The organism is Orenia metallireducens, assembly GCF_003001995.1.
In the GTDB taxonomy this organism is placed as follows: domain Bacteria; phylum Bacillota; class Halanaerobiia; order Halobacteroidales; family Halobacteroidaceae; genus Orenia; species Orenia metallireducens_B.
Map to the genome: position 1 here is coordinate 1 of NZ_PVNB01000022.1, position 57,671 is coordinate 57,671.

Consider the following 57,671-nt stretch of genomic DNA (forward strand, 5'->3'; position numbering starts at 1 on the left):
GTCCAATCAATCCACCAAGTGGATGTCCTTTTCATACAAGGTGCCCTTTTGCTACTGAGAAATGTAAGAGAGAGGTACCAAGCTTTGAAGAGAAGGTTGATGGACACTTTGCTGCCTGCCATTATTCCTGATTATTCCCATTGGTATTGTAAAAATATAGCTTTTATATAAACTGTTGACAAAGTATATCAATAATATTATAATTATAAAAAACAGTGAATAAATATTAAAAAAGTTGTAAGTTGGGCAAATTGGGAGGAGTAGAGTAGTTGAGTTGGAGTTTAGGTTTTAGACTAGTATAAGTAAATACTTTTATAAGTCAGTTCAAGACTTAATAGCAGAGTTGAGATTATAAGGAGGTCAATCGCATGAGTAGTGCAGTAGAAGAGTGTGTTTTGTATGACTTGACCAAGAAGGAGAAGGTAATTTATTTAGCCCAAAAGGACCCTTTTTTAAAAGTAGAAAGGATTTCCCAGTTGGCTGAAACAACCCCCCATTATGTCAGAACAGTCCTGTCAGAAGCTAATTTATCATTAACTAAGTTAAGAAAACAGTATGCTCAAAGATTAAAGAATAAAAAAAGAGCAAACAAATTTCTGTTAGATATTCTGTCTACTGATAAGTTTGATAAGTTAGATTTGACTAAAGAAGAGGGAGTAGTCTTAAATAAGACTGAATATTATTCTGATTTATTCAAAGGGTGTAGAGATTTTTTAGAGAGAACGGTACTATTTAGAGAAGAAGGGCTCCCAATAATGATAAATAGTACTTTTATTTCTGATGGTTTACAGAAATTTGATGAGCTAGACAATAGGAAAGATCTATTTATTTCAGAGAATAAGGTTAGAGTAGAGATGAGCAATGATATTGTGGCTAACTTATTAGAGATTAATATTGGTATTCCTGTTCTAATTTTAGAGAAGGAGATTTATATTTCTAAAAAATTAAAAGGCTTTGATCTACTTTATCTTATTCCAGAGAGAGTAGAGTTGTTGTTAAAAGAGAATAATCATCAGATATCAGTACTCAAATGTAAGCATTAGTGATCACAGCAGTTAGCCATAGTTGGTTAGCTGTTTTTTATTTCATCTAAAAATTATTGACAAGTCATGTTAATTTTATTATAATCAAAGATAAATGAGAATAATTTGGCTAGTTCATAATTATTTATTTTTATCCCAATCTAAAGCATCTACTTTAGATTACTTTGTTTTGGATATATTTTTAAATATAAAATGACTTACATAAGTATGTATAAATATTAATGTTTTAGAATTGATTATGTTAGTAGAAGAAGTGATGGAATATAGAGATATTAAGACAGTAACGAGTAACAAGTGATGAGAGAAGATTTTTACTAGTTACCTGTCACTCATCATTGATCAATAAACTGTCGCAATATACCCATAGTCTAATATTATTTTACTAATATAAGTGATTAATTAATGTAAATCTAGATAAAGATAATAAGTAATTACTGCTTAGTAATTAATAAAAAGAATTATAAAATCCACTTTAAAATGGAATATTTATAATTAAGAGGTCAATAAAGTAGTCAATTGCTTTAATGATAAATCAAATTATCAAGGAGGAAATAAGTAGAGATGATGAAAAAGAGATTAAGTATATTATTAGTAGTAGCCTTAATGGCAGTTTTAGTTACTGCTTGTGGAGGTAATCAAGAAGGAAAAGTAGAAAAAGATAGTAAAAATAAGCAAGAAGTCGCAAAAGAAGTTAGTGAACAGGATAAATATGGAGGTGTCTTCCAAGGTCGTGTGAAGGCTGACCCACCAACATTGGATCCAGCTATGGCAACAGATACTACGTCTAGTAGAGTGATTAGAAATATCTTTGATGGTTTGGTTCAGTTTGACAAAGATTTAAATGTGATTCCAGCGATAGCTAAAAGTTGGAATATAAGTGAGGATTCTTTAGTTTGGACCTTTAACTTAAGAAAAGGTGTTAAGTTCCATAATGGAAGAGAAGTGAAAGCAGATGACTTTGTTTATACATTTACAAGAATTTTAAATTCTAAGACCAAGTCTCCGCGCACATGGCTGTTTGAAGGGGTTAAGGGTGCTAAGGAATTTATGGAAGGTAAAGCGGATAAGGTAACTGGACTAAAGGTTCTTGATGATTATACATTCCAAGTAACTTTAGCTGAGCCGTTTACTCCGTTTTTATCGGTGTTAGCAATGGAGAATGCTTATGTAGTACCTCGAGAAGAGGTTGAAAAATATGGTGAAGAATTTGCTCAATATCCAGTTGGAGCAGGTCCATTTAAATTTGTTGAATGGAAGCATGATGATAAAGTTGTATTAGAGAAGAATGAAGATTATTATGTAGAAGGTCGTCCTTATTTAGATAAGGTTGTTTATAGAATTATTCCAGAAGGTTCTTCAGCCTTTGCTGAGTATGAGCAAGGGAATGTTTATCAAAATGTAGATGATGATTTACCAGCAGGACAGATAACAAGAATAATGGATCCTAATGGAGACTTTGCTGTTGATTTTAAAAGTATTCCTAGGTTAGGGACATTCTATATTGGGTTTAATACTCAAAAGGAACCTTTCAATAATAAAAAAGTACGTCAGGCAATAAACTATGCGGTAAATAGAAAGGTTCTTGCAGCGGTAGTTATGAATGGAGTTGTAAAACCTGCTAACGGGATCTTACCTCCCACAATGCCAGGATATAATCCAGATTTAGAAGGCTATGAATATAATTTAGAGAAAGCTAAGAAATTATTAGCAGAGGCAGGTTATAAAGATGGATTACCTGGTCAATTTGAATTAGCTTATAATACAGATAAGAAGAATCAAAGAATTGTTGAAGCTATACAGTCTAACTTAAAACAAATTGGGGTTAATGTAAGATTAATTAATATGGATTGGGGTACTTATATTAAGAAGGTGGATAATGGAGAAACTCAAATGTATAGATTAGCTTGGATTGCTGATTATCCAGATCCAGATAACTTCTTGTATGTATTATTTCATTCTAAAAATGCTGGACCAGGTGGAAATGGAGCATTTTATAAGAACTCAGAAGTCGATCAGATGTTGGATAAAGCCCGTAGTATGAAACCAGGTAAAGATAGAATTGCTCTATATCAAAAAATTGAAAAACAGATTGTAGAGGATGCACCATGGATTCCAGTGTATTATTATACAGCACCGATTTTGGTGAAACCATTTGTTAATAACTATGTATTTACAGCTCAATCAGCACTACCATTGACAAATGTTTGGATAGACCCAAATCATAGATAGTAATTATTTTAGAGCAGTCGGCGTTAAGCTGACTGCTCTTTTGCTATAATTGGATAAGCTATTGGTTGATACTCCTTAGATAGATATTAAAACAGTAATGAGTGATGAGTAGATAAGAAAAATTTTATTAACAATTTCTCCTCCCGGTTCTCAAATAATAGAGACTCTTCGTGGGATTGATATTTTTAAATCCCCTACTAGTTTCAAGAAACTCTCCGTGATTATAAAGTTTCTCAAAAACATGAAACTTTATTTCTCCTCAGGTCGGGTTAAAAGAACCCGAAGAACAAGTGATGAGAAGAGATTTTAACTCGTTAACCGTCACTTGTCACTGATTACTAAAGTATTGCAATATATCCATTAAATCTTATTACCTATATTGAAATTAAACTAGAAAAAACATGTATAACAACATCGTTATTAACAATTATTAACATGATATTAAACTTTCCGTAATATTAAGTCTATATAATCATAAGTGGATTTTTATAACTTTTATTAGCAAAATTAGATATAATGGAGGGAAAAGCATGTTAATAAGAAGAAAAGTGAATAAGTTATTGATTTTTTCTATGGTGATTTTAAGTTTAATGACATTGGTAGGTTGTAGTGATGACAATAGTAGTAATAAGGATATTGCTTCTGGTAAAGTGGTTGATTTTAATGGAATAGGTGTTGAAGGAGTAAAGTTAAATAAGGGAAGTATTACTGTTACAACAGATAAAGAAGGAAGATGGAATATATCAGGATTAAAAGAAGGAGATGTAGTTACTCCAAGTAAAGTTGGATATTCTTTTGAACCCAAAGATTACAGAGTGACAGATGGAAAAGATAGTGGAATTATTTTTACTGCTACTAAAAAATTAGAAAGAAAACAAGGTGAATTGTACATAGCCCATACCAATGATATTCATGGTAGGGTAGAAGAAGGAAAGTATGATGGAATGGGGTTAGCAAAGGTTAAGACAAAAATAGATGAACTAAAAGCAGAAAGAGATGTATTAGTACTAGATGCAGGAGACACAATTCATGGGCAGACTATAGTTCAACTATCAAAGGGAGAGAGTATGATTGAAATTATGAATGCTATAGGGTATGATGCTATGGCAGCTGGAAATCATGATTTCAACTATGGGCAAGAGAGATTGGTTGAATTGGATGGAATAGCAGATTTTCCGATTTTATCAGCAAATGTTTACAAAGATAATGGAGATAGATTATTATCACCTTACAAAATTAAAGAGATAGAAGGGAATAAGGTTGGTATATTTGGACTTTCCACTCCAGAGACAACTTATAAAACCCATCCTAATAATGTAAAAGGCTTAGAGTTTAAAAACCCTATAGAAGAAGCGAAAATTATGGTAAATCAACTCCAAGCTGAAGGATGTACTATTATTATAGCACTTAGTCACTTAGGATTAGATGAATCTAGTGAACATACTAGTGAGATGGTAGCAGAGCAAGTTAAAGGTATAGATGTAATTGTTGATGGTCATAGTCATACAAAATTAACAGAAGGTAAGCAAGTAAAGGAAACATTAATTGTTCAGTCTCAGGAGTATGATAAGAATCTTGGGATAGTTGATATCACAGTAGATCAAGCTGGTGAGATTTCTATTAAGGCAAGTTTATTTACCAAAGAAGAAGCAGCTAATTTAGAAGAAGATGCAGACATTAAGTCTATAGTAGAAGAGATTAATGCTGAAAATGATGAGGTATTATCAGAAATAGTAGGAAGTACAGAGGTATTATTAGATGGAGCAAGAGAGAATGTTAGGACAGGTGAGACCAATCTTGGAAATTTAATTACAGATGCTATGTTGAATGAGACAGGTGCCGATATAGCTATAACAAATGGTGGAGGAATCAGAGATTCAATAGATGAAGGTGATATTACACTAGGAGAGATTATTACAGTGTTACCTTTTGGTAATTATGTAGTTGTCAAAGAACTATCAGGTGCAGAGATTAAAGCAGCTATTGAACATGGTATTTCAGCTTATCCAGAAAGTCTAGGTGCATTTCCTCATATTGCTGGGATGAAGGTTAAGTTTAATCCAAGTAAGGAAGCTGGAAATAGAGTTGTTGAGATAACTGTGAATGGAAAAGTTTTTGATGAAAATGAGTCTTATCAGGTGGCAACCAATGACTTTATGGCAGCTGGTGGAGACGATTATACAATGTTTGCTGATGATAGTATAGTAGGAGAATATGATGGATTAGACCAAGTATTAAATAACTATATTCAAAGTCTAGCAGATCAAACTGTAACAGCAGATATTGCAAAAATTGAAGGAAGAATTGAAGTTGTAGAGTAATTTTTCTGTAAATAAGATGTTAGTTTTAGAGTGCTAAACTTGAGAAAAAATTATAACTTTGCCCTATGAGAGTTGAGTAATATTCTATGGTTTAATGACTAAAATTGGCTTCTTATAGGGTAATATATTATTTAATTGGAGGTTTTTTATGTTAAGAAGGTTGAAAGGACATAAGTTAATAATATTATCAGCCTTAATTATGAGTTTACTAATAATGGTAGGATGTAGTAGTAATAATGATGATGATTCTGTTGAGGATAAGAGTTATTCAGTTTCAGGAAAAGTTGTTGATATTAATGAGAATGGAGCTAAAGATGTAATTTTAAGCTTTACTAATGGAAATGGGACAGCAACAACTAAGAAGCAAGGAGAATGGAGTAAAGATCAATTAAAAGGAAAGGGAGTTGTTACTCCAGCTAAAACTGGATATAAATTTAGTCCAGAGAGTAGAGAAATAAGTAAGCAAGATGATAATGTTGACTTTATAGCTAAAAAAGTTCCTGCTACTTATATAGAAGCTTTCTGCCCAGATTATAATAGTTCTCAAGCTGATTCAAATGGAGCATGGATTGATATTAAGTTTAATGATGTATCAGCTTTACCAGCTGCGTGGTTATTAAAGGCTGGTAATTATAAGCATGTCAATGAGTTGATGAATAGTATTGATATTTCAGGGTGGAGCCTAAATAATGGAGATACAATCAGAGTTTATTCAAAAGGAGCAAAAGTTAACACAGATGAAACAGATTTGAAGTATAAAACAGCATCTAAGTATTTTGCTAATTATCAATATGGAATTATATGGTTAGAAGATGAACAAGGAACAATAATTGATATCGTTGCCTATACAACAAGTTCAAATTCAAAGGGATATTGGCTTTCAGAAAATGGTGATAATCCAGTAGCAATTTTGGATAAAGCTGTAGTTGCAGAAAAATGGAATGGTAGTAAGTTAGCAGATGCTTTTGAAGCAGGAGATATTTCTAATTCTTATATTAAGTTAAAAGATGTAGTAGTAGGTGATGGACAGAAGAATAGTGATTGGACAACAGTAGATGAAGGAGATGGTGAAAATTTACCTGATGGTGCAGTAAGTGCTGAGATTTATGAAATTCAGGGATCTAGCCATGAGAGTGCAATGAAAGATGAGCCAGTCAAAGGTGTTGATGGAATTGTAACTGCCAAAGATAAGACTGGATTTTATATGCAAGAATTAGATTCTGATAATGATGATGCTACTTCGGAAGCAATTTATGTCTTAAGTGATAAAGCAGTAGAAGTAGGAGATAAAGTAATTGTTGCTGGTATTGTACAAGAGTATGCAATCCCTCATACAGCTGATGAATGGTGGATTGATATACCACGACAATTAACTATAACTGCTATTGAGGCAAGTCAAGTTGAAGTTCAATCTCACGGAAATGATTTGCCAAATCCTATTATTTTAGGAACTGATAGGAGTATTCCAGAGAATAGTATTGATGATGATAGTTTCGATAGTTTTGATATAACAGAGGATGCTATTGACTTCTATGAATCTTTAGAAGGGATGAGAGTACAAGTGGATAATGCCTTAGTTATTGGACCTACTGAGTATGGACAGACAGCTGTACTTCCTAACAGTGGAGATTATAACAGTGGTGCTAGAACAGAATTTGGTGGAGTTTTAATTGCAGAAGGTGACTTTAATCCAGAGAGAATTATTGTTGAAGCTGAAACATTAACTAAATTTTTCGATTATAGATATGCTAAATCTTTTGATTTAGGTGCTAAATTTATAAAGCCTATCGTTGGAATTATAAGTTATGATGAAGGAAAGTATATGCTTTATAATACAGCAGATTATTCAAGTTATAGTGAAGATGACATTTATACAAAAGCTAATAATAGTAAGAAGGATGTTACGACAATTAACTATGCAAAAGATAAATTAACAATTGCTAGCTTTAATGTTGAGAATTTAAGTGCAGAGTCTAAGTCTAGTAAAATTGAAGGAATAGCTAATTCTATTGTTACTAATCTTAAAAATCCAGATATCATTGGGTTGGTAGAGATTCAAGATAATAACGGAGAAACCGATAATGGCGTAGTTGTAGCTGATAAAACTTATAATGCTTTGATTTCTACAATCTCTAATGTGGGCGGGGCAACTTATGACTATGTCAACATTGATCCAGAGGATGATCAAGATGGTGGAGCTCCAGGTGGAAATATTCGAGTAGGATTTATCTATAGAACTGATAGAGTAGATTTTATAGCAAAAGGTAGTGCAACTGCTACAGATGATGTTTTGGTAGAAGGAAGTGGGGAGAATATTACTTTATCTTTAAATCCAGGTAGAATTGACCCAACTAATAATGCCTTTGATGATAGTAGAAAGCCTTTAGCAGCAGAGTTTGAATTTAAGGGAGAGAAAGTATTTATGATTGCTAATCACTTTAATTCCAAAGGGGGAGATGCTCCTCTATTTGGAAATGAACAACCACCTGTATTGGTCAGTGAGAATCAGAGAAGGGAGCAGGCAGAGGTAGTTAATCAATTTGTACAAGAGATATTAGCTGCTAACTCAGATGCAAATGTAGTAGTACTAGGAGATTTGAATGACTTTCAATTCTCTGAAGCTGTAGATACCCTTGCTGGAAGTCAATTAACCAATATGATGGAACAATTAGATGATAGTGATAGATTTACTTATGTTTATGAAGGAAATTCACAAGTATTAGACCATATTCTAGTAAGTGATAGTTTAGTGGGGTCTACAGAGGTAGATGCAATCCATATCAACTCAGTTTATGCTGAGTATGGTCCTATTGGAATAGTTAGTGACCATGATCCAATAATGGTTCAAATTTCTAATTTGGGGAATTAAGAAGAGATTAAATTAGCTATTGTCAATTGAATATTGTATATAGTAACCCAGAGTTAATTCTCTGGGTTATTATGATTAATAAGGATAAAGGAAAACTATTTATTATTTGCTTTCATATTTATTACATTTAAAAAAAACAAATATTCTTATTGAATATACAATAGCATCTTCATCTCTATTTTGTTTTTATATTTGGTATCTTTATTTAATATATTTAACAAAAATGAGGTGAAGTTTTTCTGTTATAATTAATATTTAGTTATTTTTATAATTTTTTTAGTATCAAAGTTTTTTGAATTACTTAGTTTTGGGTTTTTTCTTTTTACTTTAAAAAATGATGTATAAAATAGCATAAGTTAGGAATAATACTCCTAAGATGAAAGATATAAAAGGAGTGAAAACTATGAAGATGGAAGAGTTAACTAAAAAGGAACAGATTATTAATTTTGCTCGTCATGATCCTTTTCTAAAGATTAGTGATATAGCTGAGAATGTTGAGACCACACCAAGGTATGTGAGAACAATTTTATCAGAGGCGAATATATCCTTGATGGAGTTAAGAGAGAAGTATGCTCGTAATATGGAACAGCGTTTGGCAGGAAAGGAGAGTAACTTACAAAAGGCAACAGTACGTTTATTAAAAGAAGATGGAGATATTAAAGTTAGTGAGATAACATTACAGAGGATCTCTAATTTTGATTGTAGAGAATTGATGAAGACTCATCCTGATGAGGAATTATATAAGATTACTCAAAAGAAGTTAATAGATGGTAAACCTTATAGTTTACAAGAGATTATCACTTATTTAAGTACTGATATTAATCAAGAGAGAATAGCTAATTTAGATTCTTTATATGAATTATTTGGCAATAAAGGTGTTGAAGGATTTAAATTTAGAAGTAATGTTGTACAAGTAGAGTCTTATAATCCATTAATATCAACTAACTTAGGTTTGAAAGAAGAAGATCCAATTATAAAAAGTCAGCGTCTGATTTTGATTGATAAGATGCCAATTGGTGTAGAAAATTTCTACTTTGATGCTAATAGTATTCAATTGGTCTTCCCAGGAGAATTGGTAGTATAGTAGTTACTAGCTGTTAGCCTCTAGCCACTAGCTAATAGCTAGAAGCCAATATACTATTGACTTTTGGATTTGATATGTTATAATTATAGAGGAATTGCCGAGATGGCGGAACTGGCAGACGCGTAGTGTTGAGGGCGCTATGGTCACTTGACCGTGTGGGTTCAAATCCCACTCTCGGCACCAATAAATTCAGTTAACAATTTACAATTAATAATGAATAGTTAAACTTAAAACATTTAACTATTACTACTTATTATTAGATAGTTGTATATTTTTCGGCGGTGGTTGGGCGACTAGTCGTCGGTTAAAATTTAATAGATAATTTAAAAGCATACTCATTTTTAATGAGTATGCTTTTTTTAATCATTATTGTTTTTGTTGTAATTTTCTTTTCTTTTTGAGTAGTTCTTCAAATTGCATTTCTAACTTTTCATATTGAGAATCGTCTTTAGTTGATTCGCTTAATCTTCCTAATACAGCAGCAATTTCATTTTCAATTAATTTTAGATCATTTCTCCTGTCTAAGGAATCATTCTGCTCTTGCTGTTTTTTATATTCTTCCAATCCAAGCTGTACCTTCTTTATTTTATTATTTTTAAATATTAATAGTTGCTTAGAAATCTTATTTAGAAAATATCTATCATGAGAAACAAATAAGATAGTACCCTGATAATCTGTTAAAGCACCTTCTAGCTCTTCACGACTATATAAATCTAAATGATTAGTAGGTTCATCTAAAATTAAGATGTCTATTTTTTGTAAAATTAAATCTGCCAATTTAATCTTAGTCCTTTGGCCCATGCTGAGTTCTTTAGTAGGCTTTTCTAATAATAATTCATCAATGTCTAGATTGGCTAATAAAGTTCTTGCCTTAGCTGTGTAAAAACCTTGGACGGAATCCATATTTTCTAAAGGGGATTTCTCTAAATCTAAACTACTTAATTCTTGGCTCAAATAACCTATTTTAGCAGAGGGACTAATCCAGACTTCTCCTTGGTCAGTTATTTCTTGGTTCAAAATAATTTTGAATAAAGTAGTCTTACCACAGCCATTAGGACCGATTAAAGCAATTCTCTCTCCATGTTGAATAATAAAAGAACTATTTTTAAATAAAATTTTATTATTATAACTTTTACTAATATTTCTTGTTTCTATTAATCTCTTTCCATGTTTATTGGGGTCAGTAAAATTAAAATTTATTTTTGGTTCTTCTTTAGGTTTTTTTACTCCTTCTTCTTTCATTTGTTCTAAGCGTTTTAATTTTGATTTAACCTGCTTATCCATTTTCTTAGCTTTAACTCGGTTAAACTCTTTACCTCCTTTTTTATTTCCAGATTCAAGAGCTGCTTGTCGTGATTCACGATGAGCTTTATTAGACCAATTGTTTAACTGTTTAATCTTTTCCTCTATCTTAGCTTCTTTTTTCTTTAATACACTATATTGATGCATTTTCTCTTCATACCTTTTTTTCTTCTTACATCTATAATCTGAATAATTACCTTGATATTCAAGGACTTTACCATCTTCTAATTCAATAATTCGTTCTACAGTCTGATCTAAAAAATAGCGATCATGTGAGATAACTAAAATAGCTCCCTTATAGTTTTTTAGTTCTTGAATCAACCAATCTCGCCCTTTAGCATCAAGGTGGTTAGTAGGTTCATCTAAAAGTAATATATCTGGCTTTGTAGCATAAACTTTGGCTAAAGCTAATTTTGTTTTTTCACCACCACTTAAATTATTAACTCGATTTTGATTCCAGCTTTGTAGGTCATCTAATCCTAGATAACTACTTGTCTTTAAAAAGTTATTTACTTCATTTACTCCTTGATTATATATATCATTAAAAATATTGGTAGTATAAGCAGTAGATTGTGCTAAATGTCCTATTTTAATATTATCTCTATATTGAGTTATATTACCTTCATCTGGAGTTAACTTGCCTAATATAATATTAGCTAAAGTAGTTTTTCCAGCTCCATTCTTTCCTACTAAGCCTATCCGATCTCCAACTTTAATACTTAAATCTACCTTCTTAAGTACTTCTTGATTAGCAAAACTTTTCTTTATTTTATAGCAATTTAATAATTCCATAGTATCCCTCTTTTCTTTAAAAATAGTCAAAAAATAAAAAGACCACGGGTCAATAAACCCGTGGTTAGTGTTGAAAGCATATATAGCATATAAAAAACCATGGGTCTAAACCCATAGCCTAGAAATTAGCTATAAATATTTTATCTACATGAGTTTATTAATCTAATAACTCTATTTTCCTTAAAATAGATATACTAATTCCTTGGTTACAAAGGAATTAATTCTCTAATGTTGAGAAAATAGAATATTAAGTTTGATAAGTTAGATTAATAAAAACTTCATTGTATTAATATTTAAGCCTCCTGATTAGATATTTACTAATATTATACTTTTAATATATTTGATTGTCAAGTATTTTAAAATTATCAAAATTAAATGTATTGTGATTTTTAAAAAGATATTGTATAAAAAATATAATAAAGTAATGATTTCAAAACAGGAGAATAAGTTGATTAGAATTTAATAGAGAGAATAGTAAGCATACTCGAGATGATGAGGTATGCTTACTATTTTTAACAAAGATTATTAGTTTACTTGATTTTATTTATTTTATATTCTATCATCAAATATCAGCAGCTAAAATATTACTATAGATTATATCAGTAATTATTTTAGATTTACCCTCTGCTTTCAATTTCTTTGATTATTCAAGTTAAACTGCAAAAAGACTTGAATTTATCCCTGTAAATGTCATTATCTATATTATAAAATTTATACAAACAGGAAGAAAAGGAGTTGTAATTATGAATATTAAACAGATTCGAAATGCTACAATAGTGGTTCAATATGAAGGGAAGAAGTTTTTGATTGATCCAGTTTTGGCAGACAAGGATGCATATCCACCTTTTCCGACAAGATCAATTTAATCCTTTAGTTAGCTTGCCAACATCAATTGATAATATTATTAATGTAGATGCTGTAATTCTAACTCATTTACATTTAGATCACTTTGATGAGGTTGCTAAAGACTTATTGCCAAAAGATATAAAAGTATTTGTACAAGATAAAAAAGATGCTAAAGAATTAAGAGATGCCGCTTTTAAAAATATAGAAATTTTGCATAAAGATACAGTTTATGAAGATATCAAATTAGCTAAAACTCCAGGTCAGCATGGAAGAGGGGAAATATTAAAGATTGCTGGCAATGTATGTGGTGTTGTTTTCAAACACCCAAATGAAAAAACTTTATATGTAGCTGGAGATACTATCTGCTATGAAGGTGTTCGAGAAGTGATTGCTACTCATAAGCCAGAAATTATCGTTGTAAATGCTGGTGACAATCAATTCTTAGACAGCGATTCTCTAATCATGGGAAAAGATGATATCTATGAAGTATACAAGACTGCACTTAATGCAAAAATCATTGCTAGTCATATGGAAGCTATCAATCACTGGACATTATCAAGAGAAGAATTAAAAAGCTTTATTAATGAAAAAGGAATCTCTTCTGATGTTTTAGTACCAGATGATGGAGAAGAATATACATTTTAAAAATAATAAAAATTTTATAGATAAATAGAAAAGCAGGTAATATCCATAGCATAGTATGGTATTATCTGCTTTTAGTCGTTTCATTAATAATAACAGTTAATTTATAATTTACATAGTTATTTAAGTTTATCAAGAACTTATCTAACAGCTCATTAGAGGGAAATTTACATTCAAGAAGATAACAACCGTCCCCACTAATCTTATAGTAATGTTTATTTACGAGATATCTCTGGGCAACAATGAATTTGAATACTCTTACTTAGTATTCAATAATTGTATATTATTAGCGACAATTGGATGGCAGGATCTCAGTTAAAATTTTATAGAGACATATACCTTATAATGGGTATGTTTTTCTGATTATGTTTAATCATCTTGGCAAAAGCATAACAAATTATAATTTAACTAAGGTAGATTTGATTTTAAAGGTATCTATAAGGATTGTCTTGAATTTTATATTAATCTTTTATATAATCACTTAAAAGTTTATCTATAGAAGATGGAAAAATTCCTATGAAAGGTGTGAAGAATATGAACTGGATTAACTCAATTAAAGAGTATAGACCATATAATAATCAGGAAAGAAAAGATAAGGGAGTAATTTTAAAGTGTTTAGATATGTTTGATGATGTTCTAACAAGGGATAATGAAGTTGCACATATTACAAGTTCTGGCTTTGTAGTGAATAAGGCTAGAGATAAAGTTTTAATGATATATCATAATATTTTTGATTCATGGTCATGGACAGGAGGACATGCAGATGGAGAGAGTGATTTATTACAGGTAGCAATTAAGGAAGCTAATGAAGAAACTGGTATTAAGAAGATTAATCCTATTAGTCAAGATATTATCTCGCTTGATATTTTTCCTGTGTTAGCTCATATAAAGAATGGAAACTATGTTTCTTCACATTTGCATTTATCAGTTGCTTATTTAATTGAGGCAGATGAGAATGAAGAGCTTATTATTAAAGCAGATGAGAATAGTGATGTTAAATGGATAGCAATAGATGAAGTAGAGAGATATTCTAATGAACCCCATATGATTGGAGTATATAAAAAAATTATATCTAAAATTGAAAAACAGTCATTGTAGTGTAATAAAGATTTGCTTTATATATTAAGCATAGTTTTGTCTTACTCAATTTTGAATAATTGTATATTTTTATGATTTATAGGGTGAGAGTTATCGGTGAAAGAAAGGGGATACGGCAAAATTTTATAAGTCAATTTAGAAATATACTCCAAATTTTGGGGTATATTTTTTTATTTGGTTATTTTTTTGATTTTATCAGAGGAATTTATTACTTAATGTATAATATATGATTATAACAACGAAAAAATGACAAATGTCGATAATTATAGCTAAGAGATTTATTTTCATATTTATCATTAGATATCAAGGGAGAGGTTAATTCTTCCTTGATTATTATTTAAGTATATTAATAGCTTTAAGGTTCTTTTAGAATTATTAGATAAAGAGTAAAGAAAGGAGTTGAGATTTTATTAAATGAGGATATTAGTATCGATACAAATGGATATAAAATTTTAAAGAAATTCTGCCTGAGGAGGCTTTAAAATGGTGAAAAGAATTAAAGATTTGAGTATAGGCACTAAAATTTCTAGTAGCTTTACAGTTTTAATCATTCTAAGTATTATAATGGTTTTTGTAGGTTATTCTAGCTTAAAATTAATCTCTCATAAAGTTAAAATCAGTGAAGAAGCAAATAATATAGCAGAATTAATCTTAGATATGAGGATAAAAGAAGTCAAATTTATGAGAACTGGTGACAAAAATAGAGATAAAGAGGTAAATGATTTATTGGATAAAGCTATAAATAGAATAGAAAGTCTAGAGAAAAAAGTAGACAAACAAATTGAAAGAGAAGAGATTAATCAGATTAAAGAGTTAATTACAAACTTTAAAATTTCCTTTAATAATTATGCAAAAAGTACATATCAACAACAAGATTACAGAAGAACCTTTGTTAAAGAGGAAGAAGAGTTAATTGAACCATTATATAGCCTATCTAGGCTTCAGAATCAAGCGTTAGGAGAATTTATAAAAGAGGGTAAATTATTATCAGATATAGAAATAAAAAGAGAAAATATAATGATAATTGAAAATATAATCAGGTTTATTAATGAAATAGGTAAGCAGGAAAGAAATTTGGTGATTAATTTTGCTAATGATCAGAAGGAGAAGGAATATATTAATCAGACTTTAAGCTACTTTGATAAAGCCAAAGAGGAGTTAGTAAATGGGATATTTAAAGAAGAGATGAATAGTGATCAAGTAGAAGAACTATTAGCTGCTCTAAAAGATGGAAGAGATGCCTTTAATGATGTTGTAATTACTGAATTGACAAAGAATCAGCAAAAGAAAGCTATGGTTGAATTAGGAGATAAGGTAGTTACTAAGGCTAAAGAATTATCTGAGAATAAAGAAATCGAAATTAAAGAATCAGTAAAGTCTGGTATTGAACATTTAATAATAATATCAATTGTTGGAATAATAATTGGAATTATTTTTTCCATAGTAATTACTAAAGCAGTCAGCAAGCCTGTATTAAGTGTTATGAAATTTTTAAAAGAGATGGCTCAAAATGGTGGTGATCTAACTAAAAGAATTGCTGTCGATTCTCAAGACGAGGTTGGACGTTTAAGCTATTGGTTCAATGCCTTTGTAGATCAGTTACATGATATTATCTTAAAATTAAGGGATGATTCTGAAGAGTTATCAGCATATAGTGAGGAGTTATCATCTTCCTCTGAGGAAGGAAGTGCTGGTATTGAGGATACTCGTCGATTAATAGAAGGAATGGTGGCTCATATTCAACAGATATCGGCAAGTGCTCAAGAGGTAACAGGCTATGCCCAACAGACCAGTGCTCAAACTGAGTTTGGTAATAGAAATATTGAAGAGACTATAGGTAGTATTCAAGGGATTAATCAGGCTGTAGAAAGAGCTGTCAAGTCTATAGCTAATCTGGAAGTAAATTCTGAAGAGATAGGTAAAATTATAGAGTTAATTACTAGTATTGCGGAGCAGACCAATTTATTGGCTTTAAATGCAGCAATAGAAGCAGCTAGAGCTGGTGAACATGGGATGGGGTTTTCTGTAGTAGCAGATGAGATTAGAAGCCTTGCTGAAGAGACTGCTAAAGCCACTCAGGATATTTCTGCTTTAATTAACAATATTCAAAAACAAACAAAGGATAGTATTGAAATGATTAGAAAGGTAGAGAGGAAGGCGAATGAAGGGGAGCGTATTGCTCAAAAGACAAGTAGCGTCTTTGAAGAGATTAAAGTGGCAAGTGAACAGACTTCAGCCCATATTGAAGATACAGCTCAATCGACTCAGCAGTTAGTAGCAGATACAGACCAGATTATGATTTCAGCTGAAGATATTGAAAGAATGTCTACAGAGTTAAGTACTTCTTCTCAAGAATTATCAGGTATGGCAGAAAGCTTGCAGAGTTTAATTAGCAAGTTTAAGATTTAAGAGGTTTTACTGAGCTAGAAAGTGGGAGAGTATGGCTTTCAATTTTATAATTATAAGGAGGATATAAAAGTGTATCTAGCTAGTGTAGATGGCTTAAAAGAAGGGGATGTATTGGCTAAGAAGATATATAATGCAGATGGACAGTTGTTATTAGAGACGGGTAAAAGATTGAATAGACATTATATTAATAAGTTAAAAGCTCTTGGTCTTACTCACATCTATCTTAAGGATAATAGATTAAAGGAGATAAAAAAAGAGGATATTGAGATAATACCTGATAAGATAAAAGAAGAAGCAATAATTATAGCTAGAGAATCTTTTAAGAGAATAAGTAGTGGTAACATAAAGTTAAGTAAGAAAGAAGAAGATCAATTAAATAAATTAATTACTGATATAATTAATAGTACAATTAGTAATAAGAATATACTTAATTGCCTTAAAGATGTAAGGGTATTAGAGGATGAGTTATTCTTCCATCTGACCAATGTTGCTGTACTCTCTTTAGTAGTGGGTAAGAAGTTAGGGTATAGCAAGGAAGCTCTTTTTGAATTAGGGATAGGTGCATTTTTACATGATATAGGTAAGATCAGAATTTCTCCAGAAATTTTAAATAAACCTGGTAAACTTAGTGAGGAAGAGTTTGAAGAGATTAAAAAGCATACAATTTATGGATATGAGATTTTAAGTAATATGGAAGGAATTTCAGAATCTTCGGCTCGTATTGCTTATTTACATCATGAGCGGTGTGATGGTTCTGGTTATCCTAAAGGAATAACTAAAAGGTATATCGATGAATATGCAAAGATTGTAGCTATTGCAGATGTATTTGATGCTATGATGAATGATAGAGCCTATCGTGCTTCAATTAAGGTAAAAGAGGTAATTGAGTATATGTATACTGCCTTTACAGAAAACAAGATGGATAGAGATTTATTAGCGATATTTTTAAAAATGATAACTCCTTATCCCATAGGAACGACAGTTAGATTAAGTATTGGTTGTGAGGCAGTAGTAACTCAAGTAAATGAAGCTATGATGCTTAGACCGATAGTTAAGGTCTTAAATTTTAATGGATTAGACAAAGAGTTAGAGATTGATTTATCTGAGGATTTAGATATTGATATTATAGATGATTAACTGTATTTGTAGAGAATCTGAGAAAGATTTTAATTAGAATTATCGGATTATCCTAATCTAGGCTCTATAAGAGAACCCCCACTAAAATTCAGTGGGGGTATCTATAATTTCTAATTATAGATATGCTAATTTTTATTTATCTTCTCCTTCTATCACGGTCCCAATCTCTGTCACGGTCCCAATCTCTATCACGGTCCCAATCTCTGTCACGGTCCCAATCTCTGTCACGGTCCCAATCTCTATCATGGTCCCAATCTCTGTCACGGTCCCAATCTCTATCATGGTCCCAATCTCTGTCACGATCCCAATCTTTGTCACGATCCCAATCTCTGTCACGGTCCCAATCTCTGTCACGGTCCCAATCTCTGTCACGATCCCAATCTTTGTCACGGTCCCAGTCTCTGTCACGGTCCCATCTATCTCTGTCTCGTCTACCTCTATCTCTGCGATATCTTCCCATTAACGTTCCCTCCTTTCATCTCTTTTGTTATTATAATATGGAAAACGATTAAAAAATGTTAACATATAAACCAATATTTACATTAAAATCAATTTTATAAATTGATAAAGTAGTGTGTGCCTGAGCAATATAGAGGCAATTTTTACAGAATATTAGTTAGAGATGAAGAATAAGTCTTTATTTTTAGCTATGCATTTTTATAGATAATAATTATCTTAGATATGTAAATAATAGTGGTATGATCTAAATACTAACTAGTATATTTACATCTTGTGATAATAGAAAAACTGATACAGTATAGAAATATTACGACACTTTGCAACTAAGTATAAGGCTAAGATTAAGTTTGAGTAAATCATAAAAACACTGCTTAAACTATCCTTAGACTTATACTTAATCTTATACTTAAACTCAAAAAGTGTCGCAATATACTCATAAAAAGACACTATTTATATTGAAAATTAACCAAGATAACAGGCTATATTTAATTGATAATATATTAAATGGAGGATTTTTCAATAATGATATTAGATAAATTAAAAAATATATTTGGAATTAAAAATAAAGAGCAGAAGATAGATGATATAGTATCTGCTAAAGTAATCGCTATATCTAAATCTCTACATAAGAATAAGAACTCCTTAGAGAAGATATTTTCAAAAAGTGATGATTTAATCTATAGAAAGATTTATTTAGAAAATAGCAATACTTCTTTATTATTGGTATGCATCGATGGAATGGTGGAAAGAGATTTAATTGCTGATCATATATTAACTCCTCTACAACTAGAAGATAATAAGGGAGATATTACAATTAATTTAGAAAAAATCAAGGAAAAGCTAATAACCACTTTAGAAGTAGAAATAAGTAAGGGTTTTCAACAATTGACACGTTCTTTATTATCAGGCAATACCTTGTTATTTATTGAAGGGTATAAGCAGGCTCTGATGATTGGGACAACAGGATGGGAGGCAAGGAGTATAGAATCTCCTGCGTCTGAAGAGACTATTGGAGGTTCCCGGGAAGGTTTTATAGAATCAATCAAAACCAATATATCTTTGATTAGAAAAAGAATCAAAACCCCTAAATTAGCAGTAGAATTATTAGAAGTAGGTCGTAAAACAAGGACAAATATAGCTCTTGTCTATCTTAAAGGTGTGATTAATCATGAATTAGTTGGTGAGGTCAGAAATAGGATTGAAGAGATCGATACTGATGGTATAGTAGGTAGTTCTCAAATAGAACAATTAATTGAGAATCATAAATGGAGCATATTTCCTCAGATTATGTCAACAGAAAGAGTTGATAAGACTGTAGGTAGTATATTAGAAGGAAGGATTACTATTATTGTAGATGGGACTCCCTTTGTCTTAATTGCACCAGTAACCTTTGCTACCTTTCTAAATAGTCCTGATGATTACTATGAAAGAAGTATTACTAGTTCTGCTATGCGGGTTGTCAGATATATCAGTTATGTTTTAACAACGACTCTTCCTGCTCTTTATCTAGCTTTAACAGCGTATCATCCTGGAATGATACCAACTCCTTTAGTTCTAACAATTACAGAAAGTAGAATGGGATTGCCTTTTCCTACTATTGTAGAGGTTTTAATCATGGAGTTTACCTTAGAGATCTTAACAGAAGCGAGTATCAGATTACCTAGACCTATTGGACAAGCAGTGAGTATTGTAGGAGGTTTGGTAATTGGTCAAGCGGCTGTACAGGCAGGAATCGTTAGTCCTTTAATTATTATTGTAGTCTCATTAACTGCTTTAACCTCTTTTGTAATTCCTGTGTATAGCTTTACCCTAAGTAATAGGTTAATCAGATTTCCTTTAATAATTATGGGAGGTTTAGCAGGGTTATATGGTATCTTTATGGGTTGGATCTTTATATTAATTCATCTTGCTTCCATAGAGAGTTTTGGGGTAAGATATCTTGGTGATTTTTCTCCTTATAAGCTAGAGCATTTAAAAGATACTATTATTAAAGTACCACAGGGTTGGATGACCCAACGACCTGAGATATTAAATGTGGAAGATACTAAAAAACAAGATATCGAAAAGGCTAGGATGATAGTTGATGAGTAGAGAGTTAGAGAGTATCAATATCTGTTCCTTTATTATCCATGGAATGATCAGTATTAGGCTTTTAAGTATACCAAGGGCTATTGTAGAGTATGCAGAGAATGATAGTTGGATATCAGTATTAATTATGGGGGGATATGCTTTATTAATAGGTTATTTATTTTATTGGTTAGGACTTAGATATAAAAGTCTTACTTTTTCTCAGATTTGTGAAAAAGTATATGGAAAGTTTTTTGGTAAAATTATCATCCTTGGAATTGCTATTTATACTATAATCTCTTTTAGTTTGGGAATCAGACTTTTTACCGATGGTATCCGAATCTTTCTATTGGATACAACACCAATAATATTTATAATAACTATTATGATATTAGCCTGTCTATATTGCTTATTAAAAGGAGTTAGAACAATTAGTATTATTTTAGATATGCTATTGCCACTGATATTAGCTTTTATCTTACTTTTGGTTTTCTTGTCTTTAAAGAATGTTAAATTTATTCATTTAAGACCTTTCTTTTATGGGGGAGTTAAACCAATCTTACAGGGTGCTCGTGAGATGGCAGATCCTTTTTTAACAGTAGGAATTATTGGCTATGTGCTACCTTATTTTAAAAATTTTAAAAAGATGAAAAAATGGATAGCAATTAGTGTTAGCATCAGTGTAGCTGTATATACTATAATTTTATTGCTGTGTATTATGGCCTTTGGTAGTACTGAAATCAAGTATTTAATCTTTCCCACTATCACTTTATCTAAATCAATAATGCTAGAAAGCAATATTCTAGAGAGGGCTGAAAGTTTATATATGGCAGCCTGGATTCCTATTACCTTTAGTACTTTATTATTATTTTACCTAGCTTCTACCCTTAATTTAAAGGCATTTTTTAATACAAAAAAGGATAGAGTTATTATTTTCAGTCAAGTTCCGTTATTTTTAGTGCTAGCTTTATATCCTGATAATATTTCAGAAGTATTTTATCTTATCGGTTGGAATGAAGATTTGGGACAGTTATTAATATTTTTAATAGTTCCTTTAACAGCAATGATTGAATTTTTTAAGGAAAGGAGGAAAAATTTAAAATGAAATTTTTATTAAGTAGATACTCTAAGCTATTTCTATCTTTATTATTTATAATTATCATGATAGGATGCTGGGATTATAAAGAGATTGAAAATAGAGGATATGTTTTAGGAATAGCTATAGATAAGCCTAAGCCACTTCCTAAGGGCTATGAAAATGACCAATCCTATCAAGAGGAGAAAAAATTAGAAAGGATGGAATTACAACAAGGAGAGCCTAGATATGCCTATACTATTCAAATTCCGATTCTGCCCAAGGCGCAAGTTAAGCCTATCGGTGGAGGAGGAGGAGGGGGAGGGGCAGAAAGCTCTAGATCATGGGATTTAACTTTATTAGGTAATTCTTTTTTTGAAGCAAATCGAGAATTTTCTACTAGATTAAATTATGCTCCCTTCTATGAACATCTAAAAGTTATTATTATTAATGAAAAAGTTGCTAGAGAGGGAATTATACCTCCTTTAGATATGATTCTACGGGATCCTGAAATGAGAAGAAGGACTAAAGTTTTTGTTACATCTGAAGAGGCACATAAGATCTTAGATGTTACACCAAGAATAGATGACTATGCTGCTATGTACTTAGCAGATCTTCCTCGAAATGCTACTAAAACCTCTAGAATGCCTCATATTACAGATTTGGGAGAGGTTGCAGAGAGTCTACATGGACAGGTGGATTTTGGCTTGCCAATAGTTATTTCTACCAGTGATGAGATTAAGATAATAGGAGCAGCAGCTTTTAAAGGAGACAAGATGGTAGGAAGATTAAGTGGAATTCAGACTATTTATGCTAAATGGATTAGAGATGCAATTAAGGGTGGAGTTATTGTAATCAAAGCACGTCATAATCCTAATATTTTACTAACCTTAGAGCTAAAAAAAGTAAAGACAAAGCTAAGACCAATTGTAGATGGTGATAATGTTAAAATATTAATTAAATCTAAGGCTGTAATTAACTTAGCTGAAGAATCAGAAACTCGTTATAAAGATGCTTTAAAGCAAGATTTTATAAAAAATATAGAGCAAGGAGCAAAGGATGAAATTGAAAGTAATATTAAAGAAACAATTAAATATGTTCAACAGGAGTTAGGAGCTGATATATTTCATTTTAAGGTTATCTTACAAAAATTTGCACCAAAGACTTGGGAGCAGGTAGAAGATGATTGGTATGAAGTCTTTAGAAATTTGGATATTGTAGTTGATGTAGATGTTGAGTTAGAGTATATTGGAACTGTAAAGTAATTATAGGTTTTAGATATTAAATAATATGTTTTTTATAATTATGAACTTTAGAATATTTTGAATAGTAAAGGATGAACAAAAGCAAATTAAATTATAATCAATTCCATTTCTTAAAATAATTGCAGGTACGGATAATATACTATATAATATTAATAGTAGTAATTCCTATTATTTAAAGGAGGGTTATTAATGAAGATAGCAGTTATAGGGTGTACCCATGCAGGTACTGCTGCGATAGTCAATGCAGCTAAGTTATACCCACAAGCAGAGATAACCGTTTATGAAAGAAATGATAATATCTCATTTCTATCTTGTGGAATAGCATTATATGTTGGTGGTATAGTAAAAGATGTAGAAGGACTATTTTATTCCTCTCCAGAGGAGTTAGCTAATTTGGGAGTTAAGACAAAGATGGGTCATGATGTACTGAATGTGGATATAGATAATAAGCAACTTAAGGTTAAGGATTTGGATAGTGGAGAAGAGTTTGAGGATGGTTTTGATAAACTGATTATCACAACAGGGTCTTGGCCAATTATTCCTAAATTAGAAGGTATAGATCTGGACAATATAGTCTTATCTAAGAACTTCTATCATGCAAATGATATTATTGAAAAGGCCAAAAATACTAAGAATATAGTGGTAGTAGGTGCTGGATATATAGGTGTTGAATTAGTAGAATCCTTTGAACGAAATGGTAAGAATGTGACCTTAATAGATATGGAGGATCGAATTTTAAATAAGTATTTAGACCAAGAGTATACTGATGTTGCTGAACAGTCCTTTAGAGAGCACGGAGTTACCTTAGCCTTGGGTGAAACTGTTAATAAATTTGAAGGTAGTGAAGGTAAGGTTTCAAAGGTAGTTACAGATAAAGGAGAATATGAAGCTGATTTAGTAATTATGTGTATTGGTTTTAAACCAAATACAGAGTTATTTAAAGGGCAGATTGATATGTTAGATGATGGTGCAATTATAGTTGATAACTACATGCGTACTAGCAAAGAAGATGTATTTGCAGCAGGGGACTGTTGTGCTGTTAGATATAACCCTACAGAGGAGTATCGCTATATTCCATTAGCTACAAATGCAGTCCGGATGGGAACATTAGTTGCTAGAAACTTGGTAGAAGAGAGAACAAAGTATATGGGAACTCAAGGTACTTCAGGTATTAAGATATATAATCACAATATTGCCGCTACAGGGCTAACAGAGCTTTCAGCTAAAGAGGCAGGGCTTGAAGTAGAAACAGTAACGGTTACAGATAATTATCGCCCTGAATTTATGCCTACATATGATGAGGCCATCTTAAAGGTTGTCTATGAGAAAGATTCTAAAAGAATTGTAGGAGCTCAGCTGATGTCAGAGACAGATTTAACTCAATCTATCAATACAATGTCAGTGGTAATTCAAAATAAGATGACTATAGATGAGTTAGCCTTTGTTGACTTCTTCTTCCAGCCTCACTTCAATAAGCCATGGAACCTACTTAACTTAGCAGGATTGAATGCTGAGTAATTTGCTGACTTAGAGGTTGATGTAGCTTTTAATAAAATTAAATTATTAAACTTTGAGCATTCCTTTAAAGGGGTGCTCTTTTTTTAATTTAATAGTTTTTACTGGTGAGCTGATGTAATATAGAGATATTAAGACACTTTCGTATCTTAGTTGACAGTGCACAGTTGACGGTTGATAGTTAAAGGGCTTTAAAGATTTTTATACTGAAGAAAATTATTATTTGAACGAAGCAAAAATTGAATTAAAATTTAAATTTAATCAAAATCTTAACTAGAGAGAGTTTAATTTTCTTCTAGACCGGGCTGTTTTGCCACGGAAGGTTCTGTGAACCTGTAGGTTTGGTGACTTTTAGGTCAATGCTAAAAGTCACTCGGGAAAAAGCTGATAATCTTTCCCGAAAAATATTTTAATAATTTTGTTCACTTTTAAAAAGTGAACAGTGTTGCAATATACCTATTAACCGTCATTTCCATTATTAGAAAATATTAAACTGAAAAAATTTTCATAGACGAAAGAAAGGATAATCAAATCATAGAGTAGAATATTAAGACTAGCAAAGGATTGCTATATTATTTCAGAAAACGTTTTCACAATATCTTCTTAGATAGATACTGATATAAATTTAATAAGAGTAAGATAGTAGTTACTTTTGTTGGATTTTATATATTAATGAGTAAGTTTTATAAGCTATTAAAATAGACTAACTTGTATAAGAACCTATAAGGCTATCTATTATGAAATTTACTTAAAATGGCTCAAGGAGGTTATATTAATGAAGAAAAGAATTTTATGTTATTTATTACTAGTAGTTGCTCTACTCTTTTCAGCATGTAATCAAGAAGAATCACTTCAAAATCCAGCTAAAATAGTTATCAAGGTAGTTGATGAAGCTGGAGAAGAAGTAGCTAATGCTGATGTCAGTCTAGAAGGGATAGCTACTGCTAAGACTGGTGATCAAGGTCTAGTAGTTTTTGATGGGATTAGACAGTCAAAGTTAAAAGCTATAATATCTAAAGCAGGGTATGATAGTGAGAAGGAGAAGTTAAAGTTAACAGATTTAAGCACAAAATTAACTGTTAAGTTAACTAGAACAGAGTTAGACAAAGATGAGATGGTCATAGTTGATGCTAAATACTATATTGATATTGATGACAATGTACTCAAACTCTTATTTAAGACCAATCCAGCTAATAGGGTTAATCTTTATCTAGGAGAGAGTAGTGATAGCTTAGTTAAGGTTAAAAGTAATATAAATTATGATAATCAAGGTCTTAAGCTGGAAGGGCTTACACCTAACCAGACTTATTATTATAAGATAGAGGCTATAAATGGTGAGAATACTATTTCAACTGAAGTTTCATCTTTTAAGAAGATGAGCGCTACAAATAACTGGTCTCCTGCTAAGTGGCCTAGAGAGTCTATCTTCTATGAAGTCTTTGTCAGGAGTTTTTATGATGGTAATGGAGACCAGATTGGAGATTTTGTAGGATTAAAAGAAAAGCTACCTTATCTTAAAGAACTAGGAGTAGATGCATTATGGTTGATGCCAATCAATGATAGCCCAAGCTATCATGGCTATGATGTAGTTGATTATTATGATACCAATCCTGATTATGGAACTTTAGAAGAGTTTCAAGAGTTTTTGCAGACTGCTCATGAGAATGGTATTAAGGTAATTATGGACTTGGTAGTAAATCATACTTCTAGTAGGAATCCATGGTTTGAAAGTTCAGCCTATGAAGATGGGAGTCAGTATAGGGATTATTATGTCTGGCAAGATGAATTTGATGATGTAAATGAGCGAGGACCTTGGGGGCAGAGGGTCTGGTATCAGAGTTCTACTAAAAAAGCCTATTATGCTGATTTTTGGGATCAGATGCCTGATTTGAATTTCTCCAATCCAGAGGTTAGAGCAGAGATGAAACAGATAGCTAGATTCTGGCTAGACCCAAATAATGATGGGGACTTCTCCGATGGAGTAGATGGATTTAGGTTAGATGCAGCTAAGCATATTGATGATAAAGATAGTGATGTAACCCACAATTGGTGGCAGGAGTTCAATACAGCTGTAAAAGAGGTCAATCCTAATGCCTTCTTAGTAGGGGAAAACTGGGCTGAAACCGATAAGATGGCACGTTTCTTTGAAGATTTAGATGCTTCTTTTAACTTCAGTTTAGCAGATAGAATGATAGAGGTTGCAAATGGAGAAAATGTTGATATTATTAAAGAGTTAAAAGAGATTCATGCCAAATATAGTAGCTACTCTGATAGGTTCATCGATGCTACCTTCTTAAGGAATCATGATCAAAATAGAGTAGCAGCAGAGTTATCTGCTAGTGAGGATAAGATGAAATTGGCAGCTTCTTTATTGTTGACCTTACCAGGAACACCATTTATCTATTATGGTGAAGAGATAGGACAAATAGGGGCTAAGCCTGATGATAACATTAGAGAGCCCTTTGATTGGTATAGTGATGCCAAAGGTAAGGGTATGACTACAATGGATAAAGGGGGTTTTTACCATCCAATGGCTTATACTAAAGCCAATGATGGAATCTCCTTAGAGGAGCAGGAAGGTGTAGCAGGAAGTCTATTTGAACATTATAAGAGATTAATTAGAGTTAGAAAAGCTAATCCAGCCTTCTTCTCTAGTGCAAACTATACTAAGCTAGATATTAGTGGTCCAAATTATATCTATAAGGTAGAATCACCTCAAAATGATTATGACTTTTTTGTTCTTCATAATTTAAGTAATTCACTACAAAAGATTGAGATAAATGCCGCTGCCTATGAGCTACTGACAGCTACTACTTATAATGCTTCAGATATCTTAGAAGTGCCTGCTTATGGAACGGTAATTTTAAAGAGTAAAGCTACAGGAAGCGAGCTATTTAATGTTAAAAAAGTTGTATTTAGCTATCAAGCAGAATCTAATGTAGATAAAGTGCTATTGCTAGGAGATATAGCTAGCTGGAAGATTAAAGATGGAATTGAGATGGAGAATAAAGACAATGATGGAAGCTATGAGGTTGAATTGAACTTGATCCCAGGTAACTATAAGTATCAATTCGTTACAGAGACTGAAACTGTAGAACCGAATATACCACTTAGCTCTGATGGTCAGAAGAACCAGATTCAAATCAATAAGAGTGATGGTAAAGAGACTATCGATCATACCTTTAGCTTTGATTTGCCAGAGGATGTTGATGAAGATGCTAGAGTGAGTTTGGCAGGAGAATTTAATGGCTGGAATCCCCATGCTACTGAAATGACTGACAGAGATGGTGATGGAATTTGTGAGGTAACTATAAAATTATCACCTGGAGAATACCAATACAAATTTGTCATTAATGGTGGGGAGCGTTGGATTTCTGACCCCAAAGCTAATAAATACAGTAATGACGGTAATCGAAATAGTATCGTTACAATTGGAGGACATACTTTTAGCTATAATCCAGACCAAGCTATTGATGGTGTGATGCTAATAGGGGATATGAATGATTGGAGATTTTATGAGACTATTTTAAGAGAGGATGCTAATACAGGTAGATATGAGGCTAGCCTCTGGTTAGAGCCTGGGCAATATCAGTATCAGTTGATTGAACTAAAGACTGAACTTGATCCTAATGCAGAGCAAGTTGATGGTACCAATATTATTACAGTAGAATAAACTATGAATTTTTGGCCCTTGGAAGATTCCAGGGGTCTTTTTATTGGTTTTATGCAGGAAAATTTTTTCTTTTATCGTAATGATGATAACAAGAATCAGTACAGTTATTTCTATAATATAGTTACTTCTACCCTTAATAGTTTAGAGGTATAAATAATAAGGATATATTAAACTATATATAAGAAGGTTATTTTGTTCAACCACAGTTTAGAGGGGGATGATAATATGCAAATAGGGATTATTGGTTTAGGAAAGATGGGGAAGAATCTGGCATTAAACTTATTAGACCATGGCCATCAAGTGATAGGCTATGATATGAGCTCTGAAGGTTTAGAGATAGCTAGGAAGGAAGGAATTGAATGTGCTAATAGTTTAGAAGAATTAATAGAAAGTCTTTCAAGAAGAAGGGCTATCTGGATGATGATACCTGCTGGTGATCCAGTAGATGATACAATTAAGAAATTAGTACCATTATTAGCCGAAGATGATATTATTATAGATGGTGGGAACTCAAATTTTAATAATACTTTAAGAAGAAATGAATACCTTAATCAAAAAGGAATCCATTTAGTCGATGCTGGAACCAGTGGAGGTGTTGAAGGTGCTAGACATGGAGCCTGTATGATGATAGGGGCAGAGAATGATGTCTTTGCTTATTTAGAAGAGGTATTTAAAGGTGTAAATGTAGAAAAAGGCTACTTACATACAGGTCCAACAGGCAGTGGACATTTTACTAAGATGGTTCATAATGGCATTGAGTATGGTATCTTACAAGCTATTGGAGAGGGCTTTGAGATTCTTGAGGCCAGTGATTTTGATTTAGATTATAAAGAGATTGCAAGGGTTTGGAATCATGGCTCTGTAATTAGAAGTTGGTTGATGGAGTTGACTGAGAGTGCCTTTAGTAAAGATCCAAACTTAGAAGAGATAAAAGGTGTGGTTAACTCTTCTGGGGAAGGGTTATGGACAGTGGAAGAAGCTCTTAAGCTTAAGGTGCCAGTTCCTGTAATTGCTAACTCCCTTTTTGTCAGATATCGTTCTCAACAAGAGGATACCTTTTCAGGGAAGGTGATAGCAGCATTAAGAAATGAATTTGGAGGTCATAAGGTTGAAAAGAGATAAATTAGAATCCTGCCAGTTTATAATTTTTGGTGGCACAGGAGATCTGACTCACCGTAAGTTGATTCCAGCTTTTTATAATCTGCTAGACCAAGGGTTACTACCTGAAGAATTTTCTATAGTGGCTACTGGTAGGTCTATTGATAATCGAGAAGAGTATTTAGCAAGTTTATATCAGTCATTACACAAATTTGTTAAAAAAGAGATAAAAGAAGATATATGGAATGCTTTACAGAAAAAGATCTATTATAAGTCCTTTGATATCTTAAATGAAGGTGGATATCAGAATTTAAAGAAGATTTTAGATGAGAAATCTCAAAGTAAAGCTAGAAGAATCTTTTATTTAGCAATGCCTCCACGCTTTTTTGGAACTATTGTAAGTTCTCTAGAGAAGTATAAGTTGCTTGATTTCTCTAAGCCATCTTGGCCTAAGGTAGTTATTGAAAAGCCCTTTGGCTATGATCTTAAATCGGCAACTGAATTGAATCAACAAATAACCGGTGTATTTCCAGAAGAGAATATCTATCGGATTGATCATTACTTAGGTAAAGAGATGTTACAGAGCATGATGATGATTCGCTTTGCCAATTTAGTTTTTGAAGCTGTCTGGGATAACAAGTATATAGATAATATACAGATTATCTCTAATGAGAAGGTTGGAGTAGGCCAGCGAGGTGGATACTATGAGAAGTCTGGAGCACTGCGAGATATGGTACAAAATCACATGTTACAGATTTTAGCCCTAACTGCAATGGAAGCTCCAGCAGATATGAGTACAGAGTCAATTAGGGCTGAAAAGATAAAGGTTTTAAAATCATTAGCTGATTTAGATATTGAGCAGATTGACAGTTATGTGATAAGAGGTCAATATGATGTAGGGAAGATAGATGGTGAGGAGGTAACTGCATATTGGAATGAAAGAAATGTTGCTGATGATTCTAGCACAGAGACCTTTGTAGCTCTGAAATTATTTGTAGATAATCTTCGCTGGTCTGGTGTGCCTTTTTATATCAAAACAGGAAAGAGGTTGCCTAATAAAGTAACCAAGGTGATTATTGAATTTAAATCTTCTTTTCACCCTTCTTATCATAAAGAATTCAATGATTTAAGTCCTAATCTTCTAGTAATCAAGATTCAACCTGAGGAAGGGATTAGCTTTGAATTCAATGCTAAAAAGCCAGGTACTAAAGCAAAGATTGTTCCAGTCAAGATGGACTTCTGCCAAAACTGTCAGGTTGGTTTTAATTCTCCCGAAGCCTATGAAAGATTAATACATAGTGTAATCATTGGAGACCAGACTCTATTTACCCATTGGGATGAAGTAGAGTACTCTTGGAGATTTGTTGACCAGATAGCTCAAGCTTGGTCAGAAAGTAAATCACAATTACCAAGCTATCCTGCAGGTAGTAATGGACCAAAGGAGGTTGAGGAACTTCTGAAGAGAGATAATCGCAAATGGTGGGAATAGTTATATAGATATAGCGTCTAGATTGAACATGATAATTGCATATAATTGTTATAAATATTATTCAAATTCCATTAAGTTCTATTTAATTCCACAGATATAATTGATATAATTATAGTAGCCTTTCTTTTATAAACAATCTTATACATTAATTAATATTAGCTTTAATAGATTATTTTTACCAATATATACAGCAAAAAAATTAGCAGTGGAAGGATGATTTGATGAAGAAGCAGATATTATTAGTGGTCATTGGATTGATCTTCTTTTCAAATTCTATAGTAATGGCAGAAGAAAGGATAGAGTTCAATGGAGGAGTTACATACAATAACTTTGTTTACTCTGACATTGACAGTGGCAAGTTAAATGATGATTATTGGGTAAGAGAATCCTTAAATAATGGTACTGGTTTTTATTTAGAAGGGCTAGTTTGGCTAGGTAATAAATGGGGAATAGGAGGTGGGATAGATAGAGCAAGTTCTTCTTGGTCTTCCTTTGAAACCTATGCAGATAGCAGTAGAAGCGATTATCTATCTAAATATGATTTAGACGGATACTATGGTAAACTATCCTATAAATTAAGTGATGAGATTAGATTAAATCTTGGTATCAGCAAGCATAACTTTGTGGAAAAATATAGTGAGGATAATTCTTGGGAGAATGGAGCTTTTAATGAAGCTGTTGTAGATGGAGATGGATTGGGATACTTATTAGAAGCCCAAGTTGATTATCCAGTTAATGACCATCTTGCTTTAATTGGAAGTTTCGGTTATAGAAAAGCAGACATTGATGTAAAGAGAGTATATGATTGGAATCAAAATAAACTGGTTGAAAGTCAAGAAGATAATACTATTGGAGTAGATGGATTACGAGCGGGGATTAATCTGGCACTTAAATTTTAATAATATTGAAAAGAGCAGGCTGAGCCTGCTCTTTTTTTATGGGTAAGGTAAATAGCTTATGCTAATAAAGCAATTGATATAATACAGAGAAAAAGTGGTATTTAGGAGGTAGGTAGGCAGGCAGGGGTTAGGAAAATCCAACTACCTAACCACCTAACCCCTAACTACCAAAGTAAAAATGTCGCAATATACCCATTAAGCCTCATTTCATATAAAAATATAAGTTAATCTTACTTTCCATAATTCACCACCTAACCTTTAGCTGAATAGACTATCTAAAGGAGGTGGATTATGGGATTTTTTTCTTGGGCTAAAAAGATAAAAAGCAAGATAGCTAGTTTATTTAAGCGAGAGTGCCATTGTAGGAATAAGGATGTAACCAAGCTAAATTTAGATGGGTTAGAGATATTTTTAGAGAGATGCTTTGCTTATGATAAACCCCATGAAGTTACAATTATTGTTCCAAGGGCTGAGTTGAGAAAGAAGATAAAAAAAGGTGAGGACATGGAGGAAATTGAGATATTATTAAATAGTATTACAGTTGTTTCTTCTCCACAAAGACCTCCTCATGAGGGTGAAGATGATCAAGATCAATTACCAAAACCACCTGAAATACCACGAAGAAGTATCAATTCAAATGAATAACTTTTTTGAATATTTGATAGACTAAAAGCAAAATATAATAGAGAAAAGAAACTAATAAAGGAGGTAAAAATGAAGAAGTTAGCAGTATTTTTAGTCGTTATGTTATTAATTGGTACAGGTGTATTCTTTTATTATGCTCAACCTGAAGCTAATATTGAAGAAAGTGAGGCGGCATCAAGCTTTCAAAGTCTATCTCCTGAAATGCAGTTATTTGCTAGAACTCTTGATGCAGAAGCCCGAGGAGAGCCATATATTGGTCAAGTTGCAGTAGGCGCGGTGATTATGAATCGCATTCGTGATTCTAGATTCCCTAACACTCTATCAGGGGTAATTTATCAGCCTTGGGCATTTACAGCAGTAGCTAGAGGCCATATTTGGGAAGAGACTCCAAGCGATCAGATTGTAAAAGCTACCTTAGCGGCCTATCGTGGTTGGGATCCAACTTATGGTTGTGTTTATTATTACAATGCAGCAAAAGTAGAAACTAATTGGATTTTCTCTCGTAAGACTGTAAGAACAATAGGTAAGCATATCTTTGCTAAATAGGAGTGATAAATTTGGATTTTAAAACAATAGGTATAGTGATGTTGGTATTTGCTTTAGCCGCAGTAGGATATTGGGGATATAATCAATATGGTGCAATGCAGAATGTTCAAAAGGATTTAGAGAGTGAATTAAATAATAGGTATGAGAATGCTTTTCAAGGTCTAAATCATCATATAGATGCTTTGGAATCAGAGCTAGGTACAGTCATGGTAGCTCAAGCTGCTGACAACCTATCTGTAAATCTATCTAATATCTGGCGCTCAGCCTATTCGGCACAAGAAGATATTGGACAACTTCCTCTTAGTGATAGCTCTTTGGACAATACCAAATCCATGCTACATAGGATCTTGCAATATACAAATCACTTGGACAAAAAGGTTGTTGATGGTGGATTAAGTGATAAAGATAAGAAGATGTTAAACTCTTTTTATAAAAATGTTATGGTGGCAAATAAGAATTTAGAGGGTATCCATGATAAGATGCTACAGAAGAACTTTAAATGGTATGACAAAAAGAGAGTTAAGATGGACTCAGATGCTGACCAACAATATTCTGCCAGTCCTTTAGCTGGTTTAGTAGAGTTGGATAAGAGTTTGAAGTTAGATGAAATTCAAAAAGAATTAGAAGCGATCTTCCCAGATGGGGGAATTGAATTAAATGATAGAGATATTACCTTAGCTTTAACAGAGGTTCAAGGTAAGACAGTAAATCAAAAACAAGCAATTCAAACAGCTAAGAGATTCATTAATAATCCGGAACAGTACAAGTATAATATTATAGATAAAGAACAGCTTAAGGTTAATGGTAGAACTATTGAAACCCATTTGCCAGCCCATTCAATTCAAGCAACAAATAAGAATAATAAGAATGAAAAAGTTTATATTGATGTCAGTAAAAAGGGTGGACAGGTAATCTCTTTGTTAAATAGTCGTGCAACTAAGGGCAAGAAGATAACTGAAGAGCAAGCTGAAGCCAAAGCTGCAGAGTTTTTAAAGAAGAATGGATATGAGCATATGGAGGTTGTCTCAAGTAAACCTTTCAATGATATTGCTATGATTGTACTTGCTCCTGTGCAGAAGGCTGGACAATATGGTGTAATTATTACTCCAGATTCAGTAAGTACAGAGGTAGCAATGGATAATGGTGAAGTAATAGGTTTTAATGGTATCGAGTATCTATTACACCATAAAGATAGACCAGAGAGTATGCTAATACCTAAATTCAGTATGGAAGAAGCTAAAAAGAAGATAAGTTCTAACCTGAATATAACCCATGAAAGATTAGTTATAGATACTCATGGTGGTGGAAAAGAGGTATTATGCTATGAGTTCATTGGTGAAATAGGGGATGGACAAGGAGATGCCAATTATAGAGTTCATATCAATGCTATAACAGGTAAAGAAGAGGTAGTACATGGTGTTGATGATGATTTTTATAAGAATGTAAAGTAAATTAATCTTTAATTTAAGCCTAAGATTAGCTGATGTTTACAACATTAATTTTAGGCTTAAATTTCCATTTCTTTTTCTAAAAAACTTCTTGACGTAACTATTGAGATTGTATATAATAATATTTGTGTTAAGGGCGAATAGCTCAGTTGGGAGAGCACCTGCCTTACAAGCAGGGGGTCACAGGTTCAAGTCCTGTTTCGCCCACCATTTATTTAGCCATTAGCTACTGGCTATTAGCTTCTAGTCAGATTTTAAAGATTTAGCCAGAGGCCAACAGCTAGAAGCAAAAAGCTAACAATACGGGGATGTGGTGGAGTTGGTTACCACGCCGGCCTGTCACGCCGGAGGTCGCGAGTTCGAGTCTCGTCATCCTCGCCATTTTAATGTAAAGAATAACTAATAAAGAACAAATAATAATTTAGAAGATAAAATTATAAAAAGAATTTATGTTTGATTATTCATTGTTCATTATTATTTATTATTTGAACTTATGGCGAAATAGCTCAGTCGGTAGAGCAGAGGATTGAAAATCCTCGTGTCCCCGGTTCAAGTCCGGGTTTTGCCACCATTTCAATACTATGCGAAAGTAGCTCAGTTGGTAGAGCATCTCGTTGCCAACGAGAAGGTCGCGAGTTCGAGTCTCGTCTTTCGCTCCATCGAAAACCTTGGTTTAAATACGCAAGGTAGTTTTCGATGCTAGGTCATCGAGACCGTCGCATCTTTAACTGTTTTTTCAAAAAAGTATGGCGGCATAGCCAAGTGGTAAGGCAGAGGACTGCAAATCCTTTACTCCCCAGTTCAAATCTGGGTGCCGCCTCCATTAAAATGATTTAATTAAACATTTTGCCTAAGTATTATGCCGAGGTGGCGGAATAGGCAGACGCACCGGACTTAAAATCCGGTGGGATTTAACTCCCGTGTCGGTTCGAGTCCGACCCTCGGTACCACTTTTTAATTTAATATTGTGGGGATATAGCTCAGTTGGGAGAGCGTTACGTTGACATCGTAGAGGTCAGTGGTTCGAGACCGCTTATCCCCACCATTTATTACAACACTCAAAGAGGAGTGTTTTTTTTATTTTTTTGTAACAATATAATAATAAGGAACAAAAACAAAAAGATAATAAAAGGAGAATTAATTATTTTAATGAAATATATTTAATAAATCATACTAACAATAAACATGACGTCCTATTAATAAATTAGAGAAGCTTAATATAAGCTAGTTCTAGAATAAGGAGGTTAATTATAATTATGGAATTAAATACAAATAAATTGGTAGCTAAAGCCTTAGAAGTAGCAGCTAGAGCTCATTATGGTGATATGAGAAAAGGCAAAGAAGAGGATGTCCCTTATATTGTTCATCCTGTGGAAGTAGCTATGATTCTTCAAGAAAATGGAATTGAAGAAGATGTAATAGCTGCTGCTTTATTACATGATACCCTTGAAGATACAGAGTTAACAGAGAAAGACTTAAAAACTATCTTTAATGATAGAATAGCTGAGCTGGTTATAGGTGCTTCAGAAAAGTTAGAAGATAGAGATAATACTCCGTGGGAAGAAAGAAAAGAACATACAATTAATTATTTAAAAACTATCAATGATATTGATATAAAGTATATTGCTTGTGCTGATAAATTAGCCAATATTAGAAGTATGATTAGAGATTATGATGAGATTGGTGATGAGCTTTGGAGTATATTTAATAGAGGCTATGAGAAGCAGAAGTGGTATTATGAGAGCTTAGTTGAAAGTTTAGTCCAACTTAAGGGGATTAAGATGTATGAGCAGTTTAAGTTAGCTGTTAAATATCTCTTTTCTCAAGAATAAGGGATAACTATTAATTTTTAATAGTTAAAGGTGAGCATGCTCTAGCAAAAGAGTGTGCTTTTACTTTCTAATATATTGACAAAAGCAAATATTATCTGTATAATTATACCGTGTTGATAGAGTAAAATTTTCATTATTTACCTAATTAAAGCTAGGTGGTTATGAAGAGATTAAATTTTTTTAATTAAATTGTAACAAAAAAAGTTACAGTTATAATTTATTTGATTTAAATAGAATAAGATTTAAGAATTTTTGTTAATCTAGTAGTATGTGTTACTAGTTTTACACACTAATCTTACTTAGTTTATTATAAGTTTATATAGTAAAAGATAATATAAAGGGGATGAAAATTATGGAATTTTTACAATTGGCTAAAAAGAGATATTCAGCAAGAAAGTATAGTTCTAAAAAGGTTGAAGAGGAGAAGTTACTTAAAATATTGGAAGCAGGTAGGGTTGCTCCTACAGCAACAAATGGTCAGCCTCAACGTCTTGTTGTAGTACAGCAAGAAGATGGGCTAAATAAACTAAAAAAAGGAGCAAAAATATTTGGTGCACCCTTAGCTATTATAGTCTGTGCAGATCATGATAAGACTTGGAAGAGACCCTTTGACAATATGGATACTGCAGATATTGATGCCAGTATAGTTACTGACCATATGATGCTGCAAGCTACAGAGCTTGGACTTGGAAGTGTATGGGTCTGTTACTTTGACCCAGAAGTTATAAGAGCAGAGTTTAATATTCCAGAAAATATTGAACCTATCAATATTCTAGTTATAGGCTATGCAGAAGGAGAAGAGGCATCTTCAGATAGACATGATCAAGCTAGAAATCCTTTAGAAGAGACAGTCTACTATGAAAGCTTTTAAAGGTTTGCTATGATAAATTCAGAGGTTTAAGATAAAATATAACTTGGTATATTCAGATTTTTAATGTGGATTAAGACATTGATCAGTTTAGTTATAACTATGGCTTAATTAAGTTATAGATAAAAACTATATAAATGGAGGTAGAATTTATGAAAGTAGTAGCTTTTAATGGAAGTCCTAATCAAGAAGGAAACACTTATCATGGACTAAAAATAGTTGCTGATGAGCTTAATCAAGAGGGAATAGAAACAGAGATTATTCAGGTAGGTAATAAGACAATTAGAGGTTGTATCCACTGTAATCAATGTGCTAAAAATAAAGATGAAAGATGTGTACTACCAAATGATGAGGTTAATCAGTGGATTCAGAAGATGAAAGAGGCAGATGGGGTGCTGTTAGGCTCACCAGTACATTATTCAGCAATTGCAGGTACTATGAAATCATTTTTGGATAGAGCTTTTTATGTAATAGGTGTCAATGATAGTATGTTAAGGCATAAAGTCGGTGCAGCAATTGTAGCGGTAAGGCGATCAGGGGGGCTACCGACCTTTAATCAATTAAACAACTATATTAATTACTCAGAAATGTTAATGCCAACCTCAAATTATTGGAATGTTACCCATGGTACACGACCTGGGCAAGCTTTAGAGGATAAAGAGGGTGTACAGATTATGAGAGTACTTGGAAAGAATATGGCTTGGCTTATGAAGTTAGTTGAGAATGGAAAAGATAAAATTCCAGCACCAGAAAGGGAATCAAAAACCTTTATGAACTTTATTAGATAAGTATGATTGATATTATCATCAAAGCCACTTCCTTTAGCAGTATATAAGTACTAAAAATAACATATAATATTATAGATTTGATTTTCTAAGGGAGTGGTACAATGCCTATAATTGAAATAGGTACTAGTCGTTATGCTGAGTGTTTAAGACAGAGATTAGATTTTGAATTAGAGTTTTTAAAAGAGGATGGTATCATAATTGAGATAGATGAGTTTGGTCATGGAGATCTCTGTATATTTACCTGTAAATGTTCTTTTGCTAAGGGTGAGCTAGATAATCTCTTTACTATATTTAAGGAATATATTGCAAATGCCTTATCAGATGTGATAATTAATGATTTAGAAGAAGAAATATTGATAAAAATATTAAAGAGTAACTATAAAGATTTCTCCAAGCAGGAACGAAAAGAGATTTTAAAAATGGCAATAGACCGATTGAACTTTTTAGTCTCTAAGGAGGAAGAAGATATAATCTCTAAAATACAACGTAAAAATCGTATCTTACTAGAGATTTTAGATTATTTAGAAGAGACCAATGAGATTACTTTAGAAGGGTTTATTCGCTTTAGACTAAGAGATTATTTAACTGAACTAGAAGTTGCTATTGATAGGGCGGTAGAAGATTTTGTGGTAGAGAAGGAATATGAAGAGTTTATACATTTATTAAAATATTTTATAGATAGTCAAGAGGCAAAGAATAAATTAATTCATGTAGTAAAGATCAATAATGGCCATTTTAAGCTATTAGACCAAGATGAAAGGCTTGTGGAGAATACATATTTAGATGAACATATCTTAAATATGGTCGATTGTGAGTTGGATTATGAAGACTTATTGATTAGTGCTTTAATTACTGCTGCTCCTGAAGAGATTATTCTCCATTTTAAAGAGCCAATCTCTTTGTTAAAGACCTTACAGAATGTATTTACTGATAAGATATCTATCTGTTTAGGCTGTAAGTACTGCAAAATAGATAAATTTAATGAATCTGAATAAAGACCTTGTCAAATTAAAGATCAAATTGTATAATTATAATTGATTTTATCAGAAGGCGAGGGATATATATGGCTTGGAAACTTACATTTTTACCGATTATTGGAGCTTTAATCGGCTGGATTACCAATTATTTAGCTATCAAGCTACTCTTTAAACCATATGAACCTGTTAAAATACCTTTATTAAATTTTCAATTACAGGGAATACTACCAAAAAGGCGTGAAGAGTTGGCTAAAAAGGTTGGAGAGATTGTAGAAAAAGATTTACTTCCTAAAGAGGAGTTAGAGAGGGAATTAGCAGGTCTAGAGGTAAAAGATGATATTAAAGAGGCTATTGTAAGAATAATTGATGAAAAAGCTGAGAAGAAGATACCTCCATTTATTCCTGATAATTTTAAGGTGATGATTATAAACTTCTTAAAAGAGATGGTCAATAAGGATTTAGATCCATATCTTGATCAACTTATGGATAAATTTAAAGACAAGGTTGTAAATGAGGTTGATATAGCTAAATTAGTAGAAGCAGAGATTGGTAATTTTGAAATGAAAGAATTAGAAGAGTTAGCACTAGAAGTTGCTAGTAAAGAATTAAAACACATTGAGGTTTTAGGAGCCATTTTAGGCTTTATAGTTGGAATTGGACAAGCATTAATTGTAGCTAATTTCTAAATTTAACTTGACAGCAAAATTAATTATACGTATAATTTTAATAAGATAATAGAATTAAAAAAACTATGAAGAGGACGAGTAAGTTAAAGATTTTCTTAACAGAGAATGGAGATTATCAGCTGGAAGTCTCCTAAGAATATTTAACCCAAAACCACCTCTGAGTTGACACCTGAACCTTAAAGATAAGTATTAGGGTGCTCCGGTAAAAGCCGTTATCTTAAAATGAGCGAAATTTATCTATTCTCTATGTTCTTTAGGGGTAGTATGAATTTAATTAGAGTGGAACCACGAATCCTACGTCTCTAAATTTAGAGATGGGGATTTTTTGTTTTTTGTAGTTGTTTATTTATGGTAAAAAACAAATATATTTGTTTTTTATAATTAGGGTGGTATACTTGATACTTTCATTTTGAAAAGTTAGTAAACTTTCTTAGGTTGCGCCTAAGGGCGCCTTACTTTTGGCATTGCCCCAAAAGTAAGCAAAAAGTCTAGAAAAGAATTAAAACTCACTACGCAATCAACATTTATTGAAGTTAATAATTTTTAGTGTTCTAATTCAAAAATTATATTGTTATTATTATTTATTTAGAATACTTGCTTCGTTCAAACAATAATTCTTTTCGCCTCTAAAGACTTTAAATATTAAACCAACAATGTCTTATTAGCTATTTTAAGTATCATTTTAATACAACTAATATATAAGGAGGAATAAAAATGAGTCAAGTAAAAGTTACTTTACCAGATGGTTCAAGTCGGGGGTATGAACAAGGAACTACAGTCAAGGATGTTGCCTTTGATATTGGTTCTCGACTAGGAAGGGCTTCGATAGCAGGAAAGATCAATGGAGAGGCTGTTGATATATCTTATAAAATAGAAGAGGATGTAGATTTAGAGCTGATTACTCTTGGGTCTGATGAAGGATTAGAGGTTTATCGTCATACTGCTGCTCATGTTTTGGCTCAAGCGGTAAAGAGCTTATATAAAGATGTTAAGTTGGCAATAGGACCTACAATTGCTGATGGTTTCTATTATGACTTTGATATGGAAGAGAGATTATCGGAAGATGATTTTGATAAGATTGAAAAAGAGATGAAGAAGATTATCAATGAAAAGAATGAGATTGAACGAAAAGTAGTCTCTAAAGAAGAAGCAATTAAGGTGATGAAGGAGCTAGGCGAAGATTACAAGGTAGAGTTGATTGAAGACCTAGATGATGAGACTGTAACTTTATATACTCAAGGTGAATTTACAGACTTATGCCGTGGACCTCATCTACCATCAACAGGTAAGCTTAAGAATAATGCTTTTAAATTACTAAATGTAGCAGGAGCATATTGGCGAGGCGATGAGAATAATAAGATGCTACAGAGAGTCTATGCAACTGCTTTTTATAAGAAGGATGAGTTAGAAGAGCATTTAGAGAGACTAGAAGAAGCCAAGCAACGTGATCATAGAAAGTTAGGAAGAGAGTTAGACTTATTTAGTCTACAAGAAGAGGGGCCTGGATTCCCGTTCTTCCATCCAAAAGGTATGGTTTTGAGAAATCAATTAGTTAATTTTTGGAAAGAAGAGCATCGTAAGGCTGGATATGCAGAGATTAAAACTCCAATCATCTTAAATCAGAGTTTATGGCAGCAATCTGGACACTGGGATCACTATCGAGATGATATGTACTTTACTAAGATTGATGATGGAGATTATGCTGTTAAGCCAATGAACTGTCCTGGTGGTATTTTGGTCTATAAGCATAAAAAACATAGTTATCGAGAATTACCAATCAGAATGGCAGAGTTAGGGTTAGTTCACCGCCATGAATTATCAGGAGCTTTACATGGATTGATGAGAGTTAGAAACTTTACTCAAGATGATGCTCATATCTTCTGCTTACCTGATCAAATTAAAGATGAATTAACAGGAGTTATTAAGTTAGTTGATAGGATTTATAGTGCTTTTGGTTTTAAGTATAAGGTAGAGTTAAGTACTAAACCAGAAAAAGCAATGGGGTCTGATGAATTATGGGAAAGAGCAGAATCGGCTCTAGAAGAAGTAATTAAGGATAATGATTTAGATTATAAACTAAATCCTGGAGATGGAGCTTTCTATGGTCCAAAGATTGATTTCCATTTAGAAGATTGTTTAGGACGTACTTGGCAATGTGGGACTATTCAGCTTGATTTTCAAATGCCAGAGAGATTTGATTTAAGTTATGTTGGTAGTGATGGTGAAGAACATAGACCTGTTATGATTCACCGTGCTATTTTAGGAAGTTTAGAACGTTTTATGGGAATTCTAATTGAGCACTATGCAGGGGCTTTTCCAACTTGGTTAGCACCAGTACAGGTTCAAATTATTCCTATTACAGATAATCATATTGATTATGCATATCGGGTTAAAGATCAATTGGCTAAAGAGGGAGTTAGAGTTGAAGTTGATGACCGTCAAGAGAAGGTTGGATACAAGATTAGAGAAGCACAGGTTCAACAGGTTCCTTATATGTTAATTGTTGGTGATAATGAAGTTGAAGATAAGACAGTATCTGTTAGACACCGTCGTGAGGGTGATATAGGTGCTGTTAAAATTGATAAGTTTAAAGAAGATGTTGTAGAGGAGATTAAGAATAAAGAATAAGTTTAAATCAATAGTTAGATTTTAGAATCAGAGAACATTTTTGTTCTCTGATTCATATATTAATAAGGTCAATTATATACTAGTGGTAGGAGCTAAACTTAATAAATTTCACTTGACACAATTTTTAATATATAGTATACTGTTAAAGGAAAACAAAGCAGAAGTCATCCGCTTCTCACCTAGAGAATAGAGTCTTTGGGTTAATAGAGTTAGACATATTAGTGCTTTAATTTATGATATTAAGGTATTTTCATGTTTAAATCTGTCAGCGGGATGACCATATGGGGTCATCTTTTTTCTTTTTTAAATTTTAGGAGGTGCATATAAAATTAGTACGGATTTAAGAACTAATGAGCGAATTCGTGCTCGCGAAATCAGAGTTGTTGGTAATGATGGTGAGCAGATAGGAATTATGCCTTTAAAGCAGGCTTTAAGTATTGCTGAAGAGAAGACTTTAGATTTAGTAGAGGTAGCTCCTCAAGCTAAGCCACCAGTTTGTAAGATTATGGATTATGGTAAGTATAAGTATGAGCAAGCTAAAAAAGCTAAAGAGGCTAAAAAGAATCAAAATATCATGAAGGTTAAAGAAGTCCAAATGAGTGTTAAGATTGAAGATCATGACTTCAATGTTAAAGTCAATATGGCAAAGAGATTCTTAGAAAATAAAGATAAAGTTAAGGTTAGAATTCGCTTCCGAGGAAGAGAAATCGCACATAAAGACATTGCTTATGATTTAATGAAGAGGTTTGCAGAAGAGGTTAAAGATTTAGGTCAAGTATCTAGTGGACCAAGTATGGAAGGTAGACATATGTTAATGTTTATTACTCCAACAACTGATAAGTAATCTCTTAGTGATTGTTGCAAATAACCGAGAGGAGGAAATAATAGATATGGGTAAAATGAAGACAAGAAAAGCAGTAAAGAAGAGATTCAAGAAGACTGGAACAGGTAAATTTAAGAAAACTAAAGCTTTTGCTCAGCACATCATGACTAAAAAAAGTTCTAAGAGAAAAAGAAACTTCAGAAAAGGTGAAGTAGCAGCTAAAGCAGATGAAAAGAGAATTGCAAGAGCATTACCATACGAATAGAGAGAAAGATTAAGGAGGAAATATAATGCCACGAGTTACACGAGGTAATAGAAGAAGAAAAAGAAGAAAGAAGATATTAAAGTTAGCTAAAGGCTACTTTGGTTCTAAAAGTAAATTATACGTACCAGCTACTGAGCAGGTATTAAAATCTTTAAACTATGCTTATAGAGATAGAAAGCAGAAGAAGAGAAACTTCAGAAGATTATGGATTACAAGAATCAATGCTGGTGTAAGACCACACGGACTTTCTTACAGCAAATTTATCTATGGTTTAAAGCAAGCTAATGTTGATATTAACAGAAAGATGTTATCTGAATTAGCTATCCATGATAATGATTCCTTCGTAGAATTAGTTAACTTAGCTAAAGAGAATATATAATTGTTAAAATCCCTAGAGCTTATTGGCCTAGGGATTTTTATTTATTAGTTAGCTATAGTAGTTGTATTTTAATATGATTGGTATTTTTTATAGATATATTGTGATAGCTTAAGGCTAAGTCTAAATAAGGAATTAAAACAACAGTGATTCATGACTTCCTCAAGCTTAAACTTAGTTAAAAAGTGTCGTAATTTCCTGCTATTATCTCATTTTTGCTATTATTTAAAGGTATGATATTGATAGATTTACCTTGACATTTATTCAGATTAGTGGTTATAATAACATTAACAAAATTGAATAGCTACTTTAATCGCTGAATTCTATATCAAATATAGGAGCGGGGGACCCACTTTCTTTTGGGGCGAATCCATTATTGAGTTCAGGCTTAAGTCTGAGGTTAAGTAATTTGCTTAATCTTAAACTAAAGCTAAGACTCAAATGGTAAGGTTACCTTTAATCTGAGTCCGACAGCTAACCTCGTAAGTGTTGAAAAGGGGTAGGTCGTAGTATATCTGAAAATGAGATATTTATATTTCTGTGCTTTGTTTTGATGTAGATAGCATAGGTTATTTATATTATAGTCATTATCAGATATATACCTTATAGACGTTAAAAGGCTATAGCTACCTGCTATAGCCTTTTTTAATTATAAAATAAATTAATTTCATTTAGTCAATAATAGCCTTGTGAGGTGGTGCAATGATTAGAAATTTGAGCCTAAAGACAAAAATTCTATTAGGGTATATAGTTATTATCTTGATTACAATTGGTGTTGCTCTGTGGTCTATTAGTAATTTTATGACCTTAAATGAAGCCATACATGATATTATGGTGGAAAATTATCGAAGTGTTATCGCTGCTGAAAAGATGGTAGAATCTCTAGAAAGGCAGGATAGTGCAGAGTTAATCTTTATCTTTGGACAAAAAGATAAAGCCTTAGATATATTTCAGGAGAATCAGATGCAGTTTATGAAGTATTTATCAAGAGCAGAGGATAATATCACAATTCCTGATGAAGAGAAGATTATCAAAGATATTAATGAAGGTTATCAAGCCTATCTAGATAAGTTTTGGAATTTACGTCAGTTAGCTAATGAAAATCAAATTCAGAAGATACAAGATTATTATCTTGAGGAATCAATGCCTCAATTTGAGAAGGTAAAGAATGAGACTAGAAAGTTGTTAATGGTTAATCAAGAACATATGAAAGAATCACAACAAAAAGCTAATAATAATGCTAGCCAAGCAATTTATTCTACAATAGTATTTTCTGTACTTGCAGTAATTTTAGCTATTGTGCTTGGGATTTATATCTCAAATCTGATTATTAGACCGACTAAGAGATTAACTGAGATAGTCAAAGAGGTGGCTGATGGAGATTTAGAACAAGTAATTGAAATTGATACTAAAGATGAGATTGGAGAATTGGCAGCAGAGTTTAATAGTATGACCCAAAGATTAAGAGAGTATGAAGAGATGAATGTATCTAAATTAATTGCTGAGAAGAACAAATCAGAAGGTATAGTTAAGAGTATCTCTAGTCCTTTATTGGTGACTGATGATGAGAATAAGATTTTATTGATTAATCCTCGAGCTGAAAAGTTATTTAAGCTCGAGGAAGAGGATGTATTAGGTAATCACTTCTTAGAGACGATTAAAGAGGAGAGGATATTTTCTTTGATTAGTGAGACTTTAAGTTCAGGTTCAGAGCAGTCTGGTAAGGATAGTAGGGTGATTAAGTTTGAACAGAAGAATAAAGAGCTTTATTTTAGAGTTACTACAACTCCTGTAAAGAATAAAAGTGGAGATACTAAGCTAGTAGTAACCTTACTTGATGATATTACTCATCTTAAAGAGGTTGATGAGATGAAGTCAGAATTTGTCTCTATGGTCTCCCATGAATTTAGAACTCCTCTGACATCTATGAATATGGGTATCAGCATGCTCTTAGAAGGAAGCATTGGTGAAGTAAATGATAATCAGAAGGAACTATTAGAAGTAGCCAAAGAGGATTGTGAGCGTTTAAATAACTTAGTAGATGACTTATTAGACTTATCAAAGATAGAGTCAGGAGAGATCAACCTAGAATTTGATAATATACAAGTAGAAAAGATATTTGAGGCATCAATCAAGCCCTTTGTTGACCAAGCAGAAAATAAAGGGGTAGAGCTAGTAGCAGAAGGAACAGATAATTTAGCAGTTCATGCTGATTTGAATAAGATTACTTGGGTTATTACTAATCTAATAGGTAATGCTCTTCGTTATACTAATTCAGGTGACCAGATTAAGCTTTCAGCTGAGAAGAAGGGGCATAAAGTCCATATCTCTGTTACTGATACAGGAGAGGGAATTCCTAAAGAGTATCAGCATAAAATCTTTGATAAATTTGTCAGAGTAGGAGGAGATAAGGATAAGGATACTGGTTCTGGTTTAGGTTTAGCTATCTCTAAAGAGATGATTGAAGCCCATGGTGGTAGAATCTGGGTTGAAAGTGAAGTGGGAGAGGGTACTAGATTTACCTTTACTCTTAAATTACCAAAGTAGGTGGTTAGGTTGAATAAAATATTAGTAGTTGAAGATAGTAAGAATATTGTAACTGTGTTAAAAATATGTTTAACAAATGCAGGATATGAGGTTAAAGTTGTATCTGATGGGGTAGATGCTGTGGATACAGCCTTTGAATGGGAGCCGGATTTAATCTTATTAGATATTAAGATTCCTAAGATGAATGGATTCTTAGTCTGTGAGACTTTGAAGAAGGATGAGTCGACAGCTCAGATACCTATATTAATGATGAGTGCTAAGGCAGAGGAAGAGGATATTAAGAAGGCTTATGATTTGGGAGCTGATGATTATATTATCAAGCCAGTTGAGCCTAATAAGCTGTTAGAGAAGATTGCATCTTATCTATAACTAAAAAAGGGGAGATATACAATGGATAAAAAGAAGATTCTGATTATTGATGATGAGAAGAATATTAGAATTACTTTAAAGCAGTGCCTGAACCAAGAATATGAAGTAGTTACAGGTGTCAATGGTGAAGATGGATTAGAAAAGTTCAAAGATAATAATTTTGACCTTGTATTACTTGATATGAAGTTACCAGGAATTGATGGAATTGAAGTCCTAAAGAGACTAAAAGAGTTGGATAATAATGTCAGTATCGTTATGATTACTGGTTTTGGAACAATAGAGACAGCAGTAGAGACTATGAAGCTGGGAGCAGTAGATTATTTAAGAAAACCTTTTGCGCCTAATGAAATTAGAGAGATAGTTAAAGAGGTATTAGATAGACAGAACCTAGCAGTATCTGATGAAGAATTGAATAGTTATGAAGATTATTTAAGCTATGCTAAATCTGCGATTAGTAAGCGTGATTTCACTAAAGGTTATGATTATTTACAGAAAGCAGTTGGTCTAGATGCTACTAAACCAGAAGCCTTTAATTTGATGGGAGTAATTATGGAGCTACAAGATAATCTGTCAGAGGCTCAAAAGAATTATAGAGCTGCATTGTCTCTAGACCCAGCTTATCGTCCAGCCCAAGAGAATTTAGAGAGAAGTACTCAGTTTGATTATCAGAAAGATGGTATCAATCTAGGTGAGGAAATCGATAAGGAAGGTGAATAGTTATGTATATTGTAGTTATAGGTTGTGGTAGGAGTGGTTCTTATCTAGCTAATCAACTATCTAAAGCAGGAGAAGATGTTGTGGTAATAGATAAGAAGTTTGGGTCTTTTGATAGATTATCAGCAGAATTTACAGGCTTTACAATAAATGGAGATGCTACTGAAATAGAGACATTAAAGTCGGCTAAATTTGATAAAGCCGATGTAGTGGTAATTACTACTGACAATGATAATGTTAACGCAATGATTGCTCAAATAGCCAGTGAATTATATCAGATTCCAAAGGTGATGGTTAGGCTCTTAGATCCAGAAAAAGAAGTTATTTATCACAATTTAAATGTGATTACAATGAGTCCTACAAATTTATTGGTAGATAAATTTACAAGAGAGATTATTGGATAATAGGGAGAGATTATGATGAGAATTATAATGGTTGGTGGAGGAAAGGTGATTTATTACTTAGCTAAGAACTTCTTGGCTAAAGGGTATCAAGTCTCTATAGTAAATAAAGATAATGAGTACTGTAAGGTCTTAGCTCGCGAGCTTAATTGTTTAGTGATTAATGGTGATGGTTCTAAACCTGATGCCTTAAGGCAAGCAGAGGCTGATAAGGCAGATGCAATCTTGTCATTGACTGGCAATGACCCTGATAATTTATTTATCTGCCAATTAGCTCAAAAAGAATTTGGTGTGCCTAAAACCTTCTCGGTGGTCAATAATCCAGATAATGAGAAGATATTCAAAGAATTAGGGGTAGAGACTATTTTTAATACAACAAAATTGATTTCAATATTGATTGAGCAGAGAGTCGAAGTAGCTGATGTCAATAATTTATTATCGATTGAAGAGGGTAGAATCAATATCTCTCAAGTTATTTTACAAAAAAGCTCACCAGTTTTAGGTAAAACTTTAAAGGAGATTAATCTTCCTAGAGATATAGTTTTTGGCTGTATTATTAGAGGAGAGGAAGTCGTTATTCCTAAAGGTGATACTCAGCTATCAGAGGGAGATAAGGTATTAATTATTACTCTGCCAGAGAATCAAGGAGAGGCCTTTGCTGCATTATCTGGTGAGTAAGAAGCGGAGGAATTTAAGATGAGATATAAGAATATTATTAGAGAACGATACAAGTTAATAATAAAGTATATCGGAATGTTAACGATGGCAATTGGTGGATTTTTATTACTACCACTGCTGGTCTTACCTTTTTACCCAGAAGAGGTAATTTATATAGAGGCTTTTTTAACTCCAGCTGCTATCTTTTTTGGGATAGGGTTTTTACTGTGGAAGTTAACCTCTGTTAAGGATGACGTTACCCTTTCCTTAAAGGAAGGAGGAATTATAGTTCTAATCTCTTGGATTGTAGCTATTATAGCCTCTGCTATACCTTTTATGATTACAGGGGAGCTGAACTTCACTCAAGCTATCTTTGAGGCTACTAGTGGTTGGACAACGACAGGGTTATCGGTAGTTGATGTAACTAAGGCTTCTCATGTCTTCTTGATGTGGAGAAGTATTATGCAGTTCTTTGGAGGGGTAGGATTAATAGTAGTAATGTTATCTTCTGTTTTGCATCCTTATGGCTTTGGATTATATAATGCGGAGGGTAGAAGTGACCAACTATTACCTCATGTTAAGAAATCGACTAAGGCTATTATGTATATTTACTTAGGGTATATTATTGGAGGGACTATTCTTTATGTGATAGCGGGAATGGGAGTCTTTGATGCAATTAATCATGCTATTCCTGCTTTATCTACAGGTGGGTTCTCAACTAAGGCTGATAGTATCGGTCATTGGAATAGCTTGCCAATAGAGATGGTAACTTGGCTATTAATGATATTTGGAACGATTAATTTTGCTACCCACTTTGCATTGTTAAAAGGGAAGTTTAAGGTCTTTTTTAAGAATGGTGAGATTAGACTGCTATTATTCATTATCGCTATCTTTACTCCAATTGTCAGTTATTTTTCTTTAAGTGGCTTATATACAAGTCTGCCTGCTACAGTTAGACGAGGGTTCTTTGAAGTAGTATCTGCTATTTCAACTACAGGATTCTCTTTAGATACTTTCAGTAATTGGAATCAATTTGGTGTTTTAGCGATGGTCTTATTGATGTGGATTGGTGGTGGAACTGGTTCTACAGCAGGTGGTATTAAGTTATATAGAATTTATCTGATGATAAAGTCGGTCTGGTGGGAATTAAAGGGATACTTCTTGCCTCCAAACTCTGTAGTAGAGAATTATATCTGGAGAGGAGAACAGAAATTATACATTAAAGCAGAATATATTCGGGAAACAGCCAATTATATCTTTTTATATATGGCTACATACTTTATTGGAGTCTTAATTTACTTAGCTTATGGATATGGTTTGACAGAATCGATGTTTGAGTTCGCTTCTTCTGTAGGTACTGTTGGACTATCAATTGGAATTACTAGTCCTGATGCACCTGTGGGAATTTTGTGGACTCAGACAGTTGGAATGTTTCTAGGAAGACTGGAGTTTTTAGTAATCTTCTTTGCTATTGCCAAGATAGTTAAGGATGCTAAGTATTTAGCTACAGAATAGAGGATGATAAAAGATTAGATTGAATTTCTGGTATATAAAATGTTAAAATAGAAGAAGGTAATGATAAAAAACAAAAGATTAGTTAACTAATCTTTTGTTTTTATTGTTGAACAACTTTAATTGGGGGTGATTAAGATTTCTGATAAATTATGCAATGAGTTAATTGGAGAGCTGAAAAAAGATAATAAAGGATTACATAGTTGGTTGGAGACGATTCATCCTATAGATTTAGCAGAAACTATAACTGATTTAAATGATGATGAGCTTCTCCAATTTTATAAAAGAGTTGATACTGAATTAATGGCAGAAGTTTTGGAACAGGCTGAAGATGATTTTCAAGCTAGGTTTTTAAGGTTACTTGATATAAAAGATATCATTAGTATCTTCAATTATATGGCTACTGATGATATAACAGATATAATAGGAAACTTAACCTTTGCTGAAAGCAAGAAGATATTGAATATGATGAAGGAAGAAGATTCTGGAGCCATTCGCAAGCTATTAGGATATGATGAAGAGTCAGCTGGAGGATTGATGACCACAGAGTTTATTGCTCTTAAGGAGAGTCTGACCACTATCGAAGCGCTGACAAAGATTAAGAGGATAAGCCCTACAACAGAAGTTATTCGTTCTATTTTTGTTTTAGATGATTCTAAAAAGTTAGTAGGAGTTGCTGATTTAAGAGATATCTTAGTAGCTAAAGAGGAAACTCTATTAAGGGATATAGCAAATACTAACGTAATTTCTGTTACACCTGATATAGATCAAGAGGAGGTTGCTTTATTAGTAGCCAAATATGATTTAACTGCTATTCCAGTAATCAGCCGTAAAGGGATTATGCTAGGAATTATTACCGTTGATGATATTATTGATGTTATCGAAGAAGAGAATACTGAGGATATTCTTAAATTAGGTGGTGTAAGTGAAGAAGAGAGGATAGATAGCTCTCTAATGATCTCTATTCGTAGAAGATTGCCTTGGTTATTAATAAATTTAGTAACAGCTTTTTTGGCTGCATATACTGTAGGCTTATTTGAGGATGTGATTGCCCAAGTGGTTGCATTGGCAGCAGCGATGCCGATTGTAGCAGGTATGGGTGGCAATGCTGGTACTCAGACTTTATCGATTACAATTAGAAGTATAGCATTAGGTGAATTGGAACTAAAGGAGAGCTGGAAGATAGTCTTTAAAGAGATATTGCTGGGATTGATTCATGGTGCAGCAACAGGTGTTGTAACAGGAGTTATTCTTTATTTTGTCTATGGTAACCCATATTTGGGATTGATAATCTTATTGGCAATGATTTGTAATTTAATAATAGCAGGATTGAGTGGCTTTTTGATTCCCCTTGGTTTAAAGATAGTCGGGATAGACCCAGCCTTAGCTTCTGCAATTATTTTGACTACTGCCACTGATGTCTTTGGTTTCTTTATCTTCTTGGGCTTGGCTAAAGTATTTCTTAATTTTTTAATTGTTTGATATTTTTGATTAATTTCAGAATAAGACTATATTCATATAATTATGAGGGGATAGGAGTAATATGATTGAGCTTTTAATTATATTAAAAGGTTTGCTTATAGGTATGATAGTATCGTTACCAATTGGTCCTCTTGGTCTTATATCGATACAAAGAACTTTAAATAAAGGCTGGAGAGCTGGTTTTCTATCTGGTCTTGGTGGGGCATTATCAGATTTATGCTATTCATCACTAGCTATTTTGGGTATGGGACTTATTGACGATTTTTTAGAAAAGAATAGATATTTTTTTAATGGTGTAACAGGTGTTCTGTTTTTAATTGTTGGAGTCAATATTATTATCAAAGCTATAGGAGATAAAGAGCTAGAAGAGGAGAAAGAAGTAATTCATCCAGCTTTATCGACATTTTTGATGGGGCTATCCAATCCAATGACCTTTCTTATCTTTTTGGCCATATTTGCTAAAATGGGTATAGATGTAGAGTCTGAAAATTTAATAGAAAGTATAGTCTTTATTATTTCTATCTTTATGGGTTCTACTATCTTCTGGTTCTTCACTACTAATTGGCTAAAGATATCTAAGAAGGATTATGAGGTCGATAAGCTTATTTTTTTTGAAAAGTTAATTGGGATAATGATTACTCTGTTTGGGTTGTTTAGTTTGCTAAAAATAATATTTAAATTTTAATTATTTAAGGGGGAGTCATGAAAAAATTTTGGATTAGTAATTTAATGAAACAATTAGTACCTACATTGATAATCGATTTATTATTATGGCTTGGATTTATTAAATTGGAGAGTAAGCTATTATTAACTTTAGCAATTTTGGGAATTTTATTTGCTTGCTTCTCTATCTGGTTCTTTAGAAACCCTAAGAGGAATGTACCAGACCTTCCTAATTCTCTAATATCTCCTGCAGATGGAAAGATAGTAGCGATAAAGAAGGAGAAGGATAATTTCTTTTTTGAAGGTAGAGAAGTAACACGTATTAGTATTTTTCTAAATGTCTTTAACGTACACATTAATCGAATTCCAATTGATGGAGAGATAGTTTATGAAAATTATAATCATGGTAAATTTATAAATGCTTTTAGTGAAAAAGCATCCTTAGATAATGAACAGAATATGATAGGGATAAAAACAAAGCATGGAAATATATTAGTTAAACAGATAGCAGGGCTTATTGCTAGAAGAATTATATCGGTTAAAGGATTGGGCGATGAGGTTAAGCAAGGTCAGATTTATGGTATGATTAAATTTGGCTCTAGAACTGATATTTTAATTGAAGAGGATATCAATATCAAAGTTAATATAGGTGACAAAGTAAAAGGTGGCGAAACAATAATAGGTGATTTCTATGAATAGGATAGAGAAGAGATTTGTTATTCCTAATATTATAACTGGGGCAAATATGTTGCTTGGGTTTTTGAGTATAATCATGTCCTTTCAAGGTGATTTGTTAAAGGCATCTTGGTTGATAGTTATGGCTATGGTGGCAGATGGATTAGATGGTAAGACGGCAAGAGCCTTAGATGGTTTTAGTGAATTTGGTAAGGAATTTGATTCTTTTTGTGATGCTGTCTCTTTTGGTATGGCACCTGCAATCTTGATATACTCTATATTAATGGAGCAGGTGGCATTAAAAGAGCTAATTATACCTCTTTCTTTTTTATATCTTCTCTGTGGGGTATTAAGGTTAGTCAAATTCAATATTATAACAGAGGCATCAAAGGATAAAGCCGATTTTATAGGGATGCCTATTCCTACTGCAGCAGGCTTAGTTGCTTCTTATAATATCTTCTCTAATGCAGTATGGGGTGAATTAGTTCAAATAAATCTATTTTTAATTTTGGCATTCTTTGTTTCTATACTTATGGTCAGTGCTATAACCTTTAAAAGTATCTCTAAAACCTTTAGAGTATTAGGTTCTAAAGGGCTACTGGCTTTATTGATACTTGTTGCTGTATTTGCAAAATATCTACTATTTCCTTTTGGATTATCCTACTTCTTGGTTAATAGCTTTAACTTTATAAAAGAGAAGAGGTTTATCTCAAAAGAAGAAGTGAGTTAATTATAATAAAAAATTAATTGTTAAACTACTCTTCTTTACAACAATTTTAAATTATAGTATAATGAACAAAATAATTAAATAGTAAACGCTTAATCCTAATAGGAGCGGGGGAACCACTTTTTGGGGTGAATCTAATAATCAGTTTGAGTTTGAGTTAAAATAATGAGTAGTTCATAATTTACTTATACTTAATCTTAAACTTAGTCTTGATTATTAGTAGGGCTATCCTTTTAGTCCGAATCCGACAGCTAACCTCGTCAGCGTGAAAGGGAGACCAGTTAAGTATATGCATAGGGTGTCCTATGTCTTTTTTTATTTTATGGCTAATTTTTACATTTGAAATAGTGGTGACTGTTAACAGAAAGAGAGGTTTGAATATGAAGAGAAGGTTGAGTATCCATAATCTAACTCCAGCTCAGGTACTATCCTTGGGTTATTTGGTTGTAATACTGTTAGGTGCTATACTACTAACTTTACCTATAGCAACAACAAATGGTGAGGGCATGAACTTCTTAGATTCAGTCTTTACAGCTACTTCTGCTACAGCTGTAACAGGATTGATTGTTGAGAATACAAGTACCTTCTTTACCGTATTTGGGCAGGTAGTAATTTTATGTTTAATCCAAATTGGTGGATTGGGAATTATGTGTATGTCTACTTTATTTGCTCTTTTATTAGGGAAGAAGATTACTTTAAGAGAGAGATTAATCATTCAACAGGATTTAGACCAGTTTGAATTATCAGGAATTATTAGGATAGTAAAGTACGTAATTGGTGTCACTTTTGCCATTGAAGGTATTGGTGCATTTATCTTATTTATTAGATTTTTATTTGATATGCCAGCAGGAAAGGCTTTGTATTTTGGTATCTTCCATTCAATTTCTGCTTTTAATAATGCTGGATTTGATATCTTTGGTAATAGTTTGGAGAACTTTACTGGTGATATTATCGTTAACTTAGTGATTACATCCTTGATTGTCTTAGGTGGAATTGGATTTGCTGTGATTGCTGAGGTCTATTCAGGTAAGAGATTTAAGAATTTTTCCTTACAGACTAAGCTGGTATTGAGTGTAACAGCTATTTTACTTATTGTAGGAACTATTATCTCCTTTATTTTAGAGTACTCTAATCCAGCAACTATAGGGAACTTGCCTTTAGGAGAGAAGGTTATAGCTTCTTACTTCTTATCAGTTACTCCAAGAACAGCTGGCTTTAATACTGTTCCAACGGGAGCGCTGAGAAGTTCTACAATATTCTTTACGATTATATTAATGTTTATCGGTGCTAGTCCTGGTTCGACTGGGGGTGGAGTTAAGACGACTACCTTTGGAGCTTTAGCTGCTGTATTATATTCTAGAGCAACTGGTAGAGATGATATTGAGTTATTTAAGAGAAGACTAGGAAAAGAGACTATTTATAATGCTCTCTCAATTGTTTTGATTGCATTATTGTTGGTAGTGACAGTGACTATGATCTTAACTATAACTGAAGAAGCTGAGTTCTTAGACTTATTTTTTGAAGCTGTCTCAGCCTTTGGTACTGTTGGACTATCTACTGGGGTAACTGGCAGTCTATCAATTATAGGTAGAATTGTAATAATCCTGACTATGTTTGCAGGTAGGGTAGGTCCATTGACGATTGCTTTGGCTATTGGTGAAAGAAAGGATAAAGTTAATATCAGGTATCCAAAAGAGAAGATTTTAGTTGGATAAGGGAGGTCTAGATTAATGAAGCAATTTATGGTTGTAGGTTTAGGTAGATTTGGTTCAAGTGTAGCAACTACCTTGGCTAGTAAAGGTTATGATGTTTTGGTTGTTGATTCAGATGCAGATAAGGTTCAAGAGATTAGTGGATTGGTAACTCATGCAGTACAGGCAGATGCGACTGATGAGGATGCCCTTAAGACTTTGGGAGTGAATAATTTTGATATTGCTATAGTTAGTATTGGAACAAATATTCATGCTAATATCTTGGCTACACTGATATTAAAGGAACAAGGTGTCAAGTATGTTGTTGTAAAGGCCCAAGATACGTTACATGGTAAGTTACTAACTAAAGTAGGTGCTGATAAGATAGTCTATCCAGAGCGTGATATGGGAGTTAGGGTAGCTAATAATTTGGTTTCTGCTAATGTACTTGATTATATTGAATTGGCTCCAGGTTATAGCATTGCAGAGGTTGTGGCCTCTGATAAGTTATCTGGGAAGTCTTTGGCTGAAACAGATATTAGAGGAAAGTTTGGAGTAAATGTAATAGCTATTAAGAATGAGCATAAGGTTAATGTCTCACCAGAGGCGACTGATGCAATTGAGCCTGGTGATATTTTAGTGGTAATGGGACATGAAGATGGCTTAAGGCTTTTAAAAGAATATTAGAGGAAAACTGACCAACAGATGTTGGTCAGTTTTTTTATGTCTTAGTAAATAAAATGTCATTATTATATTTATTCTTGTGCTAGTGAAGAATATAATATCGGTATTGAGTAGGGTCTGGTCGCGACCAGACTCTACAGTTAAAAAATCATATAATAAAAATTATAAATATGCTACATAACCCTTTCTATATAAAAAATTAGTTCTGACAAAATAAATTTATAGTAAAGTTATAATCTTATTCGATTTAGGTAATATTAAGGGCAGAGTATTTAACAGGAGGTGAGATTAATTCTTGCAAAGACAAAGTGGCTAACTCCAGCTCGTTTTTTGACTATGGGTTATTTGATAGTTATCAGTATAGGGGCTTTTTTATTATCGTTGCCAATGGCTACAGTAAATGGACAGGGTTTGAATTTAGTTGATGCATTGTTTACGGCCACTTCAGCTACTGCGGTAACTGGGTTGATAGTAGTAGATACAGCTACCTATTTAACTCGTTTTGGACAGAGTGTGGTATTGTTACTTATTCAGATTGGTGGTTTTGGCTTTATGACTACATCTACATTATTTGCATTATTATTAGGAAGAAAGATTACTTTTCGAGAGAGGATAATTATTAGAGAGGAGTTGAATCATTTTAGCTTATCTGGAGTTATCAAGTTAGCCCGTTATGTGATTGTATTGACTCTAGCTATTGAGTTAAGTGGTGCTTTATTGCTTTTTTTTAAGTTCAAAAATAATTTACCACTTTCTCAGGCGATTTTCTTCTCTGTTTTTCATGCTATTTCTGCCTTCTGTAATGCAGGCTTTGCCCTCTTCAGTAATAGTTTAGAGAACTTCATTGGAGATTACTATATTAATTTTGTAATAACTACCTTATTTATTTTAGGTGGGCTTGGTTTTGCTGTTATTGCCGATTTATATCAAAAGAGAAGGTTCAAAGCTCTATCCTTAAATAGTAAGTTGGTATTAGTAACTACACTTATTTTAATTTTAATTGGTACTATCGGTATCTTTCTATTAGAATTGTCTAATCCTGATACTTTTGGAGAGTTAACTTTAAAGGATGAACTAATCTCTGCATATTTTCAAGGGGTCACTCCTAGAACAGCAGGTTTTAATACAATTCCAATCGGTAAGCTGACCCAAGGTAGTCTCTTTTTAATTATTATACTAATGTTTATTGGAGCTTCACCTGGTTCAACAGGAGGAGGATTGAAGACGACTACAATTGGGGTATTAATAGTTGCTACATATTCATTAATAATAGGTAAACAGGATGTAGAGTTATTTAAGAGGAGGCTATCACAGATTACAGTTTATAAGGCTTTAGCGGTGACGATAGTCTCTTTATTGGTAATTATTATGGCAACATTAACCTTATCAATTACTGAGCGCTTTGATTTTATCCATGTATTTTTTGAGACGGTATCAGCTTATGCCACAGTTGGTTTATCTACAGGTATAACTGGAGATTTAAGTACTATTGGAAGGGTTTTAATTACAATTATAATGTTTACTGGACGAGTAGGTCCATTGACTTTGGCTATGGCACTTGGAGAGAGAGAGAAGAATAATAAGATTAGATATCCAGAGGAGAAGATATTAATTGGATAGTTAGGAGGGAAAGTTGTGAGGCAGTTTATAGTCGTTGGTTTAGGGCGGTTTGGATATAGTGTTGCCAAAACTTTAGCTGATAAGCATTATGATGTTTTAGCAATTGATACTGATGAGGAGAAGATACAAGAGATTAGTAGTATTGTAACCCATGCTGTACAAGCAGATGCTACTGATGAGGAAGCTTTAAAGACCTTAGGAGCTAGCAATTTTGATGTAGCGGTAGTTAGTATCGGTGAGAATATCCATGCAAATATCTTAGCTACCTTGATTTTAAAGGAGTTGGGGGTCAAGAGTGTAGTTGTCAAGGCTAAAGACCAGCTACATGGAAAGGTATTAGGTAAGGTTGGAGCAGACAGAATTGTCTATCCTGAGAGGGATATGGGGATGAGAATAGCGAATAATTTAATTTCATCTAATGTTTTAGAGTATATAGAATTGGCTCCTAACTATAGTGTGGTGGAGATTGCAGCTGATGAGAATATGTATAATAAAAATCTATTGGATTTACAGTTAAGAAGTCGCTTTGGAGTTAATGTTATGGCGATTAAGAGCCAAGATGGGATAGATATCTCACCACGAGCTGAAAGTAAGATTAAAGCTGGTGATACTTTAATAGTAATGGGTGATAATGATAGCCTTGATGAACTAAGGAAGATGTAGAAAGGAAGGGATTATTTTGATTACGACTTTAACCATTAATCCTGCTGTTGATTATACTGTAAAGGCACCAGA

46 protein-coding genes, 8 tRNA genes, 2 pseudogenes, 2 riboswitches and 1 other annotated feature (1 of these 59 running past the window's edge) are annotated in these 57,671 nt (G+C 32.8%); of the genes and pseudogenes, 53 read left to right on the top strand and 3 right to left on the bottom strand.

The genetic code is table 11. The features are described 5' to 3' along the window. The 7 genes from BX659_RS13755 to BX659_RS13785 form a co-directional block, all read left to right on the top strand. Positions 1-131, top strand: a 131-nt coding sequence (locus BX659_RS13755; RefSeq protein WP_374956483.1) for an oligopeptide/dipeptide ABC transporter ATP-binding protein, incomplete at its 5' end; no start/stop codon positions are given. A 237-nt stretch (positions 132-368) separates the two neighbouring features. After that, positions 369-1,043: a hypothetical protein gene (locus tag BX659_RS13760; RefSeq protein ID WP_097017626.1), complete on the top strand. Its 675-nt coding sequence runs from the start codon at positions 369-371 to the stop codon at positions 1,041-1,043. Between the two features lie 561 nt (positions 1,044-1,604). Beyond that, positions 1,605-3,272 carry an ABC transporter substrate-binding protein gene (locus BX659_RS13765; protein WP_253250713.1) on the top strand — a complete coding sequence of 556 codons (1,668 nt, stop codon included), beginning with the start codon at positions 1,605-1,607 and terminating at the stop codon, positions 3,270-3,272. 530 nt (positions 3,273-3,802) lie between these two features. Next, a complete protein-coding gene (locus tag BX659_RS13770) occupies positions 3,803-5,593 on the top strand; it encodes a 5'-nucleotidase C-terminal domain-containing protein (protein WP_097017627.1) in 1,791 nt (596 codons plus the stop codon). Between the two features lie 148 nt (positions 5,594-5,741). Further along, positions 5,742-8,462 (top strand): endonuclease/exonuclease/phosphatase family protein, encoded by a 2,721-nt coding sequence (locus BX659_RS13775; protein WP_097017628.1) that lies wholly within the window; start codon positions 5,742-5,744, stop codon positions 8,460-8,462. Positions 8,463-8,865: 403 nt separating this feature from the next. Further along, positions 8,866-9,546, top strand: a complete 681-nt coding sequence (locus BX659_RS13780; RefSeq protein ID WP_097017629.1) for a GntR family transcriptional regulator — start codon at positions 8,866-8,868, stop codon at positions 9,544-9,546. Between the two features lie 96 nt (positions 9,547-9,642). Then, positions 9,643-9,729 (top strand) — tRNA-Leu (locus BX659_RS13785). 183 nt (positions 9,730-9,912) lie between these two features. Here BX659_RS13785 and abc-f read toward each other — a convergent pair. Further along, entirely contained in the window at positions 9,913-11,640 is a 1,728-nt protein-coding gene (gene abc-f, locus BX659_RS13790; protein ID WP_216358770.1) for a ribosomal protection-like ABC-F family protein, read from the bottom strand. A gap of 743 nt (positions 11,641-12,383) precedes the next feature. On the opposite strand from abc-f, the pseudogene BX659_RS13795 reads away from it, so the two are divergent. Continuing rightward, positions 12,384-13,131 (top strand): annotated as a pseudogene (locus tag BX659_RS13795) (MBL fold metallo-hydrolase). Positions 13,132-13,192: 61 nt separating this feature from the next. Here the strand turns inward: BX659_RS13795 and BX659_RS19715 are convergent. Further along, positions 13,193-13,363 (bottom strand): annotated as a pseudogene (locus BX659_RS19715) (Lrp/AsnC ligand binding domain-containing protein); the annotation flags it as partial. A gap of 299 nt (positions 13,364-13,662) precedes the next feature. On the opposite strand from BX659_RS19715, the gene BX659_RS13800 reads away from it, so the two are divergent. The 3 genes from BX659_RS13800 (at position 13,663) to BX659_RS13810 (ending at position 17,772) form a co-directional block, all read left to right on the top strand. Next, positions 13,663-14,226, top strand: a complete 564-nt coding sequence (locus BX659_RS13800) for an NUDIX hydrolase (RefSeq protein ID WP_097017645.1) — start codon at positions 13,663-13,665, stop codon at positions 14,224-14,226. A gap of 483 nt (positions 14,227-14,709) precedes the next feature. Continuing rightward, complete coding sequence (locus tag BX659_RS13805; protein WP_097017646.1) at positions 14,710-16,635, top strand: HAMP domain-containing methyl-accepting chemotaxis protein; 1,926 nt, start codon at positions 14,710-14,712, stop codon at positions 16,633-16,635. 69 nt (positions 16,636-16,704) lie between these two features. Further along, positions 16,705-17,772, top strand: coding sequence for an HD-GYP domain-containing protein (locus tag BX659_RS13810; protein ID WP_172431871.1), 1,068 nt, complete (start codon positions 16,705-16,707; stop codon positions 17,770-17,772). 136 nt (positions 17,773-17,908) lie between these two features. Here the strand turns inward: BX659_RS13810 and BX659_RS19065 are convergent, their stop codons facing one another. After that, positions 17,909-18,232: a hypothetical protein gene (locus BX659_RS19065; protein ID WP_181186446.1), complete on the bottom strand. Its 324-nt coding sequence runs from the start codon at positions 18,230-18,232 to the stop codon at positions 17,909-17,911. 521 nt (positions 18,233-18,753) lie between these two features. Between BX659_RS19065 and BX659_RS13820 the strand changes: the two genes are divergently transcribed. From BX659_RS13820 to pfkB, 42 genes are all read left to right on the top strand, one after another. After that, complete coding sequence (locus tag BX659_RS13820; protein WP_172431872.1) at positions 18,754-20,322, top strand: spore germination protein; 1,569 nt, start codon at positions 18,754-18,756, stop codon at positions 20,320-20,322. After that, positions 20,315-21,403, top strand: a complete 1,089-nt coding sequence (locus BX659_RS13825) for a GerAB/ArcD/ProY family transporter (RefSeq protein ID WP_097017649.1) — start codon at positions 20,315-20,317, stop codon at positions 21,401-21,403. Before BX659_RS13820 ends, BX659_RS13825 begins: the two co-directional genes overlap by 8 nt. Then, positions 21,400-22,638, top strand: coding sequence for a Ger(x)C family spore germination protein (locus BX659_RS13830; RefSeq protein ID WP_097017650.1), 1,239 nt, complete (start codon positions 21,400-21,402; stop codon positions 22,636-22,638). Before BX659_RS13825 ends, BX659_RS13830 begins: the two co-directional genes overlap by 4 nt. Positions 22,639-22,827: 189 nt before the next feature. Further along, positions 22,828-24,156: an FAD-dependent oxidoreductase gene (locus BX659_RS13835; RefSeq protein ID WP_097017651.1), complete on the top strand. Its 1,329-nt coding sequence runs from the start codon at positions 22,828-22,830 to the stop codon at positions 24,154-24,156. Between the two features lie 772 nt (positions 24,157-24,928). Further along, complete coding sequence (locus BX659_RS13840; RefSeq protein ID WP_172431873.1) at positions 24,929-27,826, top strand: alpha-amylase family glycosyl hydrolase; 2,898 nt, start codon at positions 24,929-24,931, stop codon at positions 27,824-27,826. Between the two features lie 225 nt (positions 27,827-28,051). Further along, positions 28,052-28,948, top strand: a complete 897-nt coding sequence (gnd, locus tag BX659_RS13845; protein ID WP_097017652.1) for a phosphogluconate dehydrogenase (NAD(+)-dependent, decarboxylating) — start codon at positions 28,052-28,054, stop codon at positions 28,946-28,948. Further along, on the top strand, positions 28,914-30,413 hold the full coding sequence (gene zwf, locus BX659_RS13850; RefSeq protein WP_097017653.1) for a glucose-6-phosphate dehydrogenase: 1,500 nt from the start codon (positions 28,914-28,916) through the stop codon (positions 30,411-30,413). Before gnd ends, zwf begins: the two co-directional genes overlap by 35 nt. Before the next feature lie 221 nt (positions 30,414-30,634). Continuing rightward, on the top strand, positions 30,635-31,312 hold the full coding sequence (locus BX659_RS13855) for a hypothetical protein (RefSeq protein WP_097017654.1): 678 nt from the start codon (positions 30,635-30,637) through the stop codon (positions 31,310-31,312). 291 nt (positions 31,313-31,603) lie between these two features. Continuing rightward, positions 31,604-31,957 (top strand): hypothetical protein, encoded by a 354-nt coding sequence (locus BX659_RS13860; protein ID WP_097017655.1) that lies wholly within the window; start codon positions 31,604-31,606, stop codon positions 31,955-31,957. 69 nt (positions 31,958-32,026) lie between these two features. Continuing rightward, complete coding sequence (locus tag BX659_RS13865; protein ID WP_097017656.1) at positions 32,027-32,503, top strand: cell wall hydrolase; 477 nt, start codon at positions 32,027-32,029, stop codon at positions 32,501-32,503. A gap of 11 nt (positions 32,504-32,514) precedes the next feature. Next, the gene (locus tag BX659_RS13870) at positions 32,515-33,954 is read left to right on the top strand and encodes a PepSY1/2 domain-containing protein (RefSeq protein WP_097017657.1); all 1,440 of its coding nucleotides are present in this window, start codon (positions 32,515-32,517) and stop codon (positions 33,952-33,954) included. Positions 33,955-34,085: 131 nt separating this feature from the next. Next, a tRNA-Val gene (locus tag BX659_RS13875) sits at positions 34,086-34,161 on the top strand. Positions 34,162-34,255: 94 nt separating this feature from the next. After that, positions 34,256-34,332: transfer RNA gene (locus tag BX659_RS13880), tRNA-Asp, on the top strand. A 114-nt stretch (positions 34,333-34,446) separates the two neighbouring features. Further along, a tRNA-Phe gene (locus BX659_RS13885) sits at positions 34,447-34,522 on the top strand. 12 nt (positions 34,523-34,534) lie between these two features. Beyond that, positions 34,535-34,610, top strand: a tRNA-Gly gene (locus BX659_RS13890). 89 nt (positions 34,611-34,699) lie between these two features. Beyond that, positions 34,700-34,774 (top strand) — tRNA-Cys (locus BX659_RS13895). Between the two features lie 38 nt (positions 34,775-34,812). After that, positions 34,813-34,901, top strand: a tRNA-Leu gene (locus BX659_RS13900). Between the two features lie 19 nt (positions 34,902-34,920). After that, positions 34,921-34,996 (top strand) — tRNA-Val (locus tag BX659_RS13905). Between the two features lie 211 nt (positions 34,997-35,207). After that, positions 35,208-35,783 (top strand): HD domain-containing protein, encoded by a 576-nt coding sequence (locus BX659_RS13910; RefSeq protein ID WP_097017658.1) that lies wholly within the window; start codon positions 35,208-35,210, stop codon positions 35,781-35,783. Positions 35,784-36,135: 352 nt separating this feature from the next. Next, complete coding sequence (locus BX659_RS13915; RefSeq protein ID WP_097017659.1) at positions 36,136-36,654, top strand: nitroreductase family protein; 519 nt, start codon at positions 36,136-36,138, stop codon at positions 36,652-36,654. A gap of 149 nt (positions 36,655-36,803) precedes the next feature. Further along, positions 36,804-37,439 carry a flavodoxin family protein gene (locus BX659_RS13920; RefSeq protein WP_097017660.1) on the top strand — a complete coding sequence of 212 codons (636 nt, stop codon included), beginning with the start codon at positions 36,804-36,806 and terminating at the stop codon, positions 37,437-37,439. Between the two features lie 101 nt (positions 37,440-37,540). Further along, positions 37,541-38,434, top strand: a complete 894-nt coding sequence (gene ytxC / locus BX659_RS13925) for a putative sporulation protein YtxC (protein ID WP_097017661.1) — start codon at positions 37,541-37,543, stop codon at positions 38,432-38,434. 68 nt (positions 38,435-38,502) lie between these two features. After that, positions 38,503-39,102, top strand: coding sequence for a DUF445 domain-containing protein (locus tag BX659_RS13930; protein WP_097017662.1), 600 nt, complete (start codon positions 38,503-38,505; stop codon positions 39,100-39,102). A 56-nt stretch (positions 39,103-39,158) separates the two neighbouring features. Further along, positions 39,159-39,409, top strand: a binding site (T-box leader). Positions 39,410-39,816: 407 nt separating this feature from the next. After that, positions 39,817-41,730 carry a threonine--tRNA ligase gene (gene thrS / locus BX659_RS13935; RefSeq protein ID WP_097017663.1) on the top strand — a complete coding sequence of 638 codons (1,914 nt, stop codon included), beginning with the start codon at positions 39,817-39,819 and terminating at the stop codon, positions 41,728-41,730. A 373-nt stretch (positions 41,731-42,103) separates the two neighbouring features. After that, on the top strand, positions 42,104-42,574 hold the full coding sequence (infC, locus tag BX659_RS13940; RefSeq protein WP_367302832.1) for a translation initiation factor IF-3: 471 nt from the start codon (positions 42,104-42,106) through the stop codon (positions 42,572-42,574). Between the two features lie 46 nt (positions 42,575-42,620). Beyond that, entirely contained in the window at positions 42,621-42,818 is a 198-nt protein-coding gene (rpmI, locus tag BX659_RS13945; protein ID WP_097017665.1) for a 50S ribosomal protein L35, read from the top strand. A gap of 25 nt (positions 42,819-42,843) precedes the next feature. Beyond that, the gene (gene rplT, locus BX659_RS13950) at positions 42,844-43,197 is read left to right on the top strand and encodes a 50S ribosomal protein L20 (protein ID WP_097017666.1); all 354 of its coding nucleotides are present in this window, start codon (positions 42,844-42,846) and stop codon (positions 43,195-43,197) included. A 301-nt stretch (positions 43,198-43,498) separates the two neighbouring features. Next, positions 43,499-43,698, top strand: a riboswitch (cyclic di-AMP (ydaO/yuaA leader). Between the two features lie 198 nt (positions 43,699-43,896). Beyond that, positions 43,897-45,741, top strand: a complete 1,845-nt coding sequence (locus BX659_RS13955; RefSeq protein ID WP_097017667.1) for an ATP-binding protein — start codon at positions 43,897-43,899, stop codon at positions 45,739-45,741. Then, positions 45,742-46,110 carry a response regulator transcription factor gene (locus BX659_RS13960; protein ID WP_253250715.1) on the top strand — a complete coding sequence of 123 codons (369 nt, stop codon included), beginning with the start codon at positions 45,742-45,744 and terminating at the stop codon, positions 46,108-46,110. A 21-nt stretch (positions 46,111-46,131) separates the two neighbouring features. Next, positions 46,132-46,827: a response regulator gene (locus BX659_RS13965; RefSeq protein ID WP_097017669.1), complete on the top strand. Its 696-nt coding sequence runs from the start codon at positions 46,132-46,134 to the stop codon at positions 46,825-46,827. 2 nt (positions 46,828-46,829) lie between these two features. Further along, positions 46,830-47,228, top strand: coding sequence for a potassium channel family protein (locus BX659_RS13970; RefSeq protein WP_097017670.1), 399 nt, complete (start codon positions 46,830-46,832; stop codon positions 47,226-47,228). Positions 47,229-47,243: 15 nt separating this feature from the next. Beyond that, complete coding sequence (locus BX659_RS13975) at positions 47,244-47,903, top strand: potassium channel family protein (protein WP_097017671.1); 660 nt, start codon at positions 47,244-47,246, stop codon at positions 47,901-47,903. A gap of 18 nt (positions 47,904-47,921) precedes the next feature. After that, on the top strand, positions 47,922-49,397 hold the full coding sequence (locus BX659_RS13980) for a TrkH family potassium uptake protein (protein WP_097017672.1): 1,476 nt from the start codon (positions 47,922-47,924) through the stop codon (positions 49,395-49,397). Positions 49,398-49,523: 126 nt separating this feature from the next. Beyond that, complete coding sequence (mgtE, locus tag BX659_RS13985; protein WP_068715362.1) at positions 49,524-50,876, top strand: magnesium transporter; 1,353 nt, start codon at positions 49,524-49,526, stop codon at positions 50,874-50,876. Positions 50,877-50,937: 61 nt separating this feature from the next. Continuing rightward, entirely contained in the window at positions 50,938-51,561 is a 624-nt protein-coding gene (locus BX659_RS13990; RefSeq protein ID WP_097017673.1) for a LysE family translocator, read from the top strand. A gap of 17 nt (positions 51,562-51,578) precedes the next feature. Beyond that, complete coding sequence (locus BX659_RS13995) at positions 51,579-52,238, top strand: phosphatidylserine decarboxylase family protein (protein ID WP_097017674.1); 660 nt, start codon at positions 51,579-51,581, stop codon at positions 52,236-52,238. Next, complete coding sequence (gene pssA / locus BX659_RS14000) at positions 52,231-52,944, top strand: CDP-diacylglycerol--serine O-phosphatidyltransferase (RefSeq protein WP_097017675.1); 714 nt, start codon at positions 52,231-52,233, stop codon at positions 52,942-52,944. The genes BX659_RS13995 and pssA overlap by 8 nt, the downstream gene beginning before the upstream one ends. Positions 52,945-53,020: 76 nt before the next feature. Beyond that, a riboswitch (cyclic di-AMP (ydaO/yuaA leader) is annotated at positions 53,021-53,222 on the top strand. A 99-nt stretch (positions 53,223-53,321) separates the two neighbouring features. Next, positions 53,322-54,656: a TrkH family potassium uptake protein gene (locus BX659_RS14005; RefSeq protein ID WP_097017676.1), complete on the top strand. Its 1,335-nt coding sequence runs from the start codon at positions 53,322-53,324 to the stop codon at positions 54,654-54,656. 15 nt (positions 54,657-54,671) lie between these two features. Next, a complete protein-coding gene (locus BX659_RS14010; protein WP_097017677.1) occupies positions 54,672-55,319 on the top strand; it encodes a potassium channel family protein in 648 nt (215 codons plus the stop codon). Between the two features lie 288 nt (positions 55,320-55,607). Beyond that, positions 55,608-56,936, top strand: a complete 1,329-nt coding sequence (locus BX659_RS14015; protein WP_374956484.1) for a TrkH family potassium uptake protein — start codon at positions 55,608-55,610, stop codon at positions 56,934-56,936. 15 nt (positions 56,937-56,951) lie between these two features. Beyond that, on the top strand, positions 56,952-57,599 hold the full coding sequence (locus tag BX659_RS14020; RefSeq protein ID WP_097017679.1) for a potassium channel family protein: 648 nt from the start codon (positions 56,952-56,954) through the stop codon (positions 57,597-57,599). A gap of 16 nt (positions 57,600-57,615) precedes the next feature. Then, positions 57,616-57,671, top strand: partial view of a 1-phosphofructokinase gene (gene pfkB / locus BX659_RS14025; protein WP_172431874.1) — the 5' portion only. It continues 889 nt past the right edge of the window; 56 of the gene's 945 nt are visible here — the first part of the coding sequence; the start codon lies at positions 57,616-57,618; its stop codon lies beyond the right edge, outside the window.

Coding starts and splice junctions, on each gene's coding strand:
- zwf (WP_097017653.1), top strand. CDS start 28,914: ATGAATTTGGAGGTCATAAGGTTGAAAAGAGATAAATTAGAATCCTGC.
- BX659_RS13920 (WP_097017660.1), top strand. CDS start 36,804: ATGAAAGTAGTAGCTTTTAATGGAAGTCCTAATCAAGAAGGAAACACT.
- BX659_RS13970 (WP_097017670.1), top strand. CDS start 46,830: ATGTATATTGTAGTTATAGGTTGTGGTAGGAGTGGTTCTTATCTAGCT.
- BX659_RS13800 (WP_097017645.1), top strand. CDS start 13,663: ATGAACTGGATTAACTCAATTAAAGAGTATAGACCATATAATAATCAG.
- BX659_RS13805 (WP_097017646.1), top strand. CDS start 14,710: ATGGTGAAAAGAATTAAAGATTTGAGTATAGGCACTAAAATTTCTAGT.
- BX659_RS13825 (WP_097017649.1), top strand. CDS start 20,315: ATGAGTAGAGAGTTAGAGAGTATCAATATCTGTTCCTTTATTATCCAT.
- rplT (WP_097017666.1), top strand. CDS start 42,844: ATGCCACGAGTTACACGAGGTAATAGAAGAAGAAAAAGAAGAAAGAAG.
- BX659_RS13775 (WP_097017628.1), top strand. CDS start 5,742: ATGTTAAGAAGGTTGAAAGGACATAAGTTAATAATATTATCAGCCTTA.
- abc-f (WP_216358770.1), bottom strand. CDS start 11,640: ATGGAATTATTAAATTGCTATAAAATAAAGAAAAGTTTTGCTAATCAA.
- BX659_RS13780 (WP_097017629.1), top strand. CDS start 8,866: ATGAAGATGGAAGAGTTAACTAAAAAGGAACAGATTATTAATTTTGCT.
- pssA (WP_097017675.1), top strand. CDS start 52,231: ATGAATAGGATAGAGAAGAGATTTGTTATTCCTAATATTATAACTGGG.
- BX659_RS13865 (WP_097017656.1), top strand. CDS start 32,027: ATGAAGAAGTTAGCAGTATTTTTAGTCGTTATGTTATTAATTGGTACA.
- BX659_RS13765 (WP_253250713.1), top strand. CDS start 1,605: ATGATGAAAAAGAGATTAAGTATATTATTAGTAGTAGCCTTAATGGCA.
- BX659_RS13955 (WP_097017667.1), top strand. CDS start 43,897: ATGATTAGAAATTTGAGCCTAAAGACAAAAATTCTATTAGGGTATATA.
- thrS (WP_097017663.1), top strand. CDS start 39,817: ATGAGTCAAGTAAAAGTTACTTTACCAGATGGTTCAAGTCGGGGGTAT.
- BX659_RS14005 (WP_097017676.1), top strand. CDS start 53,322: ATGAAGAGAAGGTTGAGTATCCATAATCTAACTCCAGCTCAGGTACTA.
- rpmI (WP_097017665.1), top strand. CDS start 42,621: ATGGGTAAAATGAAGACAAGAAAAGCAGTAAAGAAGAGATTCAAGAAG.
- BX659_RS13980 (WP_097017672.1), top strand. CDS start 47,922: ATGAGATATAAGAATATTATTAGAGAACGATACAAGTTAATAATAAAG.
- ytxC (WP_097017661.1), top strand. CDS start 37,541: ATGCCTATAATTGAAATAGGTACTAGTCGTTATGCTGAGTGTTTAAGA.
- gnd (WP_097017652.1), top strand. CDS start 28,052: ATGCAAATAGGGATTATTGGTTTAGGAAAGATGGGGAAGAATCTGGCA.
- BX659_RS13915 (WP_097017659.1), top strand. CDS start 36,136: ATGGAATTTTTACAATTGGCTAAAAAGAGATATTCAGCAAGAAAGTAT.
- BX659_RS13965 (WP_097017669.1), top strand. CDS start 46,132: ATGGATAAAAAGAAGATTCTGATTATTGATGATGAGAAGAATATTAGA.
- BX659_RS13855 (WP_097017654.1), top strand. CDS start 30,635: ATGAAGAAGCAGATATTATTAGTGGTCATTGGATTGATCTTCTTTTCA.
- BX659_RS13930 (WP_097017662.1), top strand. CDS start 38,503: ATGGCTTGGAAACTTACATTTTTACCGATTATTGGAGCTTTAATCGGC.
- BX659_RS13830 (WP_097017650.1), top strand. CDS start 21,400: ATGAAATTTTTATTAAGTAGATACTCTAAGCTATTTCTATCTTTATTA.
- BX659_RS13995 (WP_097017674.1), top strand. CDS start 51,579: ATGAAAAAATTTTGGATTAGTAATTTAATGAAACAATTAGTACCTACA.
- BX659_RS13975 (WP_097017671.1), top strand. CDS start 47,244: ATGAGAATTATAATGGTTGGTGGAGGAAAGGTGATTTATTACTTAGCT.
- BX659_RS14010 (WP_097017677.1), top strand. CDS start 54,672: ATGAAGCAATTTATGGTTGTAGGTTTAGGTAGATTTGGTTCAAGTGTA.
- BX659_RS19065 (WP_181186446.1), bottom strand. CDS start 18,232: ATGGGAAGATATCGCAGAGATAGAGGTAGACGAGACAGAGATAGATGG.
- BX659_RS13840 (WP_172431873.1), top strand. CDS start 24,929: ATGAAGAAAAGAATTTTATGTTATTTATTACTAGTAGTTGCTCTACTC.
- BX659_RS13860 (WP_097017655.1), top strand. CDS start 31,604: ATGGGATTTTTTTCTTGGGCTAAAAAGATAAAAAGCAAGATAGCTAGT.
- BX659_RS13770 (WP_097017627.1), top strand. CDS start 3,803: ATGTTAATAAGAAGAAAAGTGAATAAGTTATTGATTTTTTCTATGGTG.
- BX659_RS13910 (WP_097017658.1), top strand. CDS start 35,208: ATGGAATTAAATACAAATAAATTGGTAGCTAAAGCCTTAGAAGTAGCA.
- BX659_RS13820 (WP_172431872.1), top strand. CDS start 18,754: ATGATATTAGATAAATTAAAAAATATATTTGGAATTAAAAATAAAGAG.
- BX659_RS13760 (WP_097017626.1), top strand. CDS start 369: ATGAGTAGTGCAGTAGAAGAGTGTGTTTTGTATGACTTGACCAAGAAG.
- BX659_RS13835 (WP_097017651.1), top strand. CDS start 22,828: ATGAAGATAGCAGTTATAGGGTGTACCCATGCAGGTACTGCTGCGATA.
- BX659_RS13990 (WP_097017673.1), top strand. CDS start 50,938: ATGATTGAGCTTTTAATTATATTAAAAGGTTTGCTTATAGGTATGATA.